The sequence below is a fragment of the Sphaerisporangium rubeum genome (assembly GCF_014207705.1).
Taxonomy (GTDB): Bacteria; Actinomycetota; Actinomycetes; order Streptosporangiales; family Streptosporangiaceae; genus Sphaerisporangium; species Sphaerisporangium rubeum.
The window spans coordinates 6,588,268-6,645,556 of record NZ_JACHIU010000001.1 but is presented as its reverse complement, the minus strand read 5'-3'; the positions used below and the strand labels follow the sequence as shown (position 1 = coordinate 6,645,556).

The 57,289-nt window shown below is 72.4% G+C and carries 50 protein-coding genes (2 of these 50 running past the window's edge); 29 read left to right on the top strand and 21 right to left on the bottom strand.

Annotated elements, in window-relative coordinates:
• Nucleotides 1-273, top strand: the final stretch of a protein-coding gene (locus BJ992_RS28050; RefSeq protein WP_343072894.1) for an EamA family transporter. It extends 759 nt beyond the left edge of the window; the window shows 273 of its 1,032 coding nt (coding positions 760-1,032); its start codon lies beyond the left edge, outside the window; its stop codon occupies nucleotides 271-273.
• A 276-nt stretch (nucleotides 274-549) separates the two neighbouring features.
• Here the strand turns inward: BJ992_RS28050 and BJ992_RS28045 are convergent, their stop codons facing one another.
• Nucleotides 550-1,131, bottom strand: a complete 582-nt coding sequence (locus BJ992_RS28045) for a biotin transporter BioY (RefSeq protein WP_184986057.1) — start codon at nucleotides 1,129-1,131, stop codon at nucleotides 550-552.
• Between the two features lie 146 nt (nucleotides 1,132-1,277).
• On the opposite strand from BJ992_RS28045, the gene BJ992_RS28040 reads away from it, so the two are divergent.
• On the top strand, nucleotides 1,278-2,204 hold the full coding sequence (locus BJ992_RS28040; RefSeq protein ID WP_184986055.1) for an HpcH/HpaI aldolase/citrate lyase family protein: 927 nt from the start codon (nucleotides 1,278-1,280) through the stop codon (nucleotides 2,202-2,204).
• Nucleotides 2,205-2,485: 281 nt separating this feature from the next.
• Here the strand turns inward: BJ992_RS28040 and BJ992_RS28035 are convergent, their stop codons facing one another.
• Nucleotides 2,486-2,632 carry a hypothetical protein gene (locus BJ992_RS28035; protein ID WP_184986053.1) on the bottom strand — a complete coding sequence of 49 codons (147 nt, stop codon included), beginning with the start codon at nucleotides 2,630-2,632 and terminating at the stop codon, nucleotides 2,486-2,488.
• Between BJ992_RS28035 and BJ992_RS28030 the strand changes: the two genes are divergently transcribed.
• Nucleotides 2,607-3,410: a CPBP family intramembrane glutamic endopeptidase gene (locus BJ992_RS28030; protein ID WP_184986051.1), complete on the top strand. Its 804-nt coding sequence runs from the start codon at nucleotides 2,607-2,609 to the stop codon at nucleotides 3,408-3,410. The two genes, BJ992_RS28035 and BJ992_RS28030, sit on opposite strands and share 26 nt — an antisense overlap.
• 353 nt (nucleotides 3,411-3,763) lie before the next feature.
• A complete protein-coding gene (locus BJ992_RS28025; RefSeq protein ID WP_184986049.1) occupies nucleotides 3,764-6,823 on the top strand; it encodes a beta propeller repeat protein in 3,060 nt (1,019 codons plus the stop codon).
• Between the two features lie 102 nt (nucleotides 6,824-6,925).
• Here BJ992_RS28025 and BJ992_RS28020 read toward each other — a convergent pair whose 3' ends face one another.
• On the bottom strand, nucleotides 6,926-7,333 hold the full coding sequence (locus tag BJ992_RS28020; protein ID WP_184986047.1) for an NUDIX hydrolase: 408 nt from the start codon (nucleotides 7,331-7,333) through the stop codon (nucleotides 6,926-6,928).
• A gap of 72 nt (nucleotides 7,334-7,405) precedes the next feature.
• On the opposite strand from BJ992_RS28020, the gene BJ992_RS28015 reads away from it, so the two are divergent.
• From BJ992_RS28015 to BJ992_RS28005, 3 genes are all read left to right on the top strand, one after another.
• Complete coding sequence (locus tag BJ992_RS28015; protein WP_184986045.1) at nucleotides 7,406-8,041, top strand: DUF6758 family protein; 636 nt, start codon at nucleotides 7,406-7,408, stop codon at nucleotides 8,039-8,041.
• A gap of 76 nt (nucleotides 8,042-8,117) precedes the next feature.
• Complete coding sequence (locus BJ992_RS28010) at nucleotides 8,118-8,831, top strand: MBL fold metallo-hydrolase (protein WP_184986043.1); 714 nt, start codon at nucleotides 8,118-8,120, stop codon at nucleotides 8,829-8,831.
• Between the two features lie 104 nt (nucleotides 8,832-8,935).
• Entirely contained in the window at nucleotides 8,936-9,814 is an 879-nt protein-coding gene (locus tag BJ992_RS28005) for a RecB family exonuclease (protein WP_184989178.1), read from the top strand.
• Here the strand turns inward: BJ992_RS28005 and BJ992_RS28000 are convergent.
• The gene (locus BJ992_RS28000; RefSeq protein WP_184986041.1) at nucleotides 9,780-10,673 is read right to left on the bottom strand and encodes an oxygenase MpaB family protein; all 894 of its coding nucleotides are present in this window, start codon (nucleotides 10,671-10,673) and stop codon (nucleotides 9,780-9,782) included. The two genes, BJ992_RS28005 and BJ992_RS28000, sit on opposite strands and share 35 nt — an antisense overlap.
• Nucleotides 10,674-10,730: 57 nt before the next feature.
• Between BJ992_RS28000 and BJ992_RS27995 the strand changes: the two genes are divergently transcribed.
• Nucleotides 10,731-11,183, top strand: coding sequence for an NUDIX domain-containing protein (locus BJ992_RS27995; protein WP_184986039.1), 453 nt, complete (start codon nucleotides 10,731-10,733; stop codon nucleotides 11,181-11,183).
• A gap of 10 nt (nucleotides 11,184-11,193) precedes the next feature.
• Here the strand turns inward: BJ992_RS27995 and BJ992_RS27990 are convergent, their stop codons facing one another.
• Entirely contained in the window at nucleotides 11,194-12,273 is a 1,080-nt protein-coding gene (locus BJ992_RS27990; RefSeq protein WP_184986037.1) for a hypothetical protein, read from the bottom strand.
• Between the two features lie 593 nt (nucleotides 12,274-12,866).
• On the opposite strand from BJ992_RS27990, the gene BJ992_RS27985 reads away from it, so the two are divergent.
• On the top strand, nucleotides 12,867-13,160 hold the full coding sequence (locus tag BJ992_RS27985; protein WP_343072892.1) for an ArsR/SmtB family transcription factor: 294 nt from the start codon (nucleotides 12,867-12,869) through the stop codon (nucleotides 13,158-13,160).
• 6 nt (nucleotides 13,161-13,166) lie between these two features.
• On the opposite strand, the gene BJ992_RS27980 is transcribed toward BJ992_RS27985, so the two are convergent.
• Nucleotides 13,167-14,045, bottom strand: coding sequence for an alpha/beta fold hydrolase (locus BJ992_RS27980; RefSeq protein ID WP_184986035.1), 879 nt, complete (start codon nucleotides 14,043-14,045; stop codon nucleotides 13,167-13,169).
• A 157-nt stretch (nucleotides 14,046-14,202) separates the two neighbouring features.
• Nucleotides 14,203-16,011, bottom strand: coding sequence for a DEAD/DEAH box helicase (locus BJ992_RS27975; RefSeq protein ID WP_184986033.1), 1,809 nt, complete (start codon nucleotides 16,009-16,011; stop codon nucleotides 14,203-14,205).
• A gap of 387 nt (nucleotides 16,012-16,398) precedes the next feature.
• Here BJ992_RS27975 and BJ992_RS27970 point away from each other — a divergent pair, with 387 nt between their 5' ends.
• Entirely contained in the window at nucleotides 16,399-17,076 is a 678-nt protein-coding gene (locus BJ992_RS27970) for a ferritin-like fold-containing protein (RefSeq protein WP_184986031.1), read from the top strand.
• Nucleotides 17,077-17,356: 280 nt separating this feature from the next.
• Here the strand turns inward: BJ992_RS27970 and BJ992_RS27965 are convergent, their stop codons facing one another.
• The 4 genes from BJ992_RS27965 to ligD form a co-directional block, all read right to left on the bottom strand.
• On the bottom strand, nucleotides 17,357-17,587 hold the full coding sequence (locus BJ992_RS27965; RefSeq protein WP_184986029.1) for a DUF3107 domain-containing protein: 231 nt from the start codon (nucleotides 17,585-17,587) through the stop codon (nucleotides 17,357-17,359).
• A 101-nt stretch (nucleotides 17,588-17,688) separates the two neighbouring features.
• Nucleotides 17,689-18,309 carry a TetR family transcriptional regulator gene (locus BJ992_RS27960; RefSeq protein WP_184986027.1) on the bottom strand — a complete coding sequence of 207 codons (621 nt, stop codon included), beginning with the start codon at nucleotides 18,307-18,309 and terminating at the stop codon, nucleotides 17,689-17,691.
• A 153-nt stretch (nucleotides 18,310-18,462) separates the two neighbouring features.
• On the bottom strand, nucleotides 18,463-18,696 hold the full coding sequence (locus tag BJ992_RS27955; protein WP_246496804.1) for a hypothetical protein: 234 nt from the start codon (nucleotides 18,694-18,696) through the stop codon (nucleotides 18,463-18,465).
• 65 nt (nucleotides 18,697-18,761) lie between these two features.
• The gene (gene ligD / locus BJ992_RS27950; RefSeq protein WP_343072891.1) at nucleotides 18,762-19,679 is read right to left on the bottom strand and encodes a non-homologous end-joining DNA ligase; all 918 of its coding nucleotides are present in this window, start codon (nucleotides 19,677-19,679) and stop codon (nucleotides 18,762-18,764) included.
• Nucleotides 19,680-19,852: 173 nt separating this feature from the next.
• On the opposite strand from ligD, the gene ku reads away from it, so the two are divergent.
• A complete protein-coding gene (gene ku, locus BJ992_RS27945) occupies nucleotides 19,853-20,722 on the top strand; it encodes a non-homologous end joining protein Ku (protein WP_184986023.1) in 870 nt (289 codons plus the stop codon).
• 246 nt (nucleotides 20,723-20,968) lie between these two features.
• Here ku and BJ992_RS27935 read toward each other — a convergent pair whose 3' ends face one another.
• Nucleotides 20,969-21,496, bottom strand: a complete 528-nt coding sequence (locus BJ992_RS27935) for a hypothetical protein (protein ID WP_184986015.1) — start codon at nucleotides 21,494-21,496, stop codon at nucleotides 20,969-20,971.
• 324 nt (nucleotides 21,497-21,820) lie between these two features.
• On the opposite strand from BJ992_RS27935, the gene BJ992_RS27930 reads away from it, so the two are divergent.
• From BJ992_RS27930 to BJ992_RS27890, 9 genes are all read left to right on the top strand, one after another.
• A complete protein-coding gene (locus BJ992_RS27930; protein ID WP_184986013.1) occupies nucleotides 21,821-22,762 on the top strand; it encodes an alpha/beta fold hydrolase in 942 nt (313 codons plus the stop codon).
• 157 nt (nucleotides 22,763-22,919) lie between these two features.
• Complete coding sequence (gene moeZ / locus BJ992_RS27925) at nucleotides 22,920-24,098, top strand: adenylyltransferase/sulfurtransferase MoeZ (protein ID WP_184986011.1); 1,179 nt, start codon at nucleotides 22,920-22,922, stop codon at nucleotides 24,096-24,098.
• 193 nt (nucleotides 24,099-24,291) lie between these two features.
• Nucleotides 24,292-25,011: a hypothetical protein gene (locus tag BJ992_RS27920; protein WP_343072890.1), complete on the top strand. Its 720-nt coding sequence runs from the start codon at nucleotides 24,292-24,294 to the stop codon at nucleotides 25,009-25,011.
• Entirely contained in the window at nucleotides 25,005-26,309 is a 1,305-nt protein-coding gene (locus tag BJ992_RS27915; RefSeq protein ID WP_343072889.1) for a S8 family peptidase, read from the top strand. The genes BJ992_RS27920 and BJ992_RS27915 overlap by 7 nt, the downstream gene beginning before the upstream one ends.
• 231 nt (nucleotides 26,310-26,540) lie before the next feature.
• Entirely contained in the window at nucleotides 26,541-27,230 is a 690-nt protein-coding gene (locus tag BJ992_RS27910) for a hypothetical protein (RefSeq protein WP_246496801.1), read from the top strand.
• Nucleotides 27,224-28,435 (top strand): S8 family serine peptidase, encoded by a 1,212-nt coding sequence (locus BJ992_RS27905; protein ID WP_184986007.1) that lies wholly within the window; start codon nucleotides 27,224-27,226, stop codon nucleotides 28,433-28,435. The genes BJ992_RS27910 and BJ992_RS27905 overlap by 7 nt, the downstream gene beginning before the upstream one ends.
• 222 nt (nucleotides 28,436-28,657) lie before the next feature.
• Entirely contained in the window at nucleotides 28,658-29,017 is a 360-nt protein-coding gene (locus BJ992_RS27900) for a hypothetical protein (protein WP_221475011.1), read from the top strand.
• Between the two features lie 69 nt (nucleotides 29,018-29,086).
• The gene (locus BJ992_RS27895; RefSeq protein WP_425503708.1) at nucleotides 29,087-29,398 is read left to right on the top strand and encodes an MGMT family protein; all 312 of its coding nucleotides are present in this window, start codon (nucleotides 29,087-29,089) and stop codon (nucleotides 29,396-29,398) included.
• Nucleotides 29,399-29,463: 65 nt separating this feature from the next.
• A complete protein-coding gene (locus BJ992_RS27890) occupies nucleotides 29,464-32,430 on the top strand; it encodes a CDP-glycerol glycerophosphotransferase family protein (protein WP_184986003.1) in 2,967 nt (988 codons plus the stop codon).
• Here the strand turns inward: BJ992_RS27890 and BJ992_RS27885 are convergent.
• Nucleotides 32,408-33,391, bottom strand: a complete 984-nt coding sequence (locus BJ992_RS27885) for a DMT family transporter (RefSeq protein WP_184986001.1) — start codon at nucleotides 33,389-33,391, stop codon at nucleotides 32,408-32,410. The two genes, BJ992_RS27890 and BJ992_RS27885, sit on opposite strands and share 23 nt — an antisense overlap.
• A 236-nt stretch (nucleotides 33,392-33,627) precedes the next feature.
• On the opposite strand from BJ992_RS27885, the gene BJ992_RS27875 reads away from it, so the two are divergent.
• A complete protein-coding gene (locus BJ992_RS27875) occupies nucleotides 33,628-36,972 on the top strand; it encodes an ATP-dependent helicase (protein WP_246497625.1) in 3,345 nt (1,114 codons plus the stop codon).
• A 50-nt stretch (nucleotides 36,973-37,022) separates the two neighbouring features.
• Nucleotides 37,023-40,325 carry an ATP-dependent helicase gene (locus tag BJ992_RS27870; protein WP_184989157.1) on the top strand — a complete coding sequence of 1,101 codons (3,303 nt, stop codon included), beginning with the start codon at nucleotides 37,023-37,025 and terminating at the stop codon, nucleotides 40,323-40,325.
• Between the two features lie 3 nt (nucleotides 40,326-40,328).
• On the opposite strand, the gene BJ992_RS27865 is transcribed toward BJ992_RS27870, so the two are convergent.
• A complete protein-coding gene (locus BJ992_RS27865; protein WP_221475010.1) occupies nucleotides 40,329-42,113 on the bottom strand; it encodes a sulfatase-like hydrolase/transferase in 1,785 nt (594 codons plus the stop codon).
• A 203-nt stretch (nucleotides 42,114-42,316) separates the two neighbouring features.
• Here BJ992_RS27865 and BJ992_RS27860 point away from each other — a divergent pair, with 203 nt between their 5' ends.
• Together BJ992_RS27860 and BJ992_RS27855 are read left to right on the top strand one after the other, a co-directional pair.
• On the top strand, nucleotides 42,317-42,718 hold the full coding sequence (locus BJ992_RS27860) for a YciI family protein (RefSeq protein WP_184985999.1): 402 nt from the start codon (nucleotides 42,317-42,319) through the stop codon (nucleotides 42,716-42,718).
• Nucleotide 42,719: 1 nt separating this feature from the next.
• Nucleotides 42,720-43,952: an RNA polymerase sigma factor gene (locus BJ992_RS27855; RefSeq protein ID WP_184989152.1), complete on the top strand. Its 1,233-nt coding sequence runs from the start codon at nucleotides 42,720-42,722 to the stop codon at nucleotides 43,950-43,952.
• 61 nt (nucleotides 43,953-44,013) lie between these two features.
• On the opposite strand, the gene BJ992_RS27850 is transcribed toward BJ992_RS27855, so the two are convergent.
• Nucleotides 44,014-44,478: a MarR family winged helix-turn-helix transcriptional regulator gene (locus BJ992_RS27850; RefSeq protein WP_184985997.1), complete on the bottom strand. Its 465-nt coding sequence runs from the start codon at nucleotides 44,476-44,478 to the stop codon at nucleotides 44,014-44,016.
• Between the two features lie 97 nt (nucleotides 44,479-44,575).
• Here BJ992_RS27850 and BJ992_RS27845 point away from each other — a divergent pair, with 97 nt between their 5' ends.
• Together BJ992_RS27845 and BJ992_RS27840 are read left to right on the top strand one after the other, a co-directional pair.
• Complete coding sequence (locus BJ992_RS27845; protein WP_184985995.1) at nucleotides 44,576-45,091, top strand: hemerythrin domain-containing protein; 516 nt, start codon at nucleotides 44,576-44,578, stop codon at nucleotides 45,089-45,091.
• A gap of 48 nt (nucleotides 45,092-45,139) precedes the next feature.
• Nucleotides 45,140-46,240, top strand: a complete 1,101-nt coding sequence (locus BJ992_RS27840; RefSeq protein ID WP_184985992.1) for an NAD(P)/FAD-dependent oxidoreductase — start codon at nucleotides 45,140-45,142, stop codon at nucleotides 46,238-46,240.
• A gap of 7 nt (nucleotides 46,241-46,247) precedes the next feature.
• Here BJ992_RS27840 and BJ992_RS27835 read toward each other — a convergent pair whose 3' ends face one another.
• Genes BJ992_RS27835 through BJ992_RS27820 form a run of 4 tightly spaced genes read right to left on the bottom strand, consistent with a single transcriptional unit; the run spans nucleotide 46,248 to nucleotide 51,734 of the window.
• Nucleotides 46,248-47,351, bottom strand: coding sequence for a type III PLP-dependent enzyme (locus BJ992_RS27835; RefSeq protein WP_343072887.1), 1,104 nt, complete (start codon nucleotides 47,349-47,351; stop codon nucleotides 46,248-46,250).
• On the bottom strand, nucleotides 47,348-49,033 hold the full coding sequence (locus BJ992_RS27830; RefSeq protein WP_184985990.1) for an IucA/IucC family protein: 1,686 nt from the start codon (nucleotides 49,031-49,033) through the stop codon (nucleotides 47,348-47,350). The genes BJ992_RS27835 and BJ992_RS27830 overlap by 4 nt, the downstream gene beginning before the upstream one ends.
• A complete protein-coding gene (locus BJ992_RS27825; protein WP_184985988.1) occupies nucleotides 49,030-50,586 on the bottom strand; it encodes an IucA/IucC family protein in 1,557 nt (518 codons plus the stop codon). Before BJ992_RS27825 ends, BJ992_RS27830 begins: the two co-directional genes overlap by 4 nt.
• Entirely contained in the window at nucleotides 50,583-51,734 is a 1,152-nt protein-coding gene (locus tag BJ992_RS27820; RefSeq protein WP_184985986.1) for an ATP-grasp domain-containing protein, read from the bottom strand. Before BJ992_RS27820 ends, BJ992_RS27825 begins: the two co-directional genes overlap by 4 nt.
• 242 nt (nucleotides 51,735-51,976) lie before the next feature.
• Here BJ992_RS27820 and nudC point away from each other — a divergent pair, with 242 nt between their 5' ends.
• Nucleotides 51,977-52,942 (top strand): NAD(+) diphosphatase, encoded by a 966-nt coding sequence (gene nudC / locus BJ992_RS27815; RefSeq protein WP_184989145.1) that lies wholly within the window; start codon nucleotides 51,977-51,979, stop codon nucleotides 52,940-52,942.
• A 15-nt stretch (nucleotides 52,943-52,957) separates the two neighbouring features.
• Here nudC and BJ992_RS27810 read toward each other — a convergent pair whose 3' ends face one another.
• A complete protein-coding gene (locus tag BJ992_RS27810; protein ID WP_184985984.1) occupies nucleotides 52,958-53,200 on the bottom strand; it encodes a mycoredoxin in 243 nt (80 codons plus the stop codon).
• A 76-nt stretch (nucleotides 53,201-53,276) separates the two neighbouring features.
• The gene (locus BJ992_RS27805; RefSeq protein WP_343072886.1) at nucleotides 53,277-54,266 is read right to left on the bottom strand and encodes an alpha/beta hydrolase; all 990 of its coding nucleotides are present in this window, start codon (nucleotides 54,264-54,266) and stop codon (nucleotides 53,277-53,279) included.
• A gap of 138 nt (nucleotides 54,267-54,404) precedes the next feature.
• Here BJ992_RS27805 and BJ992_RS27800 point away from each other — a divergent pair, with 138 nt between their 5' ends.
• Together BJ992_RS27800 and BJ992_RS27795 are read left to right on the top strand one after the other, a co-directional pair.
• Nucleotides 54,405-56,465: an ATP-dependent DNA helicase UvrD2 gene (locus tag BJ992_RS27800; RefSeq protein ID WP_246496797.1), complete on the top strand. Its 2,061-nt coding sequence runs from the start codon at nucleotides 54,405-54,407 to the stop codon at nucleotides 56,463-56,465.
• A protein-coding gene (locus BJ992_RS27795; RefSeq protein WP_184985980.1) for an acyl-CoA thioesterase domain-containing protein crosses the window boundary here: on the top strand, nucleotides 56,462-57,289 show its 5' portion. 54 nt of this gene lie beyond the right edge of the window; 828 of the gene's 882 nt are visible here — the first part of the coding sequence; its start codon is at nucleotides 56,462-56,464; its stop codon lies beyond the right edge, outside the window. The genes BJ992_RS27800 and BJ992_RS27795 overlap by 4 nt, the downstream gene beginning before the upstream one ends.

Here is a 57,289-nt window from a genome sequence, read left to right as displayed (position 1 = left end):
GCGGCCATCGGCGCGACGTTCGCGTCCCTGGAGGTGGTCACCGGGTCGGTGATCGCGTGGTTCCTGCTCGGCGAGCGCCTCGGCGTGCCGCAGATCACCGGTGGCGCCGTCGTGCTGGCGGGGGCCCTGCTCGCTCAGTCGGCGACGTCGGGGGTGAGCCGGATCACCGAGGACTCCGCGGCCCAGCGCGTGAGCAGCCCCGGCGCGTCGACGGCGTTGAGGCGCTCCTTGGCGAGGAGGGCGAGCGCGCCGGCGGCCGAGGGTGACGCCTGATCGACGACCTCGGCGGTCGCGTCGAACGTCACCAGCCTGGCGCCGTTGTCCTTGCTGCGCAGGGTGACCCGCACCCGCGACGCCTCGGCGAGGCCCGGAAGGCGCTGCTCTCCGCCGCCGGTGACGACGTGGACGGCGCCTTCGTGCCAGACGTGCCAGGCGGCGAGGTCCCGGCCGCCGACCGTGATCCACAGGATGCCGGACTTGCGGGCACCCTCCTCGATGAGTGCAAGGCTCACACCGGTCACTGTACGCGCGGGCCCGCGCGGCGGGACGTCAGCGGCCGGACAGCTTCCAGGCGGCCGGCAGCAGGCCGGTCGCGGCGATCACCTTGATGATGTCCCCGATGAGGAACGGGACGATCCCGGCGGCGACGGCGGCGGCCAGGTCCATGCCGGTGGCGACCATCAGCCACGGCACGCCGACCAGGTAGATCAGCACAGTGCCGGTCGTCATGGTCACGGCCGTGCGCAGCGGCGTGCGGTCGCCGCCGCGGCTCGCCAGCGCGCCGGTCACCGAGGCGGCGAGCACGAACCCCACGACGTACCCGAGGGTCGCGTTGCCGCCTGACGGCGCGAACCACGGCACGCCGAGCTGTCCCACCAGCAGGTACAGCGCCATGCCGAGGAACGCGCGCGGCAGGCCGAGCGCCGCGCCGCCGAGGAGCACCGCGAAGGTCTGCAGGGTGAACGGCACCGGCGTGCCGGGGAGCGGGACGGCGACCTGCGCGGCGAGGCCGGTCAGGCCCGCGAGACCGACCACGAGAGCGACGTCCCTGGCCAGCTTGCCGGGGATGCCGGGGATGAGGTCGGACAGTACGGCGGGACCATCGGCCACGTACGCATTGCTCATCGTCATGTCTCTTCTCTCCGCAGGTAGTCAGCGTGTCCATTGTCATGACATTTGCGGATTTGGACCTGTTAGGTCCGCGCCAAGAACGAGCCGCGGCCTTTGTGCCGCCCCCACAGCCCGGCACCGCCTCCGCCACGCGTTACGGTGATCGCATGCGTTCCCGTCGTTCCTGCCTCGCGGTCCCCGGCAGCAACCCGAGGTTCCTCGAAAAGGCGCAGGGACTGCCCGCCGACGAGGTCTTCCTCGACCTGGAGGACTCCGTCGCGCCGTCCGCCAAGGAACAGGCGAGGAAGAACGTCGTCGCGGCGCTGCGTGACGGCCACTGGACCGGCCGTACCAGGGTCGTGCGGGTCAACGACCTGTCCACCGCGTGGACGTACCGCGACGTGATCGAGGTCGTCGAAGGCGCGGGGGACCGACTCGACTGCCTGATGCTCCCCAAGGTCGAGGACGCGCGGCAGGTGGCGTGGCTGGACACGCTGCTCACCCAGATCGAGCGCGCCAACGGGCTGCCGGTCGGCCGCATCGGCGTCGAGGCGCAGATCGAGAGCGCCAGGGGCCTGGTCGAGGTGGACGCCATCGCCGCCGCGTCGCCGCGCCTGGAGACACTGGTGTTCGGGCCGGCCGACTTCATGGCGTCCATCAACATGAAGACGCTCGTGGTGGGCCGCCAGCCACCGGGGTACACCGAAGGTGACGCCTACCACTACGTGCTGATGCGCATCCTCATGGCCGCGCGCGCGTACGGCCTGCAGGCGATCGACGGGCCGTACCTGCAGATCAGGGACCTCGACGGGTTCACCGAGGTGGCACGCAGGTCGGCGGCGCTCGGCTACGACGGCAAGTGGGTGCTGCATCCGTCCCAGATCGACGCCGCCAACGATGTGTACTCACCCGACCAGGACGACTACGACCACGCCGAGCGCGTCCTCGCGGCCTACGAGCAGGCCACCACGGTGGACGGCCGGGGTGCGGTGATGCTCGGTGACGAGATGATCGACGAGGCGTCCCGCAAGATGGCGCTGGTCGTGGCGGCCAAAGGCAGAGCGGCCGGCCTGCGGCGCACCCCGCCGGACTGACGGCGCGCGACGCTCCGACCGGCGCGGCTCGGCCGTCAGATGGGAAGAATGACCACTATGCACGAACCGCCGCAGGGGCCTCAGGAGCCGCAGCACCCGTGGAAGCCTCCGGGGGAGGAGCCGGGGTCCCCGGAGCGGCAAGGGTGGCCTGGGAACGGCCCACAGCCTCCAGGAGGGCCGCCTGCGCGGACGCCTCACGGCCGCCCTCCCGCGGAGGGTCCGCACGGCGGGCCGCCTTCGCAGGGTCCGTACGGCCCCTACCCGGGGCCCGCGCCGTGGGGTCAGGCGCCGGCGCCGGCGCCGTGGACCGTCCCCCCGCCGAGCGGCACGCGGTACGACCACCTCGGCCGCACGCCGTGGCACCGCTGGTGGCGGCCGGTGGTCGGCACGGTGGTCGTCGCGATGGCGTACCTTCTGGTCGGCGTCATCGTGATCACGATCGGCGCGGTGGTGGCGCAGTTCGCCGGCGTGGCGGTGGTGATGTCGGACGAGCGGCTGTTCGGCGACCCGGTGTTCGAGCTGGCCGTGGCGCTGCTGTCCATCGCGCTGGTGCTGCCGGTGGTGTTCGGTACGGCGTGGCTGGTGCAGCGCCGCAGGCCCGGCACGTTGTCGTCGGTGGCGGGACGGCTGCGGTGGAGGTGGCTGCTGCTGTGCTCGGTGGTGGCGCTGGTGGCGATGGTCCTCGGCCAGCTCGCGATGATGCTCACGTTCGCCGTGACCGGCGAGGGGCTCGACGGCATGTTCGGCTGGGTGGGCTGGGAGCGGTTCGCGCCGGGGCTGGTGGTGATCCTGCTGCTGGTGCCGTTCCAGGCGGCGGCCGAGGAGTACATGTTCCGCGGGTGGCTGATCCAGGCGTTCGGCTCCTTCTTCACGACGCCGTGGCCCGGCATCGTGATCGGGGCCGCGGCCTTCACGTCGCTGCACGCCTACACCGACTGGGGCATCCTCGACGTGTTCGGCTTCGGGCTGCTGATGGGGTGGCTGGCGGTGCGCACCGGCGGCCTGGAGGCGCCGATCGCGCTCCACGTGCTCAACAACGTCGTGAGTTTCCTGCCGGCTGCGGCGGCCGGTGAGCTCGGGGACGCGTTGAAGCAGGGGGCGGTGCCGTGGCAGGCGGTCAGCGGGACGGTGGTGCAGCTGGCCGTGTTCGCGATCGTGGTCGTGATAATCGCCCAAAGGCGGGCAATTCCGACGGTCTCTAGATAAATCTGACTAGAGAGGTCTCGCCAGGAAGGGTCTCGGCATGTTGCCCTGGAATGTGTACGGGCCGGGTGGCCGGCCCCAGGGAGGTGCGCGCTGTCGGCGAGGGCGAGGGAGCTCGGCCGTGTGATCTACGGGCACGGGTGGGTATCGGTACGATCACAGCGGATCTGTGGCCGACACACCGGATGCGCGGAGGTTCGGTGGAACGGTCCCGAATCACGGCTATCACACAGGCTTAGGCTGCCGACGAGGAGGTGCTGAGCGTGGCCTCGGGCCCCCACGACCCGCGCTCGTCAGGATGGCCGCCGGACGATTCCGCCGGCCATGGTGACATGTCGCCACACTTCGGCCCCCGCATGTCCGAGGCTCCTCCACCGGCTCTCCACCACGCGCCGCCGCCTCCCGGCGCCGACCAGCCCCACGGCACCCCTCTGCAGTCCCCATGGGCTCTGCCTCCCTTCGGCGCACCCACCCCCGGCGAGCCCCCGCGCGACCCGGCCCCCGACCCCCGGCCCGCCTCCGGCCGTCACCCCTACGCGCGTCCTGAGGCCCGCCACAGCGCGCCGGAGCCCCACACCGCCGACCGGCACCCCGGCCCGCCGACGGAACCGCACGAGCCTCCCCGCCGCCTGGTGGACCGTCCCGACAAGCTCGTCGCCTCCGGCCCCCCGCGCAAGCCCCCGCCGCGGCACGCGAGCGAACCCCGGCGCGACGACGACGGCGCCACCATGGGCTACCCGGCGGGTGCCGGGTACGCCGGCGAGGCGGCGCGCGGCGCGAGCCCGCGGCACGCGACCTTCGCCGAGCACCACGAACCCCCTGACCCCGGCCACACCGGCGCGTTACCCGGCGTGGCGGAACCCGGCATCCGGGTCGAACCGCACATCCCCGCCGAGCCGGAGATCACCTATCCACCGGACGACCCCACCACCGGCGAACGCATCGGCCGCCCCCCGGCGGGCCGGCCCGCCACCCCGAGACGACCCCTCGCCACCAGCCCACCCCGTCCCGACGTCCTCGTCGCGTCAGGACCGCCGCGAAGCCGCGGACGAGGACGGCACCACAGAGAGCAGACCACCACACGTCCACCCCGCCGCACGCCGCGGCCGGGCCGGCCGGGACGCGGCCTGCTCACCCCGGTCTTCGTCGTCGTGGTGCTGCTCGCCGCGTCCGGACTCGGCCTGGTCATCGTCAACTGGGTGAACTCCCCCACAGGAGCCGGCCTGCGCCTCGCCGCCGGGGACGGCGGCTCGGGGGACCAGGCGTTCGTGGCCCCCGCAGGCACCAGCGGCAGCGGCTCGCGCCAGGTGCTGAGCGCCGTCACCTCCGTCGGCTCCACGGTGGTGGCCGTCGGCAGCGACACCACCAGCCCCGTCCCCCGGCCCCTGTTCCTGGTCTCCGAGGACGGCGGCGGCACCTGGCGGCTCGGCCGGGTCGCGGGGCCCGCCGGATACCAGCAGGCCAGAGCGGCGGGCCGGGTCGCCGGCGGCGCCGGACTGTGGCTCGCCGCCGGCACCGAGGCCCCAGGCGCGGCGGGCCCGGCGGCCCGCGGCCTGTGGACCAGCACCGACGGTGGCACGTGGACCGCCGTGGACCCCGCACGCCTCGCGCCGTTCTGGAGCGGCGACCGCATCACCGACCTGGCACGCACCGGTAGCGGTTTCGTCGCCGTCGGCTCCACCGCGCTCCCCGACGGGTACGGCCCGGTCGCCTGGGTCTCGCCGGACGGCCAGAGCTGGAGCCGCGTCGAGAGCCGCGACATCGGCACCACCGACAAGGTGCGGGCCATCAGGGCCGTCGCCGCACGCGGCGACGCCGTCGTGGCGCTCGCCGACCCCGGCAAGGGGGACAGCACCTCGGTCATCCTGCGTTCCCCCGACGGCGGCCGCACCTGGCTGCGCACCGCCGCCGCGCTCCCCGGCGTACGTCCGGAACCCGGTGCGCTCGCCGCGACAGGCAAGGGGTTCGTGCTGGTCCCGACCCTGCAGAAGTCCTCCTCCGGCGAGGTCAAGGTGTACTGCTCCGAGCTCGGCGACGCGTGGCGCCAGTGCGGCGTCATCGACGGCCTCGGCCGTGAGGCGACCGGTGTGCGGGGCCTCGCGACGTCCAAGGCAGGCGTGGCGGCCGTCGCCGAGTCCGGCTGGGAGCGGTACGCCGTCTACACCAGCACCGACGGCCGCAAGTGGACCGAGAGCACCGACCTCGGCCAGATCCCCGGCACCCTGCGCGGCCTCGCCGTCACCGACAAGGGCACCCTGGTCGCCGCGGGGGACCAGCGGGCCGACGGACTGGACAACCTCGCTGTGCTCATGACCGCGGCCAAGGGCCGGGCCGCCGCGCCGGTGCCGCTCGCCGAGGTGGACGGCCTGACCCGCCAGGCCAGGGACACCGCGGCCCTCGTCGCGGCGGGTGAGACGTTCGTCGCGGTCGGCTCGGTGAAAGGCGACGCCGGCATCTGGACCAGCTCCACCGGCGAGAACTGGCGGCCGGCCGGCTCACCGGCGCTCGGCGGCGCGGGACGGCAGTCGCTGAACGACGTCGCGCACGGCCCCCACGGGTGGCTCGCGGTCGGCAGCGCCACCGCCGACTCGGCGTTCATCCGTCCCATGCTCGCCGTCTCCGGCAACGGCCGCGACTGGCGGGCCGCGCCGCAGTCCCCGGCGCTCGGCGCGTCCGGCCGGTACGCCGTCGTGCCACGTGTGGTCGCGGCCGGACCCAAGGGGTACGTGCTGGCAGGCGACGACAGCGGCCCCGGCGGGGTGGTCGCCGCGCTGTGGTTCACCGCCGACCTCAAACGCTTCTCACGGGCCGCGCCGCGCAGCCTGCCGGCCGGTGGCGCCGACGTGCGCATCGAGGACGTCGCCGCGACCGGCGGCGGCTACATCGCGGTCGGCGGCTCGGGGAGCGCCGGCCGTACGTCCGGCGTGGTGTGGGTGTCGCAGGACGGCCTGAACTGGACGGCGCGCAAACGCGTGGTGCCGGACGGCGCGCGGTCGGCGTCCCTGCGCAGGGTGGTGGTGCGCGACGGTGACGTGATCGCGGTCGGTGCCGCCACCGACGACAAGGGAGGTGAGCGGCCGTTCGCCGCGGTCTCCGGGGACGACGGGGAGAGCTGGGAGTACTCCTGGCTGCCGGCCGACGACACCGCCGTCGTGCTCGACATGACGTCGGCGCCGTCCGGCCTCGTCGCCGTCGGATCGTACGGCGCGCCTGCCACGCAGGACGCCACGGTGTGGACGTCACGCGACGGCCTGGACTGGCAGCGTCACGCGCTGACCGGCGACGGCATGACCGGCGACGGCGCGCAATGGCTCGGCGCCATCGCCGTCATCGGCGACCGCGTGGTGGCCGTCGGCCGCTCCACGACCTACACGACCGACCACCTGACCCTGTGGCGCACGACCTTCAGCCGCTGAACGGCCTCGGCCCGCGCTTTCCGAGATGTCTGGAGGTCGAGGTCAGGGGGGTGAACCTCGGGGTTCCCAGGTCTGCGGGGCCGGGTCCGAGGTCGTGAGGTCTCACGCGTCCCGGGCCGGTCCGAGCAGTCGCCAGGACGTGAGCGCGTCCAGCAGCCCGGAGGTGAGCGGCAGCGCCGCCAGCTCATCGGGTGTGAACCACCCCACATCTGCCGCGTCGTCCCCGGGCCGGGCCGTGCCGCCACCGGGGGCCGCCAGGTAGTCGTGGATCTCGTACACCACACCACCGGGCCCGGGACGCTCCACCGTCCCCGCGAGCCGTCCCACCGTGACCGGCAGGCCGGTCTCCTCCAGCAGCTCGCGCCGCAGGGCCTCGGCGTCGGACTCCCCGGCCTCCACCCGGCCCCCCGGCAGCGACCACAGGCCCTCACCCGGCGGACGGCCGCGCCGTACCAGCAGGAACCGGCCCGCGCCGTCGAGCACCACCCCACCCACGCACCTCACCCGCATGCACCAAGATTACGCCGGGATAACGGGGATGCCCTTGACTTCCGCGCACCGGCGGAAGCACCGTGGGTAACTGTGAGAGCCGCGCCTACCTGCCCTCGCTGTTTCGGCGCTCTGCGGCCACCGAGCGCGTGGTCCAGCGCGTGGCGCTGCGCCGTCCACGGCTCGGTGCTGCCGTACCAGCCGCGCCGGCCGTCCCCCGAGGCGCTCGGCCTCGTCACGAGGATCGCCAAGGTGCCGTTCTGGCTGCCGTGGCCGCTGCCGGCCGGCTGGCTCGTCACCGGCTTCGGCGACGCCGGTGACGAGCGCACCGGCGCGCGCGCCGGTGTCGTCGCGCTGTCCGGGCCGTCCGTCACCCAGGGACCCGCCGATCTGCTCATCGTCGCCGAGGAGCCCGGCATGGGCCTCGGCGCGGCGTTCGCCGGTCTGGACGGCCCCGACCCCGGCCCCGGGTTCGACGAGGGCCCGCCGAACGCCAAGGTCGAGGCGAACGGCCACCCCACGCCGCTGTGGTGGGTGGAGGGACTGCCGGACCGCGCGGCGTACGTCGGCGAGGCCATGGGGAACTGGCTGTGGATCATCGGGTGGCCCACCGAGGCGGGGTGGCTGCTGACGCTCGCCGAGTTCCGGCTGCATGATCTGAGCGTGCGGGACCACGAGTTCGACCTGCCGTTCGGCGCCTTCTCGCCGCGGCTCGGCGAGGAACCATGACATCGGGGCCGGTCGCGGCGGAACGTCATCGAGTTGCCTGCCCTGAGGGGCACGAGTGTTCGGTAAGGTCGTGGCCGTGACAGCGCGTATCGAGCGAGTGGTGACCGAGGGCGTCGTGACAATCGACGGCGCCGAGCACAAGGTCGAGAACAACACCTGGATCATCGGCGACGACGCCGAGGTCATCGTGATCGACCCCGCGCGTGACGCGGAGACGATCCTCTCCGAGGTCGGCGAACGCGAGGTGCTGGCCGTCGTGTGCACCCACGGCCTGCCCGATCACGTCGGCGGGGCCATCGAGGTGGCCGCGCGCGACGAGGCCGTGATCGCCCTCAACCGCAAGGACCGCCGCCTGTGGCGGGAGACCTGGCAGGAGACCTATCCCGACATCGACATGGAGGACGAGGGCCTCTTCGGCGTCGCCGACGTCGAGCTCGAGGTCATGACCACCCCTGGCGTGACCCAGGGCGGCGTGTGCCTGTACGTCGAGGCGCTCGGCGTCGTCTTCACCGGCAAGACGCTGCTGGCCGACGGTCCCGGCAAGGTCGACGGGGAGTACCCCGCGCTGGCCGACCAGCTCACCGCCATCGGCGAGCGGCTGTTCACCCTGCCGCACGACACCAGGGTGCTGCCGGCGCACGGCGAGGAGACCACCGTCGGCGACCTGGAGCCCCTGTTCGACGACTGGCTCTCGGGCTCGCTGACCGGCCAGACCACCGCCGCCGCGGAGGGCCCGCTGGCGGACGGCACCAAGGTCTCCGGCATCAAGCTCGGCCTCGACGACGACTGAGCCACCCGTTCACCGTCCGGGTCCCGTACGTGCCACGGGCCCGGCGGTACCGCTGAGAGGAGTCACAGCACGCCGTGGGGCAACTCGGTCTCGAACTCGAAGGCATGCCGAGGCGGCTCTACTCGTGCACTCCGTCCCGGCTGAACACCTGGCTGGACTGCCCGAGGCGTTACCGCTACACCTACCTCGACCGGCCCGCGCCGCAGAAGGGCCCGCCGTGGGCCCACAACAGCGTCGGCGCGTCGGTGCACAACGCTCTCGCCGCGTGGTGGCGCGAGCCGTACGAGCGCCGCACCCCCGCCGTGGCCGGCGTCCTGCTGACCCGCGGCTGGCTCACCGACGGCTTCCGCGACCAGGAGCAGTCCACCGAGTGGCGTGACCGCGCGCGCGACATGGTGATGTCGTACACCGGCACCCTGGACCCGTCCGACGAGCCGGTCGGCGTCGAGCGCACCGTGGCGACCCGCACGTCCGTGATCGCCGTCTCCGGCCGGGTCGACCGCATCGACCGGCGCGGCGACGAGCTCGTCATCGTCGACTACAAGACCGGCCGCCGTCCCCTCACCGAGGACGACGCACGCACCTCCCTGGCGCTGGCCGTCTACGCCGTCTGCGCGTCCCGGGTCCTGCACCGCTCCTGCCACCGGGTCGAGTTACACCACCTGCCGACCGCCTCGGTGGCCACCTGGACCCACACCCCCGACACCCTGCGCCGCCACCTGTCCCGCGCCGAGGACATCGCCGAGGAGGCCGCCAAGGCAGACGAGGACTACCGCTCCCTCCGCGCCGAGGACTCCGCGGCCCCTCCGCTCGACGACCGCTTCCCCGCACGTCCGGGCCCCATCTGCTCCTGGTGCGACTTCCGCCGCCACTGCTCCGAAGGCCGGGCCGCCGGGCCGGCACGCCAGCCCTGGGAGGGGTTGGCCGACCTGAGCGAGGACGGCGAGATCAGAGCCGGCGGCGCGGGTCCCGCAGCCCCCTGAGCCCCGCGCTCACGTCGTACCCCGCCGCCGCCAGCCGTTCTCGAGCCCCGTCGAGCATCTCGCGGGTCGTCGGCATGAACACCTTCTCGTACAGTGGCTCAGGCACCGTCTCGAGCGCCTGCCTGAACCCCCGCAGCGCGACCGTGACCCCCGCCTGCGGCACCTCCGGCAGGAACCCGTACATCCGCCGGGCCCACCCCGGCAACGTGTAGTAACACAACGCTCCGAACGGCCAGTACAACGGTTTCGCCACCCGCAGCAGGCGCAACCTCTCCGGCACGCGCGGCGAGACCAGGAACCGCACCGCGGCCGCCGCCTCAGGCGTCACATCGAGCCGCCGCCGCGTCCGCCGGAAGTAGTCCCGCATCTCCCCGAGAGATCCCGGCACGTCCTCCTCCCTCAACCCCACGTAAGCCGCGCTCCGCCGCTGCTCCAGCAGATAACGATCGGCCTGCTCCCTGCTCAGCCGCACCCCAGCGCGCACCACCGTCTCCAGGTAGGACGCCACCTCCGCGCAGTGCACCCAGAGCAGCAGCTCCGGCTCGTCCACCCGCCCCACCACCCCGGAGGGCTCCCGCACCCGCAACCCCCGATGCACCCGCCGCACCCGCTCCCCGACCGCCTCCGCCTCGGCAGGACTCCCGAACGTCACCCTCCCCACGAAGTCGGCCGTCCGCAGCAGCCTCCCGACCGGATCCTCCCGGAAGTCCGAGTTCTGCCACACCCCCCGCATGGCCGAAGGATGCAACGCCTGCAACATCAGCCCCCGCACACCCCCCACCCACATGGCCCGGGAGACATGCACCACCCAACTCACCGACGAAGGCGCCTGCACCGTGACATTCTCGAGATCTGTCATAGTCCCACCCCGGAAACATTCTTACGGCGCATTCCTACACCTCGCGGGAGGCACCACGTGAAGCGGCTCGTCGCACGGGTCTGGCACTCGATGGCCGGGCCGCTGCAGTGGCGGGTCGTCTACCTGCGGCACGCCAAGTTCGTCGTCGGGGTCACGGGGGTCGTGCGGGACGCGGACGGCAACGTGCTGCTGCTGAAGCATCGGTTGTGGCCGGTGGCGCGGCCATGGGGGTTGCCCGGGGGGTACGCCAAGCGCGGGGAGACTTTCGAGGAGACCGTCGTCCGGGAGGTGCGGGAGGAGACGGGGCTCGACGTGAAGGTGGGGCGGCCGGCGTATCTGCGGAGCGGGTACCGGATGCGGCTGGAGATCGCGTACGAGGCACGGTACGTGGGTGGCACGTTGCGGATCGATCCGATGGAGGTCCTGGAGGCCGGGTGGTTCGCTCCGGAGGAGCTGCCTGAGGGGCTGCAGGACCTTCATCGGCGGTTGATTCTCGGGGAGCCGGTCTAGGGTCTCCTGGTCACAGATCCCAGCGCTCCGCCGCCTCCTGTTCGCTGTAGCCGGCCACGGTGTACAGAAGCCGCTGCAGATCTCTGTGCTCGGTACCGGCTTTCTTGGCGGCTTTGTACGCCTGGGGCTCGAAGTCGCGGTTCGGTTCGGCGGTCCTGAGGACGTCGATGAGGATGCCGCGGATGTGTTCCTCGCCGCGCTCGGCGTAACGGGTCAGCAGGTACGGCACGTAGTCGGCGTAGGGACGGAGAACCTTGGGTCGTGCGGTGCTCGAGACCACGACGGCGTCTCTGTGGCCGACGATATGGCACTTGGCCCGCTCGAAGAAGTAGCGCGCGTATTCTCCCTTGATGTGGTTCAGTGCGAGAAAGGTCGTTTCCAGCGAGCTGAACCTGCTGGCCGGCGTGTCCGATGCGGTGAAGAGGAAGACGCTGAGCTCGCCGCTCGCCGAGAGGTCCGCATCGGTGGCCGCCGCGGCCTCGAAGAACCGTGTCATCTCCTTCGCGATCGTCTCTGAGGGTGTGGCGGCGTCGGCGTGGGACAGATACGAGAGTCCGGCCGAGCGGCTCCACATGGCGAGCGCGGTGCAGGTCTGGATCCGTGTGGTCCAGGCCGATTTCTTTCCGACGTAGTAGTACACCTGATCCGGGTCGTCGTCGGACTTGTCGTCGGAGTCCTGTTCGACCGAGACGCCGAGCTCCGACAGGTTGTCGGGGGCGGCGTGCGACGGGTCCACGAGGTCGATCCGGCGGTCCTTGCCGCCGATGACGCGACCAAGCGGGTCCAACGCGATGATCTTGGTGCTGGTGCCGTAGAGGCGGACCTGGATGCCGTCAGGGTAGACGTTCCGCAGCGCGGCACCGAGAGGCACGCGCTGCTCGGTCGCGTCGTCGACCGCGTCGTCGCCGTCGAGCTTCCCGACGAGGCCGGGGGTGATGCTGTCGACCGTCTTGTCCGGGGCGAGCGTGTACGTCACGAGGGTGCCCCCCGGACGTCCCCTGAGCTTGGACGGGATGGTGTACGTCTGCTTGGTCTTGAGGTCGCGTAAGGCGTCCTCGGAGGTGTGGATCATGCCGTTCGGCATTGTCACGCTCCAAAACTGACGGCCGCCGCGTTTTCGGGCAGCCCGGAGAGGTCATGGTGGTGGGTCGAGCCATGCCGCACCCTCATGCGAATCGGCATGAGTGGCGAGAAATGCAGAATTTGGCGGCGCATATGGCAGATGTCCTGGCTGCCTCCGCACCATAACATGGCGCAGGAGGGTCGAACAGGCACGTAACGCAGGCCGCTATAACGGATTTCCCGTAGGTCCGGCTGCAGGTCGACCGGGCCCTCACCTGCGGGAGGATGGCGACCCGACCGTTCCTCTCGCATCGTTCACATAAAACACTAATCGGACAAATCTGACAAAATACTGCCTGGCTTGAGGCGATTTCTCGCTGTCTCCGGCGTCATGAGCGAGCCGTCCAGACGCCGGGACGGGAAGAGCCGGCGGCGCACGGGATGAAACATCCCAATATGCCGACATGGTCATGGATGCTTCCCTAAACTACGGATCGGGCGAACCGCCGGAAGTCCACGTGCGTATCCCTTGACGACGGATACGATCACGGCTTCGTCCCCGAACCCGATGGGAGGCCCGCCATCGTCAAGCAGGCCACGTTACGCCGCAGCCGGACGCCGGTGCACACCGATCCCGCCGAGGTGACGCTTCAGGACGCGCTGGACGCTCTCGCCGACCCGGTGCGGCGGTCCATCGTGCGCGAGCTTTCCACCTGGCCCGACTTCACCAGGCCCTGTGGCGCCTTCGACCTCCCGGTGTCCAAGGCCACCGCGAGCCACCACTTCGCCGTGCTCCGCGCCGCGGGGCTGCTGGAACAGCTCGACAGCGGGCCGCGGCGCCTCAACCGGCTGCGCAGGCCGGAGTTCGACGCGCGCTTCCCCGGTCTGCTGGCACTGGTGCTGGCCGAGGAGTAGCCGGACTCAGGGGTTGTGGAGCAGGTGACGCTCCGACTGGTTCCAGAAGCGGGTCAAGGTGTGGGCCGTGGTCTCCGGAGCCTCCACGGCGGGGGAGTGGGCCGCGCCGGGGACGACGAAGCAGTCGGCGTCCAGGCGGTCGGCCATCTCGGACTGCGAGCCGGGGGGCCAGCCGTCGTCGTGCTCGCCGTAGAGGACCAGAGTGGGGAGGTCCACGGCGCGCAGATCGTCCACGCGGTCCACGGCGTCGAGGATCTGCCGGGCCATGGTGGTGAGGCCGATGAGGGAGTTGGCGAACATCCGGGTGCGCAGGAACGACAGGATGTCGTCGGGCACCCCGGCGGCGATGGCGTCGGGCTCCATGCGGGTGGCCCAGATGTTCTCCAGGCCGACCTCGGGGAGCGCGCCGAGCAGTGCGCGGCAGAGCTTCTCGCGCTGGCCGGTGATGGCGGCGGGGCCCGAGCTCATGAGGGTGTACGACGCCAGTTTGGTGGCGCCGCCGATCACGGTCTCCCGGGTGACGAGGCCGCCGAAGGAATGGCCGACCAGGTGGACGGGTTCGCCGCCGCCGACAGCCGCGGCCACGTGGTCGATGTCGTCGCCGAGGGCCTCGCAGGTGTAGGCGGCCGGGTCGTCGGGGCCCTTGGTCTCGAACTGGCCGCGCATGTCGATCGCCACGATGCGGCGGCCGGCGTGCGCGAGGGTCTGCAGGACGGCGATGAAGTCCTCTTTGCTCCCGGTGAAGCCCGGCACGAGCAGCGCGGGTAGTCGCTCGGGGACGCCGTGCAGCGGCATGGCCTCCAGAGCAGCGAAGGCACCGACGGGTGTCTCGATGGTCTGCTGACGGACACCCGGAGGCAGCGTCAGGAAGCGCGGCGTGCTCACACGGCACCACGATACTGCGGATTCACGCCAGGACCACCGTCGTGGTCCCCGCGTCGGCCGCGTGGCTGGCTGTCCACATCCCCACCTGGTCGGCTCGCATTGCTCGAACGGCCGGACCCGTCCCGAAGGACGGCTCCGGCCGTACCCTCATCTCCCGCTAGACCCTCCGGCCGCGCTGCGGCGGACGGCGGCGCTGGCCGCGCTCGGAGGCGGCGGACGGCGCCACCTCCTGGTCGTCGTCGGCGAGGTCGGGGGAACAGAAGATGATCGAGAACGGAGAGGCGGGGATGATCCGCTCCGGCTCCGGACGGGGGGTGGTCACGCGCGGGGTCTCCGCCACGTCGTCCTCCCACCCGTCGTCGGTGTCGTCCCAGTCGTCCACCACCGGCGCCGGGGTCTCGGCGACCGTGACCCTGCGCACCCGGCGCACCGGTGGCGCGGCGAGGACGTCGCCCTCGGCCGCGACCCTGCGGCGCGCGACCCTGCGGGTCACGGCCGGTGTCTCGGCGGAGGGTTCGGCGGGGAGGTCGGCGACGACGGGATTCACGATGACGGGCTCCGAGATGATCGGCTCCGATACGGCCGGTGCGGCGATGACAGGCTCCGGGACGACCGCCTCCGAGACGGCCGGCTCCGGAGCGAGGACGGCTGCGTCCTCGGCGGCGCCGAGCGTCTGACCGCCGCGGGTGCGGCGGCGCTGCCGGTTGCGGGACGGCCGCTCGCGGCGCTCCTCGCGGTCGCCACGGTCGCCACGGTCGCCGCGGCGATCGTCACGCTCGTCACGGCGCGAGGAGCGGTGCCTGCCGGTCTCGCCGAGGTCCTCGATGCGCTCGGCGTCCAGCCCGGCACGCGACCGGTTGGCGCGAGGCAGCACACCCTTGGTGCCCTCGGGGATGCCGAGCGCAGTGTAGAGGTGCGCCGAGGTGGAGTAGGTCTCCTCGGGCTCGGCGAAGTCCAGCCCGAGCGCGTTGTTGATGACCTTCCAGCGAGTGAGCTCCTCCCACTCGACGAAGGTCATCGCCACGCCGGTGCGGCCCGCTCTGCCGGTGCGGCCGATGCGGTGGACGTAGGCCTTCTCGTCCTGCGGGCAGTCGTAGTTGACGACGTGGGTGACGTCGTCGATGTCGATGCCGCGCGCCGCGACGTCGGTGGCGACCAGCACGTCGATCTTGCCGTTGCGGAACGCGCGCAGCGCCTGCTCACGCTGCCCCTGACCGAGGTCGCCGTGCACGGCCGCCGAGGCGAAACCGCGCTCCTTGAGCTGCTCGGACACCATGTCGCAGGCACGCTTGGTCTCGCAGAAGACCATGGTGAGCCCTCGGCCCTCGCACTGCAGCGCGCGGCCGACGATCTCGATCTTGTCCATGCGGTGGACACGCCACACGAACTGTGTGGTCGTGGACGGGCTGTCGCTGTCGGCGTCGGCGTTCTCGGCCCGGACATGCGTGGGACGCGTCAGGTAGCGCCGCGACAGCGTGACGATCTCACCCGGCATGGTGGCGGAGAACAGCATGGTCTGCCGCTCGGCCGGGACGAGCTTGATGATGCGCTCGATGTCCGGCAGGAAGCCGAGGTCGAGCATGCGGTCGGCCTCGTCGAGCACCAGCATGGACACCTGACCGAGGTCGAGGTGCTTCTGGTTGACGAGGTCGAGCAGCCGGCCGGGGGTGCCGACGATGACGTCCACACCCTGCTTGAGCGACTCGACCTGCGGCTCGTACGCGCGTCCGCCGTAGACGGTGAGGATGCGGGAGCCGAGCTTGCCGCCGGCCACCAGCAGGTCCTCCGTCACCTGGAGCGCGAGCTCGCGGGTCGGCACGACGACCAGGCCGCGTGGCTTCTTGCGGTTCTTGCGCGGCTTGCCGACCCGCTGGAGCATCGCCACGCCGAAGGCGTAGGTCTTGCCGGTGCCGGTGCGGGCCTGGCCGATGACGTCGTGACCGCCGAGCGCGATCGGCAGCGACATCTCTTGAATGGGGAAGGGGGAGACGATGCCCTCGGTCTCCAGGGCATCGGCGATCTCCGGGATGACTCCAAGGTCCTTGAACGTGGTCAGCTCTGCCTGCCTAAGTCTCCTGCGAAGGCGGGCTCCGGGACCGCGGGCCGGGGTGTGGTCCCCGGGCCGGTCCGCACGGACAAGCCAACCCTCATCTCGTCTGGCGACCGCCGCGGATCTCTCGCGGGGGCTATCAGTCGGGGCGAAATCGCCCTGGATGACATACTGCGGTCGCACTCTTACAGAGCAGTGTACTCGATACCACAACTGCGAGCCGATTTCTTCGTGTTCCACACGGTAAGGCTCGTCCGGCACGTCCAGGACGAGGCCGCGCGGCACCGGGATTACGCTGCCCTTATGAGTGATTCCCCTCCCGGTGCCGTCGACCTGCTCGGAGTGCTCGCCTACGCGGAGCTGACGGCGTTCCTCAAGCTCGCGGAGGACGCCGCGGCCCTCGCTCCCTCGCTCACCGACCGCGCCGCGCTCAGCGACCTGGCGGTGGCCGAGTACGGCCATTTCGAGTTGCTGCGCGACCGGCTGGCCGCGCTCGGCCAGGATCCCGAGGCGGCGATGGCGCCGTTCGTGGCGCCGCTGGACGACTGGCACGCGCAGACCAAGCCGGGGGACTGGCTGGAGGCGCTGGTGAAGGCGTACGTCGGCACGGGGATCGCGGGTGACTTCTACCGCGAGGCGGCGCGGCAGGCGGAGCCGGAGACCCGCAAGCTGGTCGACGAGGTGCTCGCCGAGGAGAGCAGGTCGGAGTTCGCCGTGGAGCGGGTGCGCGCGGCGCTCGCGGAGAACCCCAAGGACGCGGGCCGGCTCGCGCTCTGGGCCCGGCGCCTGGTCGGCGAGGCGCTCAGCCAGGCGCACCGCCTCGCCGCGACCCGTCCGGAGCTGGCTCTGCTCCTGGTGGCCGGCGGCGCGGTCGACGGCACCTCGGACGCCGGCCAGATCGGCATCGGCCGGCTGTTCTCCCGGCTCACCGAGGAGCACGGCAAACGCATGTCGGCCCTCGGTCTCGTCCCGGGCCCGTAGAGCGGGACGAGATTTCCGGTGTTCGCGGCGATCGGCTCGCTGATCGTGCGGCGCGAACGCCTCCGGCGGTTGTAGCGTCGGAGCATGAGGGCCTCGCGCCGCTACGGCAGTTCCATGACGAGATGCGCACCTTATCGCTGGACCTCTCGGCCCGTGCTCCGCAGGGAGTGCGCCGACTGTCCCGCCGCCGCACGCAAGCGGGACGGCGCGCGCGGAGCCCGGCGGCCGCGCGGCTGCTCCCTGGGAGAGCGGGACGCCTGTCCGGGTCTTTAGCCCCGCGTCAGAGGGTGCCGCCGAAGCCCACGACGCGGCTCTCGTCCTCGCCGATCTCGACGAAGCCGAGTGACGTCACCGGCACGACCACCCGGCGGCCCTTGACGTCGGTGAGGGTGAAGACCCCGCGGTCGGCGGCGAGGGAGTTGCGCAGCTCCTGCTCGACCTCCTCGGCGGTGAGATCGACTTCGACGACGAGCTCGCGCAGCACGGAACGTACAGCGATCTTGACTTCCATCCGGGGTCCTTTCACGGCCTCGACGATGTGTGTCGATCCCATCGTGTCCCCCACGAGGCCGTGCCGCCTGCTCTGATCGCGTCAAGCGAACAAAGGGATGCTCAGGTGGTGCGCGGGAACCCGCCGATGCCTCGCCAGGCCAGGCGGGCCATGAGCTGTGTCGCCGTGTCCTTCGGGATGGTGCCGTGCTGCGACAGCCAGTAGCGCGCGCTGACCTCGGCCATGCCGACCAGGCCGACGCCGAGCAGGTGCGCCTCGTCGCTGGAGCAGCCGGTGTCCTCCTGGATGACCTGACTGATCATCTCGGCGCACTCGCGCAGCGAGCGCTCCACCCGCTGGCGGACCGGCGCGACGTTGCGCAGGTCGGACTCGAAGACCAGGCGGAACGCCTCACCCTGGCTGGACACGAAGTCGAAGAACGCGCCGATGGCGGCCTGCACGCGCTGCTTGTTGTCGGTCGTGGAGGCCAGGGCCTCGCGGCAGCGCGTGGTCATGTCCTCGACGTGCAGGTCGAGCAGCGCGATGTACAGCTCCAGCTTGCCGGGGAAGTGCTGGTACAGCACGGGCTTGCTGACACCGGCCCGTTCGGCGATCTCGTCCATGGCGGCCGCGTGGTAGCCGTTCTCCACGAAGACCTCTTGTGCCGCGTTGAGCAACTGTCGGCGACGGGCCATCCGGGGCAGCCGGGTGCCCCGGGGCTTGGCGTCCGGGGAAGCGGTCACGGGATTCTCCTTGGGACGGTTCACGCGCTCGGCCCTCGGCCGGCGCTCCGGCGTCTCATGCCGGTCGGCACGCCGCCGGTCCTGTGCCGGCCGGGCTCGGGGCCCCTCGGCTCCCCGGACCTGGGGTATACATCCTACGCACCGGTAACCTGCTCAGCGATAGTCGTCGTCGCCGAGATCCACCTCGCGTTCCTGGTCGACGGCGTCGGCCGGATCCACGTCGTAACGGATCTCCAGAGGCCATTCCCGCTGGTCGGCGCGGATGCCGCGGTGCTGCTCGACGGCGTCGGCCTCCGGCACCTCGGTCTCCAGCTCGTCGGCGATGTCGTCCAGCGGGTCGAGCGCGTCCACCGGCCGGCCGTCGCCGGTCACATCCATCTCCGACATGGTGCGTCCCCTCCGTCGATGGCGAGCGTTGTGCTCGCCGCCTCCCATACCCCGTCGGGTCAAGCCTAAGGCCCCTGCGCGCCGCCGCTCGGTCGCGGCGTCGCGGACGACGCCATGAGATCGCCGTGCTCGGTGACGCGTCGCAGCACGTCATCAGGGGTGAAGACCAGCTCGCGCGGATCCTCGCACGCCTCGACCTCGGCCCATGTGATCGGTGTGGAGACCGTGGGGTCCGGGTTGGCGCGCAGGGAGTACGGCGTGACGGTGGTCTTGGCCGGGTTGTTCTGGCTCCAGTCGATGAACACCTTGCCGGGCCGCAGCCTTTTGGCCATCTTGCTCACGATCTGGCCGGGCCGCATGCCGGCCAGCAGTTCGGCGACCGCGCGCGCCACCTCGGAGGTGTCCTCCGCGCGGCCCTCCCACGGCACATACACCTGCATGCCTTTGTTGCCGCTGGTCTTGGGGAAGCCCGTCAGCCCGTGCTCGGCCAGCACCTCGCGCAGGTGGATGGCCACCCGGCAGCATTCGGTGACGGTGGCGGGAGGGCCGGGGTCCAGGTCGAACACCATGAGGTCCGGGGGGAGCGGCCGGCCGGCGGCGTCCACCCGCCACATCGGGGTGTGGAACTCCAGCGCGGCGAGGCCCGCGAAGTACACCAGGGAGGGAAGGTCGTCCACGACGGCGAAGTCGATGGTGTCGCGGTTCTTGGTGCTGCCAGGCGCCGGCAGCCGCACGGTGCGCACCCAGGCGGGGGTGTGCGCGGGACGGTTCTTCTCGAAGAAGAACGGCGCGCCGACCCCCTCGGGGTAGCGCTTGACGGTGAGGGGACGGCCGCGCAGGTGCGGCAGCATCACCGGCGCGACGCGGCTGTAGTAGTCGATGACCTCGGCCTTGGCGAACCCGTGCCCCGGGTACAGCACCTTGCCGAGGTTGGTCAGCGTCAGCTCGCGGTCCCCGATCCGCACCCGGTGTCTGTCGGCCACCTGCCTCCCTTCCCCGCTGTGTCCGCCGCCGGTCACCCCTATGCACGGCACGCGGCGGGGCCATGACCGGATACGGCAATCAACAATGGGTATCTGCCCATTCAGATACCGCATTGCGCCCTTGTCGCTACCGAACATGTGTTCGATAGTGGTGCTTGAGGTGAGGAGAGGCCATGCGCAGCATCTGGAAAGGCGCCATCTCGTTCGGGCTGGTCACGATCCCGGTGAAGCTCTACTCGGCCACCGAGCAGAAGGACATCTCCTTCCACCAGGTGCACAGGGAGGACGGCGGCCGCATCAAGTACAAGCGTGTGTGCTCCGTGGACGGCGAGGAGGTGCCGTACGCCGACATCGCCAAGGGCTACGAGCTGCCCGGCGGCGAGATCGTGGTGCTCACCGACGAGGACTTCGCCGACCTGCCGCTCACCACCTCACGCCGCATCGACGTGCTGCAGTTCACCCCGGCCGAGCAACTGGACCCCATCCTGTTCAACAAGTCCTACTACCTGGAGCCGGAGACCAACGGCGTCAAGCCGTACATCCTGCTGCGCGACGCGCTTGAGCGGACCGGCCAGGTGGCCATCGTGAAGATCGCCATGCGGCAGCGCGAGTCGCTGGCCGCGCTGCGCATCCGCGACGGCGTGTTCGTCCTGGAGACCATGTTGTGGCCGGACGAGGTGCGCGTCCCGGGGTTCGACTTCACCGACGAGGACGTCGAGGTGCGTCCCCAGGAGCTGAAGATGGCCGAGTCGCTGATCCAGACCATGGCGGGGGAGTTCGACCCGGCGGACTACCACGACGCCTACCGTGAGGCGCTCCAGCAGGTCATCGAGGCCAAGGTGGCCGGCAAGGAGGTCGTGCGGCCCGAGGCTCCTGAGGAGGCCAAGCCGGCCGTCGATCTGATGGCGGCGCTGCGCGCCAGCGTCGAGGCGGCCAAGAAGGAACGCGAGGGTGCGAAGCCGGCCGCCGGACAGGCCGCCGCCGGGAAAGCGGAGAAAGACGAGAAGCCGGAAAAGAAGCGGCGCACCCGGAAAACGGCATAAGCGCCGTTCGCCGGGGTAATCCGGCCGTCGGTAATCCGTTCGCCGGTAATCCGTTCGCCGGGAAACCGGCGGCCGGGAAACCGGCGGCCGGGAAAACCGGTCGGATATGTACCGGATGGCTTTCCCGGCGACCGGGGAAGGACCCCGGAGCGGTACGCGCTCCGGGGTCCGGTTGTGATCACGTCGCGGGACGGCCGGTGTCACCGGGCCGGCGTCGGCTGTGAGCGGCCGTCCCGCGGTACGGGATCAGCGGCCGTGCTCGTGCTCGCCCCCGTGGTGCTTCTTGTTGTGGTGGTGGTGGTGCATGAACGGGATGAACCTCTTGTCGTTGCGGTAGTAGTCCCGGCCGCCGCCACCGTGGTTGTGGTGGCCGATGATGGCGCGGAAGAACCGCGCCTCGACGATCTTGAAGAAGCAGTTGCGGTGGTGGCCGCCGTGACGGTGGTGGTGCCTGCGGTGCTTCCTGAAGCCCTTGCCGCCCCAGTCGCCGTCGCCGTCGTCGTCGCCGTCCCAGCCGTAGCCGCCATGGCCGCCGTGGTGGCCGCCGTAGCCGCCGCCGCCGTAGTTCTGGCAATGGCCGCCGCCGTAGCCGCCGCCGCCGAGACCGCCGTCGAAGCCACCGAGACCGCCGAAGTCGTCGCCCCAGCCGAAGTTGGTGGTGACGGCCGTGGAAGCGCTGGCGCTGGTGGCGGTGGTGGCCCCCAGGCCGGCGAGGCCGACGGTGAGTGCCGCGGTGACGGTCATCATTGCGGCGTATTTCTTGACCTCGGGCATTGCGTTTCCCCCTTGACGCATCGGGTTGCCCAGCGGATGACATTTACCGATACAGCTGATAAATGCCTGGAATGCTCGGTAAGAGCGTTCCCACTTGTCTAGTTATCCGGGCGACCCATACGACAAACGAGGATCACTCCCTTTTGGGGGCTCCTTAACCTCTCCTTATGCCTTTCAGTTCGACATTTCCTAATTTGTCCGATTTGTGCACCTCTCCCGCTCTGTGTACCCCAACACACCCCCTGCCCCGGCCCGGCGTGGTTCGGACGGCCGTACACCTGGGGGTTATCGTCGGAACGGACGGTTAACGGAAGGGGTGCGACCGTGGAAGAGCCGATACCGCACTGGCCGGGGGAGTTCGTCGAGCTGGACGGGCACACGTTGCATGTCAGGGCCACGCAGCCCGGCCCCGGCGGGCCGCGGGAGAAGGCCGTCTACGTCCACGGCCTCGCGGGCTCCGCCACCAACTGGACCGACCTGATGGCCGAGCTGCGGCCGGACGTACTCGGCTACGCCGTCGACCTCCCCGGCGCCGGCTACTCACCGGCCCCGTCCGGCGACGACTACTCCCTCGGCGCGCACGCGGCCGCGGTCACCAAGCTGATCGAGCACGTCGGCGGCCCGGTCCACCTGGTCGGCAACTCCCTCGGCGGCGCCGTCTCCGTCCGTGTCGCCGCCACCCGGCCCGACCTCGTCCGCACCCTCACCCTCGTCTCGCCGGCCCTTCCCGACCTGTTCCCCCGGTACGGCCCCGCGCGCGTCGCGGTCTCGGCGACGCCACGCCTCGGCGAGTGGGCCATCGGCCGGCTGGCCCACCTGCCTCCCGAGCGGCGTATCCGCGCCACCATGGCCATGTGCTACGCCGACTCCGGCCGCGTGCACCCGTTGCGGCTGGAGGACGCCGTGATGGAGCTGCGCCGCCGCGACGCGCTGCCGTACGCGGCTCCGGCGCTGCTGAGCTCGGCGCGTGCCTTGGTCAACGAGTACTTCCGCCGCGGCGACGAGAACCTGTGGCGCCTCGCGGCCCGTGTCACGTCCCCCACCCTCGTGATCCACGGCCGCCATGATCGCCTGGTCGACCCGCGCATGGCCGCGCGCGCCGGCCGCACCTTCCCCGACGTGCGGCTCGTGCTGCTGCCCCACGCCGGTCACGTGGCCCAGATGGAGTACCCCGAGGTGGTCGCGCGCCACATGCGCCACCTGATCAGGGAGGCGGCGATGACGCCTCGTTCCGATGACGCGCTGGCGGTGAAGCGTCCCGCGTAGCGCGAAGGGACCGGCTCCACGCTCACCCGCCGGACGGCAGGCCGCCGATTCGGGAATGCGGAGGAGACCGGGTTAGGTTGTGAAGGACGGCGGGACGCACGGGTCTGACGGCGAGCCGCCAATCCGGGAGCAAGCCCTGACAGGGGAGCGTAGAACTGTGTCGTTGCCACCGCTGGTAGAGCCGGCCGACGAGCTGACCGTTGACGAGGTGCGCCGCTACTCTCGCCACCTGATCATTCCCGACGTGGGCATGGCGGGACAGAAGCGGCTCAAGAACGCCAAGGTGCTCTGTGTGGGTGCCGGCGGCCTCGGTTCCCCCGCTTTGCTGTACCTCGCCGCCGCCGGGGTCGGCACGCTCGGCATCGTGGACTTCGACGTCGTCGACGAGTCCAACCTGCAGCGTCAGGTCATCCACGGCCAGTCGGACATCGGCCGGCTGAAGGCCGAGAGCGCCGCGGCGAGCGTGCGCGAGATCAACCCCTACGTCGAGGTGATCATCCACAACGTCGCGCTGACGACGGACAACGTGATGGACATCTTCGCCGGCTACGACCTGATCGTGGACGGCACCGACAACTTCGCCACCCGCTACATGGTCAACGACGCGGCCGTGCTGCTCGGCAAGCCGTACGTCTGGGGCTCCATCTACCGTTTCGACGGCCAGGCGAGTGTGTTCTGGTCCGAGCACGGCCCCTGCTACCGCTGCCTGTACCCCGAGCCCCCGCCTCCCGGCATGGTGCCGTCCTGCGCCGAAGGCGGCGTGCTCGGCGTGCTGTGCGCGTCGATCGGCTCGATCCAGGTCAACGAGGCCATCAAGGTCATCACCGGCGTCGGCGAGCCGCTGGTGGGCCGACTGATGATCTACGACGCGCTGGAGATGAAGTACCGCGACGTCAAGGTCCGCAAGGACCCCGAGTGCCCCTTGTGCGGCAAGAACCCCTCGATCACCGAGCTGATCGACTACGAGGCGTTCTGCGGCACGATCTCCGAGGAGGCCCAGGAGGCCGCCAGCGGCTCCACCATCACGGCGCAGGAGCTCAAGGAGATGCAGGACCGCGGGGACGACATCTACCTCGTGGACGTGCGTGAGCAGAACGAGTACGAGATCGTCAGCATCCCCGGCGCGGTGCTGATCCCGAAGGGCGAGTTCCTGCGCGGCACGGCGCTTGAGGCGCTGCCGCAGGACAAGAAGATCGTGCTGCACTGCAAGTCCGGCGCGCGTTCGGCCGAGGCTCTCGCCGTGCTGAAGAACGCCGGTTTCTCCGACGCGGTGCACGTCGGCGGCGGTGTCCTCAGCTGGGTCAGGACGGTCGACCCCTCTCTGCCGACCTACTGACGACCGGACATGTCCGCACGGCCGGCGTCCTCCAGGTGAGGACGCCGGCCGTCGGCTTACGTGGTCACGTCCGCCGGTGACCGGACATCGGACGACGAACCGGTGTCTTCTCCTCGGATCGGAGACCCCGTGTTTCGGACCTGTCCTCGGGGAACGCCGGATTCCTCCCGGTCAGGGGCGTTAGGGTCGGCTCGTGAGTGAGTCGCGTGTCTGGCCGTCCCTGGTGGCGGCATCGGCGCTGACCTTGCTCTGCGCGGTGGTCGCGGGGCTCGCCATGGGGGCCGCCGGGGCCGAGCTGACGCGGGGGCCCACCACCGCGGAGCTCCGGCAGGCCTCGGCCGTGGAACTGGCGCGCCGCTGGCAGTCCTGGCCGGCCGGGAAGATCTTCCCCGAGCGGTTGCCGTACGTCGCCGAGCAAGGCGGCAAGGAGTACGCGCGCAGGGTGGGGGTGTCCACGCGGACCGACTGCTCGGCCGCGGTGGACGCCGCCTTGCGCCAGGCGTTCCGCGAGGCGGGCTGCCGCGCGGTGCTGCGGGCCACCTACCTCGACGCGCTGCAAGGAGTCGTGGTGACCGTCGGGGTGGCCGCGTTCCCCGACGCGCGTTCCGCGGCGCGAGCGGGCCGCGCTCTCCCGCGCGGCGGCACGCCGTCGCCGGGGCTGCGGGCTCTGTCCTTCCCGCACACCGTGGCCGACCGCTTCTCCGCCGCCGCGCGCCAGTCGGCGACGCTCGGCCAGGCGGGGCCGTACCTGGTGCTCACCACGGCGGGCCAGGTGGACGGCCGTCCGGCCCGCGCCGTCGGCCGCCAGCGTGAAACGATCTTCGCCTTCGCCGACGACCTGCGCCGCAGGATCGTCGTCACGATCGCCACCCCCGCGCGGCCCGACTGCGCCGGCAAGGACTGGCAGTGCTGAGCCCCGGTGCCGCCTCGCCTGCCACCGCCGGTCCCCGGCGGACGGTCTCCCTGCTCCTGCCGGCCCTCCTCATGGCGGTGATCGCGCTCGTGGCGCCGCCGGCCGCCGCCGACCAGGTGCGGGGCAGCCAGAGCCGCGTGCTGCGCACGCTCGGCGTGGACGCCGCGTGGCGGGTCACCCGCGGCGCGGGGGCCCTTGTGGCGGTGCTCGACTCCGGTGTGGACCCCCGCCACCACGACCTTGCGGGCTCGGTGGTCACCGGGCCCGACCTCACCAAGGGAGCGGGTCCGCGCGGCGCGCGGCCGAGCCGCCTGCACGGCACCTACATGGCCTCGCTGATCGCCGGCCACGGCCACGGTCCCGGCGGGGCCGACGGCGTGATCGGCGTCGCACCCGCCGCGAAGATCCTGTCGGTGCGGGTGATCCTGGAGGACGACGAGCCGGGGTTCCGGCGCTTCAACTCCGAGGCCAGGTACGAGAACGTCGTCGCGCGCGGCATCCGCTACGCCGTCGACAGAGGCGCCGACGTCATCAACATGTCGATCTCCAAGGACCGGCCCACCCGGCAGGAGCGCGCCGCCATCAGGTACGCCATCTCCAAAGGCGTCGTGCTGGTCGCCGCGGCCGGCAACGACGGCGCCGGCCGCAGGGACGCGCCGTACTCCTACCCGGCGTCCCTGCCGGGGGTGATCTCGGTGGCGGCGACCGACCGCGCGCTGCACAAGGCGTCGTTCTCCAACCGCAACTCCCTGGTGCTGGTGGCCGCTCCAGGCGTCGACGTCTTCGGCGCGGGCCCGGGAGACCAGTACTGGGTCGGCAGGGGCACCTCGCAGGCCACGGCGCTGGTCTCGGGTGTCGCGGCGCTGATCAAGGCCAAGCACCCCAAGATGACCCCCGCTCTGGTGGCCCAGGCGCTCACGACCAGCGCGCGGCGCCGCACGGCACGCCAGTACGACCCCGGCACCGGGTTCGGCGTGGTGAACGCGGCGAGGGCTCTGGCCGAGGCCGCGCGGCTGTCGGGCCACCGCCACACCGCGTCGGGGGCCGGGGTGCAGGACCCGGACCTGCCGGTCGCGCCGGGAGCCGGCGGGGAGCGGCCGCAGTTGCCGCCTGTGCAGGTGGTGGCCAGGGACACCGGCCTGGTCACGACGTACGGAGCGGTCGCGCTCGCCGCCGCGGCGTGCGCCGTCGCCTTCCTCGCCTTGATGGTCGTCCTCGTGCGCCGCGCCAGGCGCGGACGCGAACACGTGATGATCGAAAACCCCCAACCGGACCGACGTCCCCGAGCGCCGACGTAGCATCGGGGTATGTCGCCGGAAGAGCCGCGGGCGCGGCCGGGTAGTCCTTGGCCCGCGCGGGCCGCGCGGGGCGCACGTCCGACCTCCTCAGGCGGTCACGGGGCCCTACGGCGCGGCAGGGGCGGCCGTCCCTGGACGGGGACCCGGGAGCGTGCGGGGGAGGAGCAGGCGGCGCAAGAGCGTCTCCGGCTGGAGCGCGGTGTCCGCTACCGGTCCGTGTTCTTGATGATCATGGGGATCATCCTGGCGCTGGCCGCCACCGACGTGCTGCTCGGCGTCGTGGGGCTGCTGCAGGAGACCAAGTCGCGTCCCCTCACCCTCGCCGAGCGCGAGCGCTACGCCGCGCAGGACGTCGCGCGCCGCTGGCACGCGCTGCGCGCGGGCTCGGTCTTCCCCGCCGAGGTCGAGTACGCGGGGCTCAACCGCACCAGGCAGCTGGCCCGCAGGGTCGGCATCGCCGCCGAGGCGCCGTGCCAGTCCGTCGTCGACGCGCCGGTCGCCACGGTGCTCAAGCAACACGGCTGCCGCACCATGCTGCGCGCCACCTACGTCGACCAGACGTCGGCGTTCGTGGTGACGATCGGCGTCGCGGTGTTCCCCGACGAGGACACCCGCGTCGGCACCGCGAGCGACCTGCCGGTGGACGACCGCGTGGGGGTGCGTCCCGTGGCGTTCCCCCGCACCGTCACCGAGCGGTTCGGCGCGGCGCAGCGCCAGCGCACCGGGTGGGTCGGCGCCGGTCCCTACATCGTGTTCTCCACCGCCGGGTACACCGACGGCCGCACCCGCGAGTCCATCCCCCTGGAGGAGACCCTGCACAGCGAGCTGTGGTCCACAGCCCAGACCGTCGCCGGCCGCATCGCACGCATCCTGGCCGAGCCCCCCGAGATCCCCCGCTGCACCCAAGGCAACGTATGTTGAGGCGCGCGGTGGCCCGCCTCGGCGCCACCGGCACGGTGCTCGCTCTGGCGTGTCTCGTGGCGGGCCCCATGCCGGTGGCCGCCGCGCGTGACGTGCGCGGCGACCAGCGATGGGTCCTGGACGCGCTCAACGCCGAGAAGGCCTGGCAGGTCAGCCGCGGTGAGGGTGTGACCGTCGCGGTGCTCGACACCGGTGTCGACCCCTCGGTGCCGGTGCTGCGCGGCAAGGTGACCGTCGCGCCGGACATGAAGTCGAGCATGTACGACGACGCGCCGCGCCAGGGTTCGCACGGCACGGCGATGGCGTCGGTCATCGCGGGCTCGGGCCAGGACGGCGGCCTGCGCGGCGTCGCGCCGGACGCGCGCATCCTGTCGGTGCCGGTGATCGCCGACGAGGAGCAGGACGACGACGAGGCCGTCGAGCCCGACGACGGCGTGGGCCCGATGGCGGAGAGCCCGCTGTCACGCGGCCTGCGGTACGCCACCGACAACGGCGCGCAGGTCATCAGCATGTCGCTCGGCGCCTACGGAAGCCAGCGTCCCGACCGCGAGGCCATCGCGTACGCGCTGTCGCGCGGGGTGGTCCTGGTGGCGGCCAGCGGCAACGACGGCGACAGCGTCTACGCCAAGGAACACGGCACGTCCTTCTGGTCGTTCCCCGCGGGCTACCCCGGCGTGATCGGCGTGGGTGCGGTGGACAAGAAGCTCAAGCCGACCGAGTTCAGCAGCGACAACCTGTCGGTCATGGTGGCGGCCCCCGGTGAGGACGTGCCGGCGATGTTCCCCAACGGCGGCTACGGCCTCGTCGAGGGCACCAGCGTGTCGGCGGCCCTGGTGGCGGGGGTGGTGGCGCTGATCAAGGCCAAGTACCCGGCGCTGCGTCCCGAGCTGGTGGTGCAGGCCCTCACGTCCTCGGCCAGGGACCGGCCACGTGCCGGCTACGACGACAAGGTCGGGTTCGGCGTGGTGGACGCCGCCGCGGCCCTCACCAAGGCCGGCGAGCTCGGCGGTTACCGGGTCTCGCTGCCGGTCCGCGACGACATGCACTTCGGCGCCGGCGCCACGGCCCCCGCTCCGACGCCGCCGGGCCCCGACCCGTTGCGCATGTGGGTGTTCGGCGGCGGTGTGCTGCTCGGACTGATCGCCTTCGGCACGGGGGTGATCGTGCTGATGCGCCGGTCCGAACGCCATGCGGGTGCGCGCTGACGGCGTGCCGGGTTCCGGACCTTCGCGCTCTCGGTGTCGCGGAGGGGCCCGTGCTGACGGCGTGCCGGTTTTCGGACCTTCGCGCACTTGGTGTTCCGGACGTCCGGAGACCGGTGGTAAGCGGTGACGTGCGGCGGTTGGATCGCGATCCGGCAGTTGTTGGGCTTTCTGTCCCGATAAACGGTGAAGGTTCGCTATGGTACCCGTCTCGTGGGATACGAGTTGCGTGTACACCGTGAGCCACCGCTCGCATATGCCGAGCTCACCGCGGCGACCGGCGGCGACGCCGGATTCGCGTTGCGCGGCACGGCGGAGACCGGCGAGGTGCTGGCCCGCCACGGCGGCGCCGAGCATTCCGTCGCGACGTGGCAGGGCCGCCTGTACGGCCGGCCGGCCTCCGACTGGGAGGTCGCTCAGCTCGCCAGGCTCGCCGATCTGCTCGGCGCGCGACTGGTCGGCGAGGACGGCGAGCGGTACGGCGTCAGAGACGGCATTGTCGAGCAGGTCAACGGCGACGCGACGTACGAGTTCGGCAAACTGGAGGAGATCCTCGACGCGGGCCCCGCACAGTGGAGCGCCTGACGGCGGTGGGAGGGCCGAAGGAGCGGCCCGTGGAACGGCGCCGAGGACCGCACTGAGGAGGACGAGCCGGTGAACGGGGTGAGTGATCCGACGCCGTTCGCCGAGCGGGTCCTCGATCTGGTGGACCGGATCCCGGCCGGCAAGGTGATGTCGTACGGCGACGTCGCGGAGTACCTCGCCGAAGGCGGCCCACGGCAGGTCGGCCGGGTCATGGCGACCTGGGGTGGCGGTGTGCCGTGGTGGCGGGTCGTGCGGGCCGACGGCCGGCCGGTGATCGGTCACGAGAGCCGGTGTCTGGCCAGGTGGCGGGCCGAAGGCACACCGATGCGCGGGGAGCGGGCCGACATGCGCACGGCGCGCTGGACTGGTGATCATCAGTGATTTCTCAGTAAAGCCCATTACCATTCCAGCTAACGCCAGGCGACTGGAAAGGCGGTGCCGCCCCGATGGCAACCGGAGCCACGTCCGCGCCGACCGGCGACGTCGTCGCCGACCGGCTGCGGGCCGCCCAGGATCTGCACGACCGGGGTGAGCCGCTCGACGCCGTGATCGCGGCCGTCCACGCGGGCGGTCTGTCCCGCGCGCAGCGCCGCCGCCTGCACACCGAGGCACTGTCCGGCCCGCTCGGCCTGCGCCTTGAGGCCGCGGCCCGGCGCGACGCCACCCGGCTGCGTCACGCCATCGACCTGTTGCGCGACTATCTGGCCGGGGTGGACGACCACGTCAAGCGCCGGCTGCCGGTGGCGCGCAGGCTGGCGTTCCACCTGGTCGAGCACCGCGACCCCGCCGAGCTGGCCCAGGGTGACGAGCTGGCCGGTCTGGTGGCCGCGGCCGCCGAGCCGTCCAAGCGGGTGCGCCGCGGCCTGGCCTGGTACGCCGATCTTCCCGTGAACGCGCCGCAGGAGCTCTTCCGCCTGCGCCGTTCCGACCTGGTGCCGGTCACCGAGGTCTCCGACGTCTCGTGGCACGACGGACGGCTGCGCGTCAGCGGCCACGCCTACCTCGTCGGCCTGTCGGTCCGCAGCCGCCGGTTCAACCGCGCGACCGTGGTGCTGCGCGGCCCCCGCTGGGTGCCGCCGATCTCCGTGCGCACCCGGCGCGTCCTGCGGCCCGAGGCCACCTACGAGGCCGCCGAGCCCGGCTGCAACTACGACTGGGCCGGTTTCGTCGCCGAGATCAGCCCGTGGTCGCTGCGCTGGCGCGCGGCCCTGCGCTCCGCCGTCCACGACGTCAAGCGCCTGGTGCGCGGCCGTCCCAGGGTGCGCGACACCACCACGTGGCACGCCGACATCGTGATCTGGAGCCGTGGCGCGCGGGCCACCGGCGCGGTGCGCGGTCCGGTGATCGGCCGCACCGAGCGTCCGGCCGGGCTGCGGGTGCGTCCCAGGCTCTGGATGCGGCCCACCTGGACCTCGGACCGGGGGTTCCAGGTCGTGCTCCAGCCGACCAGGGCCACGCTGACCGCCGTGCGGCACACCGGCGACCAGGTCGAGCTGGAGGGTTTCCTGCCAGGCGCCAAGGTCGCCAAGGGCCGCGCGCGGCTCGGCGGCCACCGCATGGCCGCGGACTTCACACCGGTCGACGGCGGCACACGGTTCACCGTGCAGCTCGCGGTGCCCGCGCTGCTGAAGGAACGCGACGCGCGGCGCCTGTGGGTCGAGCCCAAAGGCGACCCGGCGGCGCCGGTCCTCATGGAAGGCGCGGCCGAGGTCCACGTGCCGATCGGCCGCAGCGAGGTCACCGTGCTGCGCGACCGGCGCGACCGGCTCGTGCTGTCGGCGCACCGGGTGTGGCCGGTCATCACCTCGGCCACCTGGGACGACGACGGCTCGCTGACCCTCGCGGGTTCCTACCCCGACACCGATCAGGGCCAGCGCGAGCTCGTGCTGCGTCAGCGCACCGGCCAGACCTACCGCGTGCCGGTCCGCCGGTCAGGCGCCGAGTTCTCCGTGCGGCTGTCGCCGGCCGCCATGCACCGCTTCGGCGGCACGGTGCCGCTGGCCTCCGGCGCCTGGAGCCTCGCGTTCGCCGGCGGCAAGGGCACGACCGCGCCGCTGCGCGTGGAGCACGACCTGCTCGACACGCTGGACGAGGAGCCGCACGTCCTTTCCGGCCGCTCGTACCGCCTGGTGGCCACGAGGTTCGACGTGCCGGTGCTCGTCGCGGCCGAGGAGCGGCCCGACGACGAGAAAGGCGCCGGCGGCCTGTGGTCGATGCGCCGGGTGCACTACCCCGCGCAGCGCCGCACCCCGCTGCGCGAGGCGACGGTGTACGTCTCGTTCGACGGCCGGTCCTACTCCGACAGCGCACGCGCGGTGTACGAGGAGCGGCTGCGGCGCGGGGACGACCGCGAGCACATCTGGGTGGTGCGCGATGGCGCGTTCGTGCCGCCGGACGCCGCCGCGCTCGGCCTCGGCAACGGCATCAGGCCCACGGTGGTGCGCGAAGGCAGCCGTGAGCACTACACCGCGATGGCGACGTCACGTCACATCATCACCAACACCTTGCTGCCTCAGTGGTTTCGCGCGCGCGAGGACCAGATCTGCGTGCAGATGTGGCACGGCTCGCCGCTGAAGCGCGTCGGCGGCGACCAGCGCCACATGTCCCGCGACCCACGTCCGCCGGCGTGGTACCGGCAGGCCGCCGAGGTGGCCAACTGGGACCTGCTGGTGACGCAGAGCCCGTGGGCCTCCGAGGTGCTGTGCGGGGCCTTCGGGTACGGCGGCGAGGTGCTGGAGTCGGGGTACCCGCGCAACGACGTGCTCGCGCACCGCGACCGCGCCGACCTCGCCACCGCCGTGCGGCGCGCGCTCGGCGTGCCGGCCGGCAAGCGCGTGGTGCTGTACGCACCCACGTGGCGCGACCACGACCGCCGCAACTCCTCGGTGCGGCTGGACCTCGCCGAGGCGCGGCGGGTGCTCGGCCGCGACCATGTGCTTCTGGTGCGTGGCCACATGATGCAGGCGGCGCCGGTCGCGGCCGGCCTCACCGTGCCGGGCCCGGCGTCGGTGGTGCGGCCGGGGCCGATGGCGAGGGAGTCGGTGTTCGCCATCGATGTGACCACCTATCCCGACATGGCCGACCTCCTGCTGATCGCCGACGTGCTGATCACCGACTACTCCTCGGTGATGTACGACTTCGCGGTGACCCGCCGTCCCATGGTGTTCTTCACCTACGACCACGAGCGTTACCGCAACAGCCGCGGCATGTACCTCGACCTGCGCACGCAGGCGCCTGGTCCTGTGCTGTCGGACGCGGCCGACGTGATCGAGGCGGTGCGCCTGATCGACGCGCTGTCCGGCGACTACGCCGACCGCTACGAGTCGTTCGTCAGCACCTACGTTCCGCGTGATGACGGCAAGGCCACCGCGCGCCTGGTGGACCACGTCTTCACCGACCCCGGCGACCGCTGACGACAGGCCGGGGGCCGGCCGCGCGCTCCGGTGGGGGCCGCCTGCGGCGGGTCAGCCCCGCCGTGAGGCCGGCGACGACCAGGGCCGTGCCGGCGACGTCCGCCGCCGTGGGGCCGCCGAGCCCGAGGACGACGCCGCACAGGATCGTGCCGACCGGCAGGAAGCCGGAGAACAGCCCGGCGCGTTCCGGACCGAGGCGAGGCAGCGCGTCGTACCAGCAGAAGAACGCGAACGCCGTCACCACGACCGCCTGGTAGACCAGCGCGAACGTCTCGGCCGTGCCGGGGACCCGCAGCACGCCGGGGCCGTCGGCCACCAGGCCCGCGACCAGCAGGATCGGCACGGCCATCGCGGTGGTGTACGCCGAAACGCGGATCGCGCCGAGCCGGGGGAGCAGCGGCACCGCGAGCAGGGAGAACCCCACCTCGCAGGCCAGTGCGCCTGCCGCGAGCAGCACCCCGAGCAGCGAGCCGCCGCCGAGGCCGCTGACGACGGCCGCGCCTGCCGCCACGAGGACGGCCGCCACGACGATGCGCGGGGACGGACGCCTGCGTGCGAGCAGCGGGCCGAGCAGGGCCAGCACGACCGGCACGGTCGCCACGACGGTGCCGGCGGTGGCCGGGGTGGCGTGCCGGGTGGACTCGATGACGAACACGTTGAACGCCGCGAGCCCCGTGGCGGCGAGCGCCGCGAGGAGCCCCAGTTCCCTCGCGTCGAGCCGCAGATGCGCGAGGCCCCTCGCGCGCATGAACGCCAGCAGCAGGACGGCCGCCCCCGCGTACCGCATCGCCTGGCCGCCGTACACCGGGTACTCGTGCAGCACCAGCGACACCGACGGCAGCGTCCCCATGAGGAACATCGCCGTACCGGCGCCGAGCGCTCCCCGTGCCGTGATCCCCGTCTCGTTCGCCTTCGCCGTTCCCGTCCCCGGCCTTGTCACCGGCGCGCGTGCGTTCACCATCGCCCTCCGTGTCGTTTCCGCTCGTCACACGGCATGTTCGCAGCGTCGTCCACGGCGGAGACAGGTCCAAAGCGTGCGCGGCCCGCGGGGCCAAAACCCGATCAAACGGCCTCGGCGGGAGACTCGTGACGCGCCGGACGGCCGGAGTCGGCACGATCTTCGGGTGTGGTCTGGTGGAATAGCGTGCTGTGAGTGGTCAGACCTACCGGCTGGTGCGCCGGGGAGCGACGGGGCGCATGTCGCCTCCGGTGCTCGACGAGCACCAGCGTGCGGTGGTGGCTCACGAGGGTGGCCCGCTGCTCGTGCTGGCGGGCCCCGGCACCGGCAAGACCACCACGATCGTCGAGAGCGTCGTCGACCGGGTGGAGCGCCGCGGCGGCGACCCCGAGCGTGTGCTCGTGCTGACCTTCAGCCGCAAGGCGGCCCAGGAGCTGCGCGAGCGTATCACCGCGCGTATGCGGCGCACCACGAAAACGCCGCTGGCGCTCACCTTCCACGCGTACGCCTACGCGTTGCTGCGCCGCGAGGCCGTGCTCGCGGGGGAGCAGCCGCCGCGCCTGCTGACCGGGCCCGAGCAGCTCCTGGAGATCCGCCGCCTGCTGCGCGGCGAGGTCGAGGACGGCGCGGCCGACTGGCCGTCCCCCATGCGCGACCCGCTGAAGACCCGCGCGTTCGCCGAGGAGTTGCGCGACCTGCTCGCCAGGGCCGCCGAGCGCGGCCTGGACGGCGACGACCTCGTGCGGCTCGGCCGGGCCCACTCGCGCAAGGACTGGGAGGCGGCGGGCCGTTTCGCGCACCGCTACGCCGACCGTTTCGACCTGGACCCCACCCCGACCCTCGACTACGCCGAGCTGATCCGCGCCGCCGTGGCTTTGCTGGCCGGCAGCGAGGTGCGGCGGCGCGAGCGCGCGGCGTACGACGTGGTGTACGTGGACGAGTACCAGGACACCGACCCCGCGCAGGAGGCCCTGCTCCACCACCTCGCGGGGGACGGCCGCGACCTGATCGCCGTCGGCGACCCCGACCAGTCGATCTACGGTTTCCGTGGCGCCGACGTGCGCGGCATCCTCGACTTCCCCCGCCGTTTCCGCACCACCGGCGGCCAGGAGGCCCCCGTGGTGGCGCTGCGCGTCTGCCGCCGCAGCGGCCCCGACCTGCTCGCCGCGTCCCGCCGCGTCGCCGCGCGCCTCCCCGTCCCCCCCATGCCGTCCCTCACCCCGGAGCCGAGCCCTTCGGCGGCCGGCGTGCTCGACTGGGACGGGCTGGACTGGCTGGACGCACCCGGCCAGGACGGCGCGGACGGCGACGGTGTCAACGGCTCAGGTGACGCCGCTTCCGGTGGCGCGAACGGTTCAGGCAAGCCGGGTCCCGGCGCCGCGAACGGCTCCGGTACCGCGAGCGGCAGGGTCGCGCGGCGTTTCAGCGGCGAGGACCACCGGGGCCTGACGTCCGTGGACGACGCCGACCCCGGTGAGGTCCGGGTCATGCTCGCCGACAGCGAGACCCAGGAGGCCGCCGTCGTCGCCGACACGCTGCGCCGGGCCCACCTGCTGGAGAACGTCCCGTGGTCGCGCATGGCGGTGCTCGTGCGCTCCGCCAAGCTCCAGGTCCCGATGCTGCGCCGCGCGCTCATCGCCGCCGGTGTGCCGGTCCTCGTCAACGGCGACGAGGTGCCGCTCGCGCAGGAGCCCGGCGTCCGGCCGCTGGTCGCCGTCCTGCGGGTGGCCGTGAGCCCCGAGACGCTGGACGTCGCGACCGCCGAGGAACTGCTCACCGGCCCGTTCGGCGGCACCGACGCCATCGGGGTGCGCCGCCTGCGCCGCGCGCTGCGCGCCGCCGAGCTCGAAGCCACGTCCGACGGGGACGGCGCGCCGCCGCGCACGGCGGACGAGTTGCTGGTCACCGCGCTGCGCGACCCGTCGGTGCTGGTGCCGGTCGAGCCGCACATCGCCGTCCCCGCCGAGCGGGTCGCCACGCTGGTCTCCGTGGCACGCGAGGCCGTGCGCGCAGGTGTCTCCCCCGAGGAGGCGCTGTGGGACATCTGGCAGGCCTCCGGGCTCGCCGACCGGTGGACCGACGCCAGCATCACCGGCGGGTACCGCGGCGCGCAGGCCGATCGCGACCTCGACGCCGTGATGACGCTGTTCGACCACGCCTCGCGTTTCGTGGACCGCCTGCCGCACGCCGGCCCCCGCGTCTTCCTCGACGACCTCGCGTCGCAGGAGATCCCCGCCAACACCCTGGCCGCGCACGCACCCGACGCCGAGGCCGTGCGCATCCTCACCGCGCACCGCGCCAAGGGCCTGGAGTGGGACGTCGTGGTGGTCGCGGGTGTCCAGGAAGGCGTGTGGCCCGACCTGCGGCTGCGCGGCTCGCTGCTCGGCGTCGACGAGCTCGTGGAGGCCGCGCACGGCGCCGCGCCGGGTGCCGCCGACGCCGCGTCCGCCGCGCTGTCGTCCAAGCTGCTGGCCGAGGAACGGCGCCTGTTCTACGTCGCCGCCACCCGCGCGCGCCGCCGCCTGGTCGTCACGGCGGTCGGCGGCGAGGACACCGACGAGCGGCCCTCGCGTTTCCTGTCCGAGCTGCTTCCCGGCGCGATCGAGGAGGCCGCGGTCGACGAGCGCGCCAGGTGGCTCAGCATGGCCGCGCTGGTGGCCGAGCTGCGGGCCGCGGTGTGCGACGCGGCGCGTCCCGACCGGCTGCGCCGCGCCGCCGCCGGTCACCTGGCCCGCCTGGCGCGTGCCGGCGTGCCGGGGGCCCACCCCGACGAGTGGTACGCGCTCACGCCGCTGTCGGACGACCGGCCGCTGACCTGGCCGGAGAACATCGTGCGCATCTCGCCGTCCGCGGTGGAGAACTTCAGCAAGTGCGGCCTGCGGTGGCTGCTGGAGACGGCGGTCGGCGCGTCCGGCACCGACGTGTCCCGCAGCCTCGGCAGCGTCATCCACGCGCTCGCGGCGCTCGCCACCACCGGCGGGGCCGCCGACGACCTCGGCAAGCGGCTCGACGAGGTGTGGGACGAGCTGGACTTCGGCGGCGTGTGGTTCAACCGCAGGCAGCGGGTGGTGGCCGAGCAGATGGTCGGCCGGTTCCTCACCTGGCACGAGGGGAACCCGCGCGAGCTGGTCGGCGTCGAGGAGTCCTTCACGGCCGTCCTGTCCGACGGTGTGCAGATCCGCGGCCGGGTCGACCGCGTGGAGCGCGACGGCGAGGGCCGCGCCGTCATCATCGACATCAAGACCGGCGGCACCAAACCCTCCGACGGCGACCTCGCTCGCCACCCCCAGCTCGGCGTCTACCAGCTCGCCGCGCTCCTCGGCGCCTTCGAGCGCCACGGTCTCACCGAGCCGGGAGGCGCCGCGCTCGTCCAGGTCGGCAAGGCCGCCGGCAAGGAGCCACGCGAGCAGCAGCAGCCGGCGCTGGCCGACGACCCCCAGCCGGAGTGGGCCGAGACCATGGTGCGCGACGTCGCCACCGGCATGGCGGCCGGGGTCTTCAAGGCGCAGGTCAACGACGGCTGCCGCACGTGCGCCGCGCGCGCGAGCTGTCCGGTCAACGACGCGGGGAACCAGGTGTGCTAGGGAGCACCGGAGCGGAGGAGCAGGCCTCACCCCTCGGGGACCGGCCCGCGCTGATCGGCGCGGACGAGCTGGCGGAGCTGCTGAAGATCCCGCCGCCGACGCCGGAGCAGGCCGAGGTGATCGAGGCGCCGCTCGAACCGATGGTCGTGATCGCGGGTGCCGGGTCCGGCAAGAGCGAGACCATGGCGGGACGTGTGGTGTGGCTGGTCGCCAACGGCTTCGTGCGGCCGGAACGTGTGCTCGGCCTCACGTTCACCCGCAAGGCCGCCGCCGAGCTCGCCGCGCGGGTGCGCAAGCGCCTCACGCAGCTCGCCGAGACCGACCGGGCCCCCGCCGAACTGCTCGAAGCCGAGCCCAGTGTGTCCACCTACCACGCGTACGCCGCGCGGCTGGTCACCGACCACGCGGTGCGCGAGGCCATGGAGCCGACCATGCGCCTGGTCAGCCCGGCCGTGGCCTGGCAGATGGCGTCCCGGGTGGTCGGCGGCTACGACGGGCCGATGGACATGGTGGACCTCGCGCCGCCGTCGGTCACCGCCGCCGTCCTGGAGCTGGCGGGTGAGCTGTCGGAGCACCTGCGCACCCCCGCGGACGTACGCGAGGTCGGTCAGTGGCTCGACCAGCGCCTCGGCGCGCTGACCGGCCGCGTCACCCTCGCGCAGCGCAGGCCCGTGCGCGTCCAGGAGATCCGCGAGCAGTTCCTGCCTCTGGTCGAGGCGTACCAGGCGTACAAACGACGGCGCGAGGTCATCGACTACGGCGACCAGATGGCGCTCGCCGCGCGCATCGCCGACCGGCACCCCGAGGTGGGGGCCGTCGAGCGGGGCCGGTTCTCCGTGGTGCTGCTCGACGAGTACCAGGACACCAGCCACGCGCAGCTCGTGCTGCTGCGCGCGCTGTTCGGCGGCGGCCACCCGGTGACCGCCGTCGGCGACCCCTGCCAGTCCATCTACGGCTGGCGTGGCGCGTCGTCCGGCAACCTCAACCGTTTCACCACCGACTTCGCGCGCGCCACCGGTGAGCCCGCCGCCGTGCGCCGCCTGTCGGTCAGCTTCCGCAACGGCGAAGGCGTGCTGCACGTCGCGGCCCGGGTCCAGGCGCCGCTGCGCGAGCAGTCCCGCGAGGTGCCGGTCCTGGTGCCAGGTGAGAACCGCGCCGGCCGCGGCCGGGTGGTGGCGGCGTTCCACGAGACCGCCGACGACGAGGCCGAGTGGATCGCCGACGGCGTCGTCGGCCTCCTCGGCACCGAGTTGGCCCCCGACGGGCTGCCGTGGGGGGACGGCGAACGCGACAAACTGCGCGACAAGCTGCGGGCCGGCGTCTTCGGCGGCGTGACCGCCGTCCAGCCGCAGGACATCGCGATCCTCGCGCGCAGACGCGCGCAGTTCCCCGTGCTGCGGCGCGCGCTCGCGTCCCGTGGCGTCCCGGTCGAGGTGGTCGGGCTCGGCGGCCTGCTCACCGTGCCTGAGGTCGCCGACGTGGTCGCCACGCTGCGCGTGCTGTACGACGCCGGCGCCGGCGACTCGCTGGTGCGGCTGCTCGCCGGGCCGCGCTGGCGCATCGGCCCCGCCGACCTCAAGGCCCTCGGCGACCTGGCCCGCGAGCTGACCGTGGCCGAGCGTGCGGGTCCCGTCCCCGACGACCCGTTGGAGCAGGTCGTCGCCGACATGGCGCAGGAGCGCGGCAGCCTCGTGGACGCGCTCGACGAGCTGCCGGACCGTCCGGAACTGCTGGACCGCTTCTCACCGCTGGCCCGCGCCAGGCTGCCTCGGTACGCGCAGGAGCTGCGGCTGCTGCGCGCGCACGCCGGCCAGCCGCTCCCCGACCTGATCACCGAGATCGAACGCCGCACCGGTCTCGACATCGAGGTGGCCGCACGCGGCGGCGGCCCGCTGACCGCACGTGCCGACCTCGACGCCTTCCTCGACGCCGCGTCCCGTTTCGCCGGCGACGCCGAGGACCCGACGCTCGGCGCGTTCCTCGCCTACCTGGAGGCCGCCGAGACAGAGGAGTTCGGCCTGGAGGCCGGCCGGGTCGGCGAGACCAACAGCGTGAAACTGATGACCGTCCACGCCTCCAAGGGCCTGGAGTGGCCGGTCGTGATCATCCCCGGCCTGTCCCAGACGACCACCAAACAGGGTTCCCTCGCCAAAGGCAGCGTCTTCCCCGCCACCCCCGTGACCAACTCCCGCTGGACCGACAACCCCCGCAAACTGCCGTACCCCCTGCGCGGCGACCACTCCGACCTCCCCGAGCTGACCGGCCTGGAGAAGGACGACCTCACCGCCTTCGAGGAACTGTGCCGCGCACGCGACCTGCTTGAGGAACGCCGCCTCGCGTACGTCGCCGTGACCCGCGCGCACTACCTGCTCATCGCCAGCGGTTACCGCTGGGGCACCGCCTCCCGTCCCCTGGACCCCTCGGAATTCCTGCAAGAGATCGCCGAGACCTGCGGCCAGGTGGCCCGCTGGGCCCCCGACCTGGCGGAAGACGCCGTGAACCCCTTGCTCGTCGAGCCCGCCGCCGCCGAGTGGCCCGTCGAGCCCGAAGGAGACCGCCACGACGCCGTACGCGCCGGCGCGGCCCTCGTCCTCGACGCCGTCAACGGCACAGAAGACCCCCTCCCCCTCGACCAGCCCCCCCTGAAGGACTGGGACCGCGACCGCCTCCGCGCCTGGGCCCGCGACACCGAACTCCTCCTCCGCGAACGCGACCAGTCCACCAGAACCCCCCGCACCGTGGTCGAGCTCCCCTCCCGCCTCACCGTCTCGTCCCTGGTCACCCTCGCCGCCGACCCCTCGGCCCTGGCCCGCCAGATCCGCCGTCCCCTCCCGAACCGACCGGCCCCCCTGGCCCGCCGCGGCACCGCCTTCCACCGCTGGCTGGAAGGCCGCTGGCAACAACAACGCCTGATCGACGACCTCTCACTCCCCGGCGCCTCGGACGACCTGACCGACGCCGACGCCGACCTCGCCGAACTCCAGACGCGCTTCGAGCGGAGCGAATGGTCCACCAAACGACCCCTGGACCTGGAGATCCCCTTCGAAACCATGATCGCCGACCGCCTGATCCGCGGCCGCATGGACGCCGTCTTCAAAGAAGAAGACACCTATGTCATAGTCGACTGGAAAACCGGCCACCGCCCCCGCGGCAAAGCAGCCCAAACCGCCTCAATCCAACTAGCCGCCTACCGCCTCGCCTGGTCCCACCTGGCCTCCGTCCCCCTGTCCAAAGTAGGCGCCGCCTTCCACTACGTCCGCTCCAACGAAACCATCCGCCCCGTAGACCTCCTCGACGCCGACTCCCTGACCCGCCTCATCGAATCCGTCCCCCTCCTCCCTGAGGACCGCTGACCGTCACCGGGCCGGGTGGGCCTTGAGGTGGGTCGGGTTGAGGGTGGGGCTGAAGGTGGTGAGGAAGTGGTCGCGGAAGGTGTTCATGGGCCAGGTGGGGGCGGTGGGGGTGGGGGAGAGGCCGGGGAGCCAGTGCCAGGGGTCGGTCTGGTGGATGACTGCGGGGTCGCGGGCTATGAGGGTGATGGGGACGGCGTGGTCGTCGGTCTCGCCGGTGATGACGGGGGCCGGTTGGTGGTCGCCGAGGAAGATGACGACCAGGTTGTCGTCGCCGTAGGTCTCGACGTAGCTGATCAGGGTGTTCAGGGAGTAGCGCAGCGCGCGGCCGTACTCGGTGCGGACGCGGGAGGGGTCCTGCCAGACCTGGTCGGGGGAGTCGCCGGTGACCTTGAAGGTCGAGCCGTCGCCGACGCCGGGCCAGTCGGTCAGGGTGGGGACGGGGGCCCAGGGAGCGTGGCTGGAGACCAGGGGGATCTCGGCCATCACGGGACGGCGGGGTGGGGTGGTGCGTTCGTCGTGTGCTGGTGGGGTGGCGCGTTCCTTTTGCTGGAAGGTGTTCAGGGTGTACTGGTCGGGCATGGTGCCCCAGTTGTAGCGGGGGCCGCGGTAGCCGAGGGTCTGTGCGGTGTAGACGTGGTCGTAGCCGAAGAACTTTCCTTCGGGCCAGTCGCGGGTGACACCGGGCATGACGCCTACGGTGCGCCAGCCGGCGCGCTGGAAGGCGCGGTTCAGGGTGAGGCGGCCGGTTCGTACCAGGGCCTCGTAGCGCTGCTGGCTGTTCACCCACAGGCCGGACAGCAAAGTGCTGTGCGCGAGCCAGCTTCCGCCGCCTGAGGTGGGGGAGGTGAGGTAGGCGCTGCGGGACGAGAAGCCGGCGGCGTCGAGGCGGCGGGTGCCGGCGGCGAGGAGGGGACCCACCTCGCTCGCGTAGGTGGGGTCGGTGATGGCGGAGCGGCCGTAGCTCTCGACGAAGGCGAGGACGACGTCCTTGCCGCGCAGGGCCGTGAGGAGACGGTCGGCGGGAGCGTCGTGGTAGGGGTCCTCGGCGATCTGCTTGGCGAAGACCTTCTGGTCGAGCAGGGTCGCGCGGATCTGCATGACACGGCCGCTCGCGAGCGTCGCGACGGGGACATCGGGGACGATCTGCGCACCGATGAGTGTGCACACGACCCAGGTGACGCCGAGGACGGCGACGGCTCCGGTGGTGGCGGCGCCGTGCCGTACGGCGACGTGGGTCAGCCGCAGGGCCGACCAGACCATGCCGGCAAGGACGGCGACGGCGAGCGCGACGGCGGCGGCCGAGGCGCCGATCGCGGCCGCACGGCCCGCCGACCCGTCGAGGAACTCCACGGCGGCCGCCACGAAACTCCAGTCGTGCAGCGGGTCGAACGGCCGCCTCAGCACCGAGGAGAACCCGATGTCGAAGACCTTCAGCACGGCGAGCAGCCCGAGCACCACGCCGCCGAGCACCGCCGCGACCCGCCGCGCGCGTCCTGGCAGCACAAGCAGGACGGCCACGCCGAGCAGTCCCTCCACCGGGATGCGCAGGAACGCCAGAGGTTCGAGGTCCGCGAGCTCGTCCGGCGCCGCGAGCGCGAAGAGCACCAGCACGAAGGCGAGGACGGTGACGAGGGTCCGCACGACCCACCTGCCACGTCCTGGCCCTGAGGACCCGCTCGCCATCTGGTCGTCCTCGCCGAGGGGGGACGGCGGTCGCTGGTGGCCGGTGAAGAACGACAAGCGGAGAGCCCTTTCGTGCGAGGCGGGATGGCGCCGTACCACGCTCACCCGTGAAGGGGTACGGACACCGGGGAGGGCCGGTTCAGCGATCCTGGACCGGGACAACCGACGCGTCGTGCCACCCGGCGGAGTCGCGGGGAAAAATCTTGAGAAGAATTCTCGCGGCATGTCGAGAAGAGCGGGGCCGGTTTCTACCTGATGGTGAGAGGGCGCCGCACAGAGGCACCCGCGAACAGGTCAGGATGAGAACGATGAAATACATGATGCTGATGCAGTTCGGCGCCGACAGCGAGCTTCCGCCGATCACCACCTGGACCGAGGACGAGGTGCGTGCGCACATCGCGTTCATGGGTGCCACGAACCACAAGCTCATCGAGGACGGCGAGTTCGTGGACGCGCAGGGTCTCGCCGACCCCGGCCGCGCCAAGATCGTCCGCAGCGGGGACGGCGGCGCGCCGGTCGTCACCGACGGGCCGTTCCCCGAGACCAAGGAGTTCCTCGTCGGCTACTGGATCATCGATGTCGAGACCGAGGAACGCGCGGTCGAGATCGCCGCGTACGTCTCCGCGGCCCCGGGCCCCGGCGGCAAGCCGCTGAACATGCCGATCCAGCTGCGGCAGATCATGGACGGCCCGTCGCCGCGGGAGGCGTGACCTGGACGGCCGCTCCCTCGACGACCTGCTGCGCCCCTTGGTGCCGCAGGTCGTCGGCGTGCTGACCCGCCGGTTCGCCGACTTCGCCGCCGCCGAGGACGCCGTGCAGGAGGCGCTGCTCGACGCCTTGGACCAGTGGCCGCGCGACGGCGTGCCGGGCAACCCGCGCGGCTGGCTGATCCAGGTCGCGTACCGGCGGATGATCGAGCAGACCCGCCGCGACGAGGCGCGCCGCCTGCGCGAGGAGCGGGTGGCGACGTGGGACCGCGCTCCGGCCGCCGACGAGCCGGACCCGGCGGGCCGCGACGACACACTGATCACGCTGTTCCTGTGCTGTCACCCGGCGCTGACCCCGGCTTCGGCGATCGCGCTCACGCTGCGCTCGGTGGGGGGCCTGACCACGGCCGAGATCGCGCGCGCGTTCCTCGTGCCGGAGGCCACGATGGCGCAGCGCGTCAGCAGGGCCAAGCAGCGCGTCAAGGCCTCCGGTGTGCCGTTCGCCATGCCTGGCCCGCAGGAGCGCGCGCGGCGGCTGGCGTCCGTGCTGCACGTGCTCTATCTGATCTTCAACGAGGGGTACGTCGGCAGCGCCGGCTCCGCGCTGTACCGCGTGGAGCTGGGCCGCGAGGCGATCCGCCTGGCGAGGACGCTCCGGCGCGAGCTTCCCGACGACCCCGAGGTGGCGGGGCTGCTCGCGCTGATGCTGCTGACCGACGCGCGCCGTCCCGCGCGCGCCGACGGCCACGGCACACCGATCCCGCTGGACGAGCAGGACAGGAGCCTGTGGGACGCCGCCGTCATCGCGGAAGGCGTGGCGCTGGTCACCGAGGCGCTCGGCCGTGGCGCCGCCGGGCCGTACCAGCTCCAGGCGGCGATCGCGGCGCTGCACGACGAGGCGCCGTCGGCGGAGGCGACCGACTGGCCGCAGATCCTCGCGCTGTACGGACTGCTGGAACGCATGTCGGACAACCCGATGGTCTCGTTGAACCGGGCCGTGGCCGCCGCGATGGCCAATGGTCCCGCGACCGGTCTTGCGATGCTGCGCAGCCTGGAGGGCCGTCTGGCCGGCAGCCACCGCTTCTACGCGGCACGCGCGCACCTGCTGGAGATGACCGGCGAGGGCGAGGCCGCGGTCGCCGACTACCGCGAGGCCGCGAGCCGTACCACGAGCGCGGCGGAACGCGACTACCTCACGATGCGCGCGGCGCGCCTCGCGGCGCACGGAACCGGATAGCCGCCGCACGACGCGTCCACCTGGCACACAGGCCGTGCTGTGACGGCGCGTGCGCCTGGCCTCACTCCTCCCCGGTGCAGGGGCCGGCGCCGGTGTTGTCCTTGATGCGGTCGAGGATGCGGCGCAGGTGAGCGAGGTCGTCGGCGTCGAGGCCGCCGAAGAGCTCGCTTTCGACGTTGGCGAGCGCGAGGTCGACCTGGGTCATCATCTCGGCCCCTTTGGAGGTGATCTCCACGATGTGCCGGCGCCGGTCGGCGGGGTCGCGGCGCCGCTCGACCAGGCCGTCCCCTTCCAGGTCGTTGAGTATCGCGACGAGCACGCTGGGGTCGACGGCGAGCGTCTCGATGAGCGTGCGCTGCCCTATGGGCCCGTCGGACAGGTGCATCAGGGTCATGGCGTGCCGGAGCGGGAGCCCGGGGAGGGTCAGCGCCTGGCGGATGCGTGCGCTGGTGGTGGTGCCGTGCTGCGCCAGAAGCATCCCGAGCCGGTCGATGGTCCTCAGGTCCCGCGCTGATACTGGCGTCATGCCTTATACCATACCAGTCGCTCAATGGATGGCCATGGTCAACTACCCATGAAACTCAATAGTTGACAGACTTCAATGATATGCTAGCTTCAACGGCATGACGGAAACGGGACACGTGGACGAGGGGGTCGACGGGCCGCTGCTCGCCGAGCTGAAGTGGGTCCACGACATGATCCGCGCGGACCTGCGGTCCGTACGCGGGCTCGCCGAGCAGGCCGCCGCCGGTGCGCCGGTGGACGAGATCGGCGCCGCGGTCCGCGCGCTGCGGACCGGCGGCCCGCTGTGGCAGCTCAAGGTCAACTGCCTGAGGTACTGCCGGGTCGTCCACCACCACCACAGCCTGGAGAGCAGCGCGCTGTTCCCCGCGCTGCGCCGGGCCGACCCGGGCCTGTCGGACACCGTCGACAGGCTGGAGGCCGACCACAGGAAGGTCGCCGATCTCCTCGACCGGACCGAGGCGGTGACCGGCCGGCTCACCGAGGAGTCCGCCGCGAGCCGGCGCGACCTCGTCGAGGCGCTCACCGAACTGAGCGACCACCTCCTCGCGCACCTCGACTTCGAGGAGCAGGCGATCGGCCCCACGCTGAGCCGCCTGCACACGCTGTCCTTCTGACCGGCCCGTCGTGATCCGCAATGTCAACCCAAGAAACGGGAGCCCCAAATGAGCGACTCCGCACGCAGGCCCATGGTGGCCGTGATCGGCGGCGGGTACGGCGGCATCACCGTCGCCAAGCAGCTCGACGACGTGGCCGAGGTCGTGCTCGTCGAACCCAAGCAGTCCTTCGAGCACAGCATCGCGGCACTGCGCGCACTGGTCGACCCTTCCTGGCTCACCAAGGTCTACCTGCCGTACGACAAGCTGCTGACCCACGGCCGGGTGGTACGCGACCGCGCCGTCGCCGTGGAGAGCGGCCGGGTCGTGCTCGGCTCGGGTGAGGAGCTCACCCCGGACCACATCGTGCTGGCCACCGGTTCGCGGTACTCCTTCCCCGGCAAGGCGGGGCTCCTCGACACCGACGAGGCGCACGCGCTGTTCCGCTCCTCGCACGAGGCGCTCGCCGCCGCGGACCGTGTGCTGCTGCTCGGCTCAGGACCGGTCGGCATCGAGCTGGCCGGTGAGATCAAGGAGGTCTGGCCGGACAAGCACGTCGTCATCGCCGAACTCGGCGACGACATCCTGCCGGGCCCCTTCATGCCGGAGCTGCGCGCCACGCTGCGCCGCCACCTCGACGAGCTGGGGGTCGAGCTGCTGCTCGGCGGCAGGCTCGCCGAGCAGCCCTCGGTGGAGCCCGGCACCCTCAGGACCTTCACCCTCCCCACCGGGGACGGCGACAAGATCACCGCCGACATCTGGTTCCGCTGCTACGGCGTGTGGCCCGTCACCGACTACCTGGCCGGGGACCTCGTGGCGGCGCGCACCGCCGAGGGCCGCGTCGAGGTGACGCCGCAGCTGCGTGTCGCGGGCCAGGAGTCCGTGTACGCCGTCGGCGACATCGTGGCCGGCAACCGTCCCACGGCGGCGCACGCCGGCCGGATGGCCGAGGCGGTCGCGGCGAACATCCGCGCCGCCGTCACCGGCGACGGCGAGGAGCAGCCGTACGTGCCGATCCCACCGGCCATCGCGGTGCCGGTCGGGCCACGCCGTGGCGCGGGTCAGTTCCCCGGCGTGGAAGGCGTCGTCGGGGATGAGATCATCGCCGACGTCAAGGGCCGCGACCTGATGACCGGCAAGATCGCCGGCGATCTCGGCCTGCCGGAGTGACGCGGGCTCAGCGCAGGTAGTGGAAACCGGGTTTCGGGTGCATCAGGAAGTCGTGGTGCGAGATGGTCCAGGCGTACGCGCCTGCCATGCCGAACACCACGACGTCCCCCGGCCGCACTGTGGTGACGACCCGGCGCGCGAGGACGTCCTTGGGTGTGCAGAGCTGACCCACCAGGGTCACCGGCTCGTCCTCGGCGCCGGGCCCCTCCCCGGTGGGGAGCACCGCGAACGGCTGGTCGTGTCCCTTGGCCACCGGCGTGCGCAGATGGTGCGTGCCGCCGGTGACCACGGCGAACACCTCGCCGTGCACGCGCTTCACGTCGAGCACCCGGGTCAGGTACCAGCCGCAGTACGCCGTGAGCGCTCTGCCGGGCTCCACACGCAGCGTCTCGCCGGGGGAGCGCAGCGCCGTGAGGCCCTTGCCGTAGGCGTCCCAGTCGAACCGTTCGTCCGGCCGCCGGTACGGCACCGCCATGCCGCCGCCGACGTTCACCTCACGCGCGCCGTGCCCCCTGGCGAAGTCCAGCACGGCACCGGCCAGGCGCAGCAGTTCCGGCGCGTCGAGGCCGCTCGCCAGGTGCGCGTGGAACCCGTGCCATCGCACCTGTTTCTGCCGGCGCAGCAGCTCAAGACACTCGGCGACCCCACCGGGGTCCATGCCGAACGGTGTCGCGCCACCTCCCATCGCGAGCGACGCGCCGTCCACAGAAACGTCCAGGTTGACCCGCAGCAGCACATCGGCCGGTCGTCCGGTGGCGAGGAGGCGGCGCAGCTCGCCGGGGCTCTCCACATGGACGCGGTGCACGGGGACGGCCAGCTCGGCGTCGGTCTTGCCGGGCCCGCCGAACGCGAGCCGCGCTCCGGGGAGCACCGCGCGCACGTGGGCCGCCTCACCGCCTGAGCTCACCTCGAAGCCGTCCACGTGCGGAGCGAGCGTGCGCAGCAGCGCGGCGTCGGGGTTGGCCTTGACCGCGTAGTACACCTCCACGTCGGCCAGCGCCGGCCGTACCGCCGCCGCGTGCGCGTCGAGCCCCGCGAGGTCGTAGACGTACGCCGGCAGGTCCCCGGCCAGCTCTCGCGCGCGTTCACGCACCCGCTCAGGCAGGATCACCGCGTCACCTCCGCGAACGGGTTCGTCACCGGCACGTAGGCGGCGTCCCGGTCGGCGGACCGGGCCCACCGCACCGACAGGTTGGCCTTGGCCGGCAGCGGCTCGCCGGCCAGCAGCCCGGCGAGCCGCGCCTGTGGTCGCGGCCCGGCGTACCGGGTGAGCCGGTCGTGCGCGACGGACCACAGCTCACGCAGCAGCCCGGTGGCGGCCGGTCTCTCCCCGGCGGCGGTGGCGGCCACCGTGGCGGCGACCTCAGGCAGGTGGTTCACCATGAGGCAGTACACGACGCGGTCCCACCCGCGCGCGGCGTCGTAGACGCACGCCTCGGCGACCCGTTCCGGCAGCCCGCTCACGTCGTGCCGTCCCGCGACCAGCTTGGTGCCTTCCAGGTCGCGGAACACCGCGCGCACCGGCATGCCGTCGCCGTCCAGCCCGGTGAGCACGTTCTGCAGGTGCGGCTCCAGCACCACGCCGTGCCGCAGGTACGCCTCGAGCACCGGCGGCGCGACCTGGTCCACGTACGCCGACCACCAGGCCACCGGCTCGGCCCGCATGCGCAGCAGCGCCGCCTGCGTGCGCGGGCCGTGGCCCGCGAAGGGAGCGGCGAGGGCCCCGGCGACCACCGGCGTCACACCGGGCCCCGTGACCCGCCGGGGGGAGTCGCGGACGATCACACTGAGGCCCTCGACCAGCCGCGTGCCGAGCGACGCCGAGCGCCATCCCGGCTCGCGCAGCCAGCGGGTACCAGGAAAGCGTGCCGTGAGCGCGGCGAACACCGGATCGAGACGGGTGCTGAGCTCGGCGGACGCCGGCAGTTCGTACCAGGCGTTCTTGCGCACGCAGTTGGTGATCCGCACGTCCAGGCTGAACTTCAGGCACCGGCCGATCCCCGGCTCGTACACCGTGCGCACCGAGGATGTCGGCACGGCGGGCCCGCCGGTCTCGCCGAGGTCCACCAGGCGGCCGTCGGCGAGCGGCCCGGCCAGGTCGGCACGCAACAGTTCGAGCTGCCAGGGATGCGCCGGCAGCAGCGTGTACCCCGGTGGCGCGGCGCCGAGACCGTCGAGCACCGCGGCGTCCCCGCCGGCGGCGGCCACGTCGTCCCGCACGCCGAGCAGCCGCAGCGGGAACCGCGCGTGCGCCTCCGGCGCGTACCGCAGCCACCCCTGACCGCCGCGCGCCTTCGGCGAGGGATGGAACGGGTGGCCGGTCACCAGCGACTGCTCCGACGCCAGCCACTCGTCGCGCGGCGCCGCCGTCCCGGTCCGCGCGCGGACGATCGCCGCGACCGCCGCGCGGCTGCCGAGCACCTGGCCGGCGAACTCGTCGTTGGCGTCCCCGTTCCCCGGTGCGCTCAGCTCGTCCCGCACCAGCCGCACCAGCCGTTCCAGCGTGAGGGGCCGCCACGCGCCGCCGTCCCGCAGTACCGGCGGGCCGTCGAGGCGCAGGGCCAGGCCACCGGACACCGGGACCCGGATCGGCCGGTCCGCCAGCCGGAACACCAGATGGGCCCCCTCGGTGGTGACGTGGCCACGCGGCCCGGCGACCTCGCGCACGCAGCACCGAAGCAACGCCGCGAGCGCCGCCTCCTCGGCGAACCCGCCGGGGTCGGACCCGGGATCAGGAGTGGAGACCCGCTCGGCGACCGCTGCCGCCTGGGGTTCGATCGCGACGCCGCTCATCGGGCCGCCTCTCCGTTCAGGTGGTGACGCAGGTAGTTGGGGCCGGTGGCGCCGTAGTGCTTGTTGACGTCGGCGGCGACCAGCGACCGGTCGAGCAGGGTCCCCGCGCCGACCATCGCCTTGCCGGTCAGCCGGGCCGCGTCCAGGGTGCGGGCCCGCAGCAGGCGGGCCATCGGGTGGTCGCCGTGCGCGGCGAGCGCGGCGGCGAGCGCCTCGGCCACCAGGTCGCCGTGGCCCGCGCCGAACGCCACCGCCGCCGCGGCGAGGCGCAGCGTGATGGTGACGAACACGTCGGCGAGCCGGTGCGGGTCGTCGCAGGTCATCCGCCGGTCGGCGAACGGCGGCACCGGCAGGCCCGCGCCGGTCAGCAGGCCCGGGGAGCACAGCAGCCCGTCGTTGTCCTTCACCAGCAGCCGCACGGAGCCGTCAGGACCGAACACCAGCGCGAGGTTCTGCTGGTGCGCCTCCAGCGCGACGCCGTACCGCACGAAGAGCGTGACGTTCCACTCCAGCAGCACCTTCAGGTAATCGGCCAGCAGCCTCCGCACGTCCCCGCCGCGGTACCGTGCCGCCACCTCGTCGAGCACCCGGGGCCGGTCGCGGGGGGACGGCGCGAGCAGCGACGCGACCGGCACGATGTCGCCGTCCGGCAGCCGCCGCACCATCCACCCGAGGTACTCGTGGCCCCCGTCGGCGTACGTCTGCTCGTCGGCGACCAGCACCGGCAGGCCGGGTTCGCGGGCCAGCACCTCACGCAGCAACGTCTCGGCCCGCGCGCCGTCCGCGAGCGTGCCGGGTTTGATGGACCGGCGGTTGCGCGCGCCGAGCGTGCTCGTCGGCAACGGCAGCTTCAGATGGGTGCGCGGGTCCACCTCGACCGTCCGCATCGACAGCGTGGGCCGCACGGTCACCGGCGGGACGTCCCCGGCGTCCTCCACACCTGGGACGCGCAGCGCCTCGGCCGACGCGAGCGGATGCACGGGGAACAGGCCGGGTCCCGGCCACCAGTGCGGCTCCTCGCCGTGCGCGGCGACCCGGTCACGCGGCACGCGCACCCAGCACAGCGTGAAGCTCGGCGCGAACTCCGGCGCGTACGCGGTGAGCTGCTCGCCGGTCAGCCCCGGCCGCGCGCGCGACGTGGGGTGCACGGGGTGGTCGAGGAACGCCGCCAGCGTCTCGCGAGCGATCGACGTGTCAGGCCCCTGCGCGCGCAGCCGCGCCAGCACCTCGTCCCGGTGCGCGTCGTGCAGGTCACGCGCGCGCACGGCGGCCAGGCACTCCTCGGCGAACGCCGCGGCCCGGTCCGCGCCGCTCGGCCCGGCCAGTCCGGCGACCGTGGCGAGCACCTCGTCCAGCGGCGGCGCCGCGCCGGTCGCCACCGTGAAGTCCTGGAACAGCCCGCCGGGCCGCAGCCGCACCCGGCGGCCGGCCGGCAGCACGAGCTCCACACCGTCGGCGGACCTGGTCACCCGGCCGGCCAGCCCGCCGTAGTCCTCCCGCAGCAGCGCTTCGAGCACCCGGCCCGCGAGTTCCCTCTCGGCGTCCGTGGTCACTCCACCACCCACGGGGTCCTCGCGCGGAAGGCGTCGATGGCGCCGTCCACCGCGGCGGCGTCCGGCCCGACGGCGCGCACCACACCGAGGTAGTCGCGGTTGGTGTTGGTCAGCTCGACGGTGTCCCCGGCGGCGCGCAGCGGCCGGTGCCGCAGCCGGGCCGCGCCGATCGTCTCGGCCACGTCCCCCGGTGTGCGGGTGATCACTCCGGACCTCGGCGCGACGAGGCTGAGCGCGGCCCCGTGCGTCACGGCAGGCGGCACGTCAGGCGCCGGTTCCCCGAGGTGCACCCGCAGCACGTGCTCGAACAGCGGCACCCCGAGGATCTCGGCGAGCAGGAAGTCGCAGGTGTCGCCGATCAGCCGGTAGTTGACCTCGACGATCCGCGGCCCGTCCGCGGTGCGCACGTACTCGGTGTGACAGGCGCCGAACCCCGCGCCGACCGCGCCGAGGACCCGCAGCACGTGCGCGGCGTCGTCCCCGTGCCGGGGGTCCCAGTCGAGCCGTTCCTCCACGAAGTACGGCAACGGCCCGAGCGTCGTGCGAAATCCCCCGAGCACCCGCGTGTTCTCGCCGTCCCCCAGCGTCTCCAGGGTGTGCAGCGGCCCGGCCAGGTACTCCTCGGCGACGAGCGCGGCCCCCGGTCGCCGTTCCGCTATCTCCGCCGTGACCCGCCGCAGCTCGCCGGGTTCGCGCACCAGCATCACGTCCTCGCTCGCCACCCCTTCACGGGGCTTGACGACGACGGGGTACGGCAGGTCCGGCGGCGGCTGCCCCGGCGTGACGAGCGCCGTCCGCACGTGCTCCACACCGGCGGCGGCGAGGGCCCGTCGGGTGAGGTACTTGTTCTTGGCGGTCAGGCAGGCCCGCCAGTCCTTGCCGGGCAGCCCGAAGTAGGCGGCGGCGAGCGCGGTCTCCGGCTGGATGTGGTCGGAGTTGGAGAAGATCGCGTCCGGGGGGTGGTGCCGCGCGATGGTGTCGATCACCGCGCGCGCGTCGCGTACGTCCGTGCGCAGGGCCTCCACTTCGGCGTACCGCTCGGGCTGGTCGGTGAGGAGGGTCACGTCCAGGCCGAGCGTGCGTGCCGCGGGCAGGAACCCGCCGGTCACCGAGTCGGTCGGGTTGAGCGCGGTGAGGTAGAGCCGCACGCGGAGACACCTCCCGATCAGAAGGCAGGTAAGGCTAACCTAACAACCTGATGCATGGTAGCCGCCTCCCGATCGCCTCGCTGCCGGACATGCTAATCAGAGGAAATCTCGTGTGTGGCACGGGGGGAGACCACCTGTCTTGTCCAGCTCTGTCCACCCCGGAGAGCCGCCGTCAGGCGGCGCAATAGGATGACAGCCGGTATGAGGAGGCGCGCGTGGACGACCGGCACAACGAGGTGCTGATGGGGCCGCTGCTCCTGGCCAGGGGTGGCGTCGACAGGTCGGGAGTCCACCGGGGGGACGAGGCGTGGCTCAAGTCCGCCTGGGCCGACCCGGCCACCCGCGTGCTGCTCATCGGTGACGGACACACGCTGGTCCGGCGGCGGAACGGCGCCGCCGAGCTCGTGTTCCTGTCCCCGGCCGACACCCCGCCGGGTGAGCGCTACCTCCTCGGCGTGGACACCGACGGCGTCACCTACTTCGCGGTCGCCGTGACCACCCCGCTTCCCACCACACTGCCTGCCTCCACGCCGCTTCCGCAGGGCACCGAGGTCGCCGGGGCCGTGCAGGACGTCCCCGACTGGGCCGACATCGCCGCCGAGGGCCTGCGAATGGCCGGCGCCGCGCTCGGCGACCGCGACGCGGGGCTGCTCGTCAACGCGGTCGCGCTGGAGGCGTGGCACTCCACCCACGAGCACTGCCCCCGGTGCGGCGCGCGCACCACCGTCGTCGCCGGCGGCCACATGCGCGTGTGCCCCGACGACGGCAGCCAGCACTTCCCGAGGGTCGACCCGGCCGTCATCATGCTCGTGCACGACGGTGCGGGCCGATGCCTGCTCGCGCGCGGCCCCCGATGGCCCGAGGGACGTCTCTCGGTGCTCGCCGGGTTCGTCGAACCCGGCGAGTCCCTGGAACAGGCCGTCGCGCGTGAGGTGCTCGAAGAGGTCGGCGTGACCGTCGCCACCCCTCGCTACCTCGGCAGCCAGCCGTGGCCGTTCCCCCGGAGCCTGATGCTCGGCTTCTTCGCCGAGGCCGTCTCCACCGAGCTGGTCCTCGACCACGACGAGATCGCCGAGGCACGCTGGCTCACCCGCGAGGAGCTCGGCGCCGCCGTCGACAGCGGCGACGTCAGGCTGCCTCCCGGCGTCTCGATCGCGCGCCGGCTCATCGAGACGTGGTACGGCTCCTACCTGCCAGGCGACGCGTGACGACCGGCCGCACGGTCACACGGCGCCGGCGAGCCTGGCCTTCAGCTGGATGACCGACGGGTTGGTCAGCGCGCTTCCGTCAGGCAGGACGACGGTCGGGACCACCTGGTTGCCGCCGTTGACGCTCATCACGAACCGCGCGGCGGCGGCGTCCGCCTCGATGTCGATCTCGTCGTAGGCGATGCCTTCCCGGGTGAGCTGGCTCTTCAGCCGCTTGCAGGGACCGCACCAGCTCGTGGTGTACACCTTGAGGGCCATGGGGAGGCTGTTCCCTTCACGCTGAGCACCGTTGGCACCAACAGGCAACATCGCGGCCCGCGCCGATGTTCCCGCCTCAGCGGGGGTCGACCTTGTGCGGACCGGCGAAGGACCGGCCCGGCGCCGAGGCGGCGGTCTGCTTCTTCAGCGCGGCCCGCGTCGGCAGGGCGACCTTGGCCCCCACCCAGGCCTGTACGGCCTCGGCCACACCGGGCTCGCGGTACAGCGGGGAACTGTGGAAGAAGCCGGGGACGACCCTGATGTTCATCGCCACCCCCACCTGGTTGAGCTGCTCCTTCAGCAGTTCGCTGTGGTACGCGGGGACGAACTCATCGGAGGAGTGCACGGCCATCACCGGCGCGTCGTGCCGGCTGGCGTGCCAGGGCACCTCCATGCTCGACCACACCTTGGCGCAGGCTCCCGTCGGACGGCAGCCGCCGGCGAGCGCGATGGCCGACTGGCGCAGCTTGCGCTGCTCGTAGGTGGCCCCTTCGTCGCCGTCGGAGTAGGCCGTGAGCGGGGACACCACCGGAGAGATGCCGACCACGCCGCGCAGGCCCGGCAACCCGTCGCGGTAGGTGCCGACGGCGGTCGCGATGTGGCCGCCGGCGGAGAACCCGATGACGACGTAACGGCTCGGGTCGAAGGAGAACCGGGCCGCGTGCCTGCGCGCCGTGGCGATGGCGTCGAGCGCGTCGACGCGCTGCGCGGGCCACGCGGCGTCCTGCGACAGCCGGTAGTTGACGTTGAAGACGGTGTAGCCGAGCGCGGCGTACGACTGGCTGACCGCGGTCATGTACTTCTTGTCGCCGCCGCTCCACCAGCCGCCGTGGAGCAGGAACACGGCGGGACGGCGCGCGCCGTCGGGCTGCCACCACACGTCCATGCGCTGGCGGCGGTGCCTGCCGTAGGAGAAGGTCTGGACGATCGTCGAGGACAGGACGTCCGGTTGCGCCGGCGAGCTGACACTCGGGCTCGGCGTCGGCGCCGGCTCGGCCTCCGCGGGTAGCGGGATGAGGAGTGCGGCGGCCAGAGCGAGCGCTCCCACGGTCACCGATCTACTCACCTGCGATCCCCTTCCCCGCAATCATGGTCCCCCATTGTGGGGCAAAACGCCTACGTTGTGCACGCCTGAAGCCACGTGTGACGCGTGCTACTGGAAGGATGATGGCACACCTGCCCCGATCGGATGCCAGGAGGCGACTTGCGGCACGACGACGCACTCGCGGATCTCGACCCGGAACAGCGTCAGGTGGCCGAGGCGGTGCGGGGCCCTGTGTGCGTCCTCGCCGGGGCCGGCACCGGCAAGACCAGGGCCATCACCCACCGCATCGCGCACGCGGTACGCACCGGGGTCGCCGAGGCGAACAGTGTGCTCGCTGTGACCTTCACCACACGGGCCGCCGGCGAGCTCAAGCACCGCCTGCGGGCCCTCGGCGCGCACGGCGTGCAGGCCCGCACCTTCCACGCCGCGGCGCTGCGCCAGCTCACCTATTTCTGGCCGCGCGTCATCGGCGGCGACCCGCCGCGGGTCATCGAGTCCAAGCTGCCGGTCCTCATCGAGGCCGCGCGTGTGCTGCGCCGCGGCGCCGAGCGGGCCGAGCTGCGTGACGTCGCCGCCGAGATCGAGTGGGCCAAGGTCACCCAGGTCGGTCCGGAGGACTACCCGGCCGCCGCCGCCAAGGCCGGCCGCACCCCGCCGATCCCGCCGAGCGACGTGGCCCACCTGTTCGACGCCTACGAGACGCTGCGGCGTGAGCGGCACCTGGTCGACTTCGAGACCATCCTGGAGCTCACCGCGGCCGTCATGACCGAGCACCGCGAGGTGGCCGCGCAGATCCGGCAGCAGTACCGCTACTTCGTCGTGGACGAGTACCAGGACGTGAACCCGCTGCAGAAGCTGCTGCTCGACACCTGGCTCGGCGGACGCGACGACCTGTGCGTGGTCGGCGACCCCAACCAGACGATCTACTCCTTCAGCGGCGCCACCCCGCGTTACCTCACCAACTTCTCCGTCGAGCACCCGTCCGCCACCGTGATCAAGCTGGTGCGCGACTACCGCTCCACCCCGCAGGTCGTGGACCTCGCCAACCGCGTGCTGGCCCGCGCGCGCGGTCCGCACCGCATGGAACTGGTCGCGCAGCGCGCCGAAGGGCCGAAGCCGGTGTTCGCCGAGTGCGACGACGAGGCCGCCGAGGCGACGCTCGTCGCGAGGCGCGCCAAGGAGCTGATCTCGCGCGGCGTGCCGAGCCGCGAGATCGCCGTGCTGTACCGCGTCAACGCGCAGTCCGAGGCGTACGAGCAGGCGTTCGCCAAGGCCGGTGTGCCGTACCTTCTGCGCGGCGCCGAGCGGTTCTTCGAGCGGCCGGAGGTGCGCCAGGCCGTGGTGCTGCTGCGTGGCGCGGCGCGCTCCGCCAACCACGACCAGCCGCTCGCGCGGACCGTCCACGACATCCTCGGCGGCATCGGGCTCACCCCCGAGCCGCCGGGTGGCGGCACGGCTCGCGAGAAGTGGGAGTCGCTGCGCGCGCTCGCCGACCTCGCCGAGGACGTCGCCGCGGCCGGCGGCGACCTGCCGCGGTTCGTCGCCGACCTGGAGCGCCGCGCCACCGAGCAGCACGCGCCACCCATCGACGGCGTCACGCTCGCCTCGTTGCACGCCGCCAAAGGCCTCGAATGGGACGCCGTGTTCCTCGTCGGGCTCACCGAAGGCATGATCCCGATCGTCTACGCCGAGACCCCCGAGCAGGTCGAGGAGGAGCGGCGCCTGCTGTACGTCGGCATCACCCGGGCCCGCGAGCACCTCCACCTGTCGTGGGCCCTCGCGCGCTCACCCGGCGGACGCAAGGCCAGGCGTCCGTCCCGCTTCCTCGACGGTCTCACCGGCGCCGGCCCCGTCACGCGTCCGGCCGCGTCCCGCGAGCGCGCCGCCGTGCCGTCCAGATCCGCCACCGCGATCCACTGCCGCGTCTGCGCCAAGACCCTCACCGCCGCCACCGAGCAGAAACTCGGCCGCTGCGCCACCTGTCCGGCCGACTTCGACGTCGAACTGCTCGGACGGCTCAAGGACTGGCGCGCGTCGGCGGCCAAGGAGGCCAAGGTGCCGACCTACGTGGTGTTCACCGACGTCACCCTCCAGGCGCTCGCCGAGCGCGTCCCCACCTCCGAGGACGACCTGCTGGCCATCGCGGGGATAGGCCGGGTCAAACTAGAGCGATACGGCGAAGCCGTGCTCAATATCTGCCGCGGAGGAGAAGTCACGTGAACGAGGCGCTCAAGGAGGTTCTCGACCTGCTCGACCTGGAGCAGATCGAGAACGACATCTTCCGGGGCCGTAGCCCCGAGGAGCGCATCCAGCGGGTCTTCGGCGGCCAGGTCGCGGCGCAGGCACTCGTCGCCGCGGGCCGCACCGTACCCGCGGACCCGGTGGCCCGCGCGGTCCACTCCTTGCACGCCTACTTCATCAGGCCCGGCGACCCCGCCATCCCGATCGTCTACAACGTCGAGCGCGTACGCGACGGCCGGTCGTTCACCACCCGCAGGGTCACCGCCATCCAGCACGGCAAGGCGATCTTCACCATGTCGGCGTCCTTCCACATACCGGAGGACGGCATCTCGCACCAGGCGGCCGTCATGCCGGACGTGCCGGCCCCCGAGACGCTGCCGCTGTGGCAGGACCGCATGCGCGCCGCCGTCGGCGACAAGGAGCCGTGGCGCGAGTGGCTGTCGCGTCCCCGGCCCGTCGACTCCCGCTACGTCACGCCGCTCACGTGGGAGGCCGTCGCCGACCCGTCACTGCGCAGCCCGCACACCCAGGTGTGGTTCCGCTACGACGCCGACCTGCCGGACGATCCACTGCTGCACGTGGTGCTCGCCGCGTACGCCTCCGACTACACGCTGGTGGACACCGTGCTGCTCGCCAACGGGCTCGCGTGGGGGGCCACCGACATGACCGGCGCCTCGCTGGACCACGCCATGTGGTTCCACCGGCCGCTCCGGGTGGACGACTGGGTGCTCTATGCGCAGGAGTCACCCTGGTCAGGCGGGGCCCGCGGGCTCGCGCGCGGCCAGATGTTCACTCCGACAGGA

Bases quoted from the DNA above. Each gene is read 5' to 3' on its own strand.
- BJ992_RS28045 (WP_184986057.1), bottom strand. From the start codon at position 1,131: ATGACGATGAGCAATGCGTACGTGGCCGATGGTCCCGCCGTACTGTCC.
- BJ992_RS28040 (WP_184986055.1), top strand. From the start codon at position 1,278: ATGCGTTCCCGTCGTTCCTGCCTCGCGGTCCCCGGCAGCAACCCGAGG.
- BJ992_RS28030 (WP_184986051.1), top strand. From the start codon at position 2,607: ATGGCGTACCTTCTGGTCGGCGTCATCGTGATCACGATCGGCGCGGTG.
- BJ992_RS28035 (WP_184986053.1), bottom strand. From the start codon at position 2,632: ATGACGCCGACCAGAAGGTACGCCATCGCGACGACCACCGTGCCGACC.
- BJ992_RS28025 (WP_184986049.1), top strand. From the start codon at position 3,764: ATGTCCGAGGCTCCTCCACCGGCTCTCCACCACGCGCCGCCGCCTCCC.
- BJ992_RS28020 (WP_184986047.1), bottom strand. From the start codon at position 7,333: ATGCGGGTGAGGTGCGTGGGTGGGGTGGTGCTCGACGGCGCGGGCCGG.
- BJ992_RS28005 (WP_184989178.1), top strand. From the start codon at position 8,936: ATGCCGAGGCGGCTCTACTCGTGCACTCCGTCCCGGCTGAACACCTGG.
- BJ992_RS28000 (WP_184986041.1), bottom strand. From the start codon at position 10,673: ATGACAGATCTCGAGAATGTCACGGTGCAGGCGCCTTCGTCGGTGAGT.
- BJ992_RS27975 (WP_184986033.1), bottom strand. From the start codon at position 16,011: ATGTCGCTGCCGATCGCGCTCGGCGGTCACGACGTCATCGGCCAGGCC.
- BJ992_RS27970 (WP_184986031.1), top strand. From the start codon at position 16,399: ATGAGTGATTCCCCTCCCGGTGCCGTCGACCTGCTCGGAGTGCTCGCC.
- BJ992_RS27965 (WP_184986029.1), bottom strand. From the start codon at position 17,587: ATGGAAGTCAAGATCGCTGTACGTTCCGTGCTGCGCGAGCTCGTCGTC.
- BJ992_RS27955 (WP_246496804.1), bottom strand. From the start codon at position 18,696: ATGTCGGAGATGGATGTGACCGGCGACGGCCGGCCGGTGGACGCGCTC.
- ku (WP_184986023.1), top strand. From the start codon at position 19,853: ATGCGCAGCATCTGGAAAGGCGCCATCTCGTTCGGGCTGGTCACGATC.
- BJ992_RS27935 (WP_184986015.1), bottom strand. From the start codon at position 21,496: ATGCCCGAGGTCAAGAAATACGCCGCAATGATGACCGTCACCGCGGCA.
- BJ992_RS27910 (WP_246496801.1), top strand. From the start codon at position 26,541: ATGGGGATCATCCTGGCGCTGGCCGCCACCGACGTGCTGCTCGGCGTC.
- BJ992_RS27905 (WP_184986007.1), top strand. From the start codon at position 27,224: ATGTTGAGGCGCGCGGTGGCCCGCCTCGGCGCCACCGGCACGGTGCTC.
- BJ992_RS27890 (WP_184986003.1), top strand. From the start codon at position 29,464: ATGGCAACCGGAGCCACGTCCGCGCCGACCGGCGACGTCGTCGCCGAC.
- BJ992_RS27885 (WP_184986001.1), bottom strand. From the start codon at position 33,391: ATGGTGAACGCACGCGCGCCGGTGACAAGGCCGGGGACGGGAACGGCG.
- BJ992_RS27875 (WP_246497625.1), top strand. From the start codon at position 33,628: ATGTCGCCTCCGGTGCTCGACGAGCACCAGCGTGCGGTGGTGGCTCAC.
- BJ992_RS27860 (WP_184985999.1), top strand. From the start codon at position 42,317: ATGAAATACATGATGCTGATGCAGTTCGGCGCCGACAGCGAGCTTCCG.
- BJ992_RS27850 (WP_184985997.1), bottom strand. From the start codon at position 44,478: ATGACGCCAGTATCAGCGCGGGACCTGAGGACCATCGACCGGCTCGGG.
- BJ992_RS27845 (WP_184985995.1), top strand. From the start codon at position 44,576: ATGACGGAAACGGGACACGTGGACGAGGGGGTCGACGGGCCGCTGCTC.
- BJ992_RS27840 (WP_184985992.1), top strand. From the start codon at position 45,140: ATGAGCGACTCCGCACGCAGGCCCATGGTGGCCGTGATCGGCGGCGGG.
- BJ992_RS27830 (WP_184985990.1), bottom strand. From the start codon at position 49,033: ATGAGCGGCGTCGCGATCGAACCCCAGGCGGCAGCGGTCGCCGAGCGG.
- nudC (WP_184989145.1), top strand. From the start codon at position 51,977: ATGGGGCCGCTGCTCCTGGCCAGGGGTGGCGTCGACAGGTCGGGAGTC.
- BJ992_RS27810 (WP_184985984.1), bottom strand. From the start codon at position 53,200: ATGGCCCTCAAGGTGTACACCACGAGCTGGTGCGGTCCCTGCAAGCGG.